Origin of the sequence: Amycolatopsis vancoresmycina (genome assembly GCF_000716785.1) — a bacterium.
Lineage (GTDB): Bacteria > Actinomycetota > Actinomycetes > Mycobacteriales > Pseudonocardiaceae > Amycolatopsis > Amycolatopsis vancoresmycina.
This window is the reverse complement of sequence record NZ_JNYY01000002.1, coordinates 277598-334453: the sequence shown is the minus strand read 5'-3', so window position 1 is coordinate 334453 and position 56856 is coordinate 277598. Positions and strand designations below refer to the sequence as shown.

Here is a 56856-nt window from a genome sequence, read left to right as displayed (position 1 = left end):
CGCGGTCGGCGACGAGGACGGCCCGGTGTCGGTGTCGCTCCCGGCGGTGCCCCGGCTCGGCGGGCTGTTCGCGCGGCTGCGGTCCGCGATGTTCCAGCCCGAGGCCGGCACGTGGTTCCAGGGCACGTTCACCCTCGACGCCGAATCGCAGTTCGACTTCGACTTCGACGCCGACCGCGAGCCGGACTGGCGGGTGCCGCCCAACGACGGCGGCCGCCCGTCGACCGCCGCGTACGAGCTGGAGCTGGCGAACTACCCGCGGACGTCGAAGCACGTGCCGGCGTGGCTGACCGCGAAGGCGGGGCTGCCGCTGGACGTCGTGTTCCGGCAGGCGCGGATCGCCGACTCGCACGCCGAGGGCGAGCGGCCGGTGGTCAACCGGCCGCCGGTGCCGCCGGACCAGGTCCGCGGCCTGCTCGACTACCTGTTCCGGGCGCCGGTGGCGCTGCACCGGCCGGCCCCGCTGCCGGACATCTTCGGCGGGCCGGGCGCGAAGCCGGACGTGCCGAACGCCTTCCACACCGACGGCACCTGGATCTGGCCCGCCGCCGTGCCGCACTACCTGCGCAAGTACGGGGTGCCGCCGGAGCCGGAGCTGGTCGAGCACATCCGCGCCGCCGGGTTCCGGCCGCCGTTCGTCGGCGAGCTCGTGCGGGCGTCGGCGGAGGCGGACGTTCTCGGCCAGCCGCGGCCGCCGCAGACGACCGCCGACCTGCCGGACGAGCGCGCGCTCACCCGGGTCGCCCGCGGCGAGCAGGTGCGGAACCTGCGTGGCGCGGAGACGCTGGAGCTGCTGCAGCAGCGGCTCGCCGAGCACGGCGTGCCCGCGGCGGCCTACCGGATCGGCGCGAACGAGGTGCCGGCCGAAGGCGTCTGGACGCTGCGCCGCGCCGAGAACGGCTGGGAGGTCTCCCGGCCGCCGTCGGACGAGCCGGTGGCGTTCGGCTCGCTCGGCGACGCGGCCCGGTTCCTCCTCGGCGTGCTGCTGATGCTGCCGCCGCGGCCGGCGGAGGAGTCCGACCAGCCCGCCGACTGGCCGATCCTGCCGATGCGCGGCGAACCGCCGTTGAACTTCTACCGCGGCAAGCGCCTGATCACCCTCGCCCCGGGCACCACGGTCGTCCGGTTCGGCAACGAGACCGGCAACCTGGTGCACGCCGACGGCTCGCGGTTCGTCGAGACGGCGCTGGCGTTCGAACGCGAACGCGAGAAGCGGCTTTACCGCGTCCAGCGCGCGGTCCGCGTGCTGACCGGCGTGACGGCGCCGTGGGGTGGCCTGCCGGGCGGCGCGGTCGCCTACCTGCTGCCGCGGCCGCTCGCCCAGCACCTCGAGACGGGCTCGCTCAGCAGGCAGTGATCAGGACGGCGGGTGACCACCAGTAGTCGGCGAGCGGGGTGACGTCGACCTCGGTGAAGCCCGCCGTCCGCAGCTGGTCCGCCCAGACCGCGGCCGGGTGCTCCCAGTTCGTCCGCTGCTGCCCGGAAACGATCCCGAGCAGCACGGGCAGCAGGAAGCCCTGCGCGACCATCGTGGCATCTTCGCCGTACTCGGCCACCCCGCGCTCGTAGCGCTCGACGAGCGACCGCAGGTGCTCCGGCGAGCCTTCCTCGTATTCGGGGACGTCGAACTCGGCGAGCACCAGCGTCCCGGTCCGCGGCTGCAGCGCCCGCAGCACCTCCGCGCGCTGCTCGGGCTCGATGGACTGCAGCGCGAAGGTCGACTGGACGAAGTCCCAGCCGAGGTCGTCACGGGCCAGGAAGTCCTGGGCGGTCGACTGCCAGCACTGCGCCGACGGCACCCGCTCGTGGACGCCGTCGAGCAGCGCGGCCGACGGCTCGACCAGGTCGATCCGCGGCGGGAGGTGCGACGCCTGCTCCAGCGCGGGCACCACGGCGAGGCCGTCACCGCAGCCGAGGTCGAGCAGCGACTCCGGCTTGCCGGCGTCGTACCGGGCGGCCAGCTCGGCGCTCAGCGCCCGGTACAGCTCGACGTTGCCGCCGCCGCGGATGAACGCCGTGAACGCGCTCGGCTGGTCGTACACCGGGGCCGAGCCGTCGCCGCCCAGGTAGGTCCGCAGTTCGTCGGCCAGGGTGGAGCCGGCGCGCCCGGCCTGTGCGGCGAGTTCGGCGGCTTGGCCGCGGTCACCGGAGCGGTAGGCGGCGAGAGCGTCGGCGAGCGGCTCGATCGAGGTCATGGTCAGGAGATATCAGAACGGGACCCACAACGTCACTCGCGTGCCGCCACCGGCGAGTCCCGACTCGACCAGCGACGTCCCGCCGACCTCGGCCAGCCGCGCGGTGATCGACTCGCTGATGCCGAACCCGGCGGGGTGGTCGGCCGCGCTGAAGCCGCTGCCGTGGTCGCGGGTGATCACCGCGATGCCGCCGTCACGCTCTTCGACGCGGACCACGACCCGGTCGGTGCCGGAGTGCTTCATGGTGTTCCGCATCGCCTCGCGGACGGCGTCGCGGATGGCGATCTGGCGGACCTCCGACAGCGTGTCGTCGTCCAGCTCGGCCACCACGAGCTGGGCGCGCAGGCCGTCGCGGGCCATCTCGGCGGCGAGCGCGGCGAGCTTCTCGCCCAGCGGCCGCGCGCCGGCCTCGGCCCGCTCGGACGCCGCCGACTCGATCGTGTGCCGGATCTCCATCGCCTGCGCCCGCGCCAGCCGCTGGATCTCCACCAGCCGTTCGGCCGGGTCGCCGGGGCCGGACAGCGCCATGGCCTCCAGCGTCTGCAGCACGGTGTCGTGCAGCCTCCGGTGCTGCTGGGCGCGTTCGGCGAGCCGTCCGTTGCGGGTGCCGTAGGCCAGCGCCAGTCGCGTGCCGAGGCCGGTCAGCACCAGCGCGGCGGTGGCGAGGAACAGCTCCGCGAGCAGGACGGAGTAGGTCGAGAACGCGGCGGGCACCTGGAACCGGCCGGTGTTCAGCCAGTTCGCCAGCATCCGCAGCGGGAAGCCGAGCAGCCCGAACACCACGCCGCTCGGCAGGCCCAGCGCGAGCGTCAGCAGCCCGGCCTCGCCGTAGAGGTGGACGCTGGTCACCGCCAGCGCGTCGGCGTACGCCGGCGTCGGCACGGTCAGCGCGATGATCAGCGGCGAAAGCACGGTGAAGGCCAGGTCGACGGCCAGCAGCTTCCCGGCGTCGCGGCCGCGGAACGGCGCCGAGCGGAACATCCAGCGCAGGCCGATGACGTTCAGCGCCACCGAGAGCAGCGTGAACACCCCGACCGGCAGCAACCCGGTGGCGCCGTGCTGGAGGACGTAGACGCCGAACTGGCCCGGCACCGCGAGCAGCCGGTAGGCCAGCGGGATGAGCACGACGTACCGAGTCGCGCGCAGCAGCAGGCTGTCGCGCTCGGTCGGGTCGATCGGGCCGGACATCCGCGAGATGCGCCGCAGCGCGTGCATCGGCGCCGGGTCGGCGATCTCGTCGGGCAGCTCACTCGTGGCGGTGGCGATCGCGGGGGCGCCGCGCCTCAGCAGCGCCACCAGGAAGCTGCCCCCGCCCGCCACGGCTCACGCGTCCCCGACGCCGTTTTCCGCGGCCCACTTCTTCAGCTCGGCGACCGCTTCGTCGTGCTCCAGGGGGCCGCGGTCCAGGCGCAGCTCCTTGAGGAACTTCCACGCCTTCCCGACGTCCGGCCCCGGCTTGAGGCCCAGCAGCTCCATGATCTGCTCGCCGTTGAGGTCCGGCCGCACGCGGTCGAGGTCCTCCTTGGCCTTCAGCGCGGCGATGCGGGCTTCGAGGTCGTCGTAGGTCGCCTGCAGCGCGGCCGCCTTCCGGCGGTTGCGGGTGGTGCAGTCGGCGCGGACCAGCTTGTGCAGCCGGGCCAGCAGCGGCCCGGCGTCGGTGACGTACCGGCGGACCGCCGAGTCCGTCCACTCGCCCTTGCCGTACCCGTGGAACCGCAGGTGGAGGAACACGAGCTGGGAGACGTCGTCGACGACCTCCTTCGAGAACTTCAGCGCCCGCAAACGTTTGCGGGCCATCCGGGCGCCGACCACCTCGTGGTGGTGGAAGCTCACGCCACCGCCCGGCTGGAACTCCCGCGTCGCCGGCTTGCCGACGTCGTGCAGCAGCGCCGCCAGCCGCAGGATCAGATCCGGCTCCGACGTCGGCTCGTGCGTCTTCTCCAGGTCGATCGCCTGGGCCAGCACGGTGAGGGAGTGCTGGTAGACGTCCTTGTGCTGGTGGTGCTCGTCGATCGCCAGCCGCATGCCGGGCACCTCGGGCAGCACCCGGTCGGCCAGCCCGGTCTCGACCAGCAGCTCCAGGCCCGGCCGCGGGTCGGCCGCCAGCAGCAGCTTCGACAGCTCGGCCTGCACCCGCTCGGCGGTGATCCGGTCGATCTCCTCGGCCATCGACGTCATCGCGTCGACCACCCGCGGCGCGGCGGTGAAGTCGAGCTGCGCGGCGAAGCGGGCGGCGCGCAGCATCCGCAGCGGGTCGTCGGCGAAGGACTCCTGCGGCGTCGCCGGGGTGTCCAGGACCCGCTCGCGCAGCGCCGTCAGCCCGTCGTGCGGGTCGATGAACGTCTTGGACGCCAGCTCGACGGCCATCGCGTTGACCGTGAAGTCGCGGCGCAGGAGGTCACCCTCGATGCTGTCGCCGAAGGTGACCTCGGGGTTGCGGCCGACCCGGTCGTAGCTGTCGGCGCGGAACGTCGTGATCTCGAGCTGCATGCCCTTCTTCGTCACGCCGACCGTGCCGAAGGCGATCCCGACGTCCCAGACCGCGTCGCCCCAGCCGCTGACGATCTTGAGCACCCGGTCCGGCCGGGCGTCGGTGGTGAAGTCGAGGTCGCCGGACTGGCGGCCGAGCAGCGCGTCGCGCACGCTGCCGCCCACGAGGTACAGGCGGTGCCCCGCCCTGGCGAACCGTTCCGCCAGTTCCTCCGCCAGTGGCGAGACCTCCATCAGCCCCACCACCTGCTCGTCGACCACGTCGTTCACGAAAATCCCACTACGTTCCAGGTGCGATAGCTGCAGGCACCGCCGGACACGGACACGGAGAGCCAGCCTACCGGGGCAACCGGTTGCTCTAGCATCGCAGCATGTCTGGATCAGCCGGCCGCCCCGGCGCCTCGAAGCCGCGGAGGCGGCGGAGGCGTCAACGCGGCAGGCGCCTGACCACGGTCGACGAGACGTCGGCCGGCGGCCTCGTGGTGGACGCGGAGCGCGAACAGGCGGTGCTGATCGGCCGGCTCGACCGGCACGGCAGACTGCTGTGGTCGCTGCCCAAGGGCCACATCGAGGACGGTGAGACGGTGGAACAGACAGCCGTGCGCGAGGTGAAGGAGGAAACCGGCATCTCCGCGCGCGTCCTGCGGCCACTGGGCACCATCGACTACTGGTTCGTCGCCGAGAAGCGGCGCATCCACAAGACCGTGCACCACTTCCTGCTCGAAGCCCTCGGCGGCGAGCTGTCCGACGAAGACGTCGAGGTCACCGAGGTGGCCTGGGTCCCGCTGGCCGAGCTGGAAGCCAAACTCGCCTACTCCGACGAGCGGAAGCTCGTCCGGAAGGCCAGTCAGATACTCACAGAACTTTTCGCGCGCCCGGACGTCCCAGGACGAGACGAGCACGCCCCTGAGGGAGCCCCCGAGTGAAGCGGTTCGCCGCAGCCTTCCTTTCCGTCCTCTTCCTGGCCGTCCCCGCCTTCGCCGGAGCCTCGGTGGCCCAGGCGGAGGAGGGTGCCCGGCTGCGCGTGGACCTGACCGAGCTGAGCCCGCGCGTCATCACGACGTCGACGACGACGCTGACCGTCACCGGCACGGTGACCAACACCGGCGACCGGAAGGTCACCCGGCCGCAGGTGCGGCTGCAGGTCGGCGACCGGGCGACGACCGAACGCGGCGTCGGCGACGTGCTGTCCGGCGCGGTCGTCAAGGACAGCCCGCTGACCGACTTCACCTCGGTCGCCGAGGCGCTGGAGCCGGGGCAGAGCGCTCCGCTGAACATCAGCGTGCCGCTGACCGGGACGCGGGCGGAGCGGCTCGGCCGTCCCGGCGTCTACCCGCTGCTGGTCAACGTCAACGGCACGCCGGAGTTCGGCGGCCCCGCCCGGCTGGGCGCGGTCAGCATGCTGCTGCCGGTGCTGTCCGGGCCGGGCAAGCAGACCACCGGCCGGTCCGGCGCGCCGAGCATGACCCTGCTCTGGCCGCTGACCGGCAACGTCCCGCACGTCTACGCGTCGCCGTACGGCAGCCAGCTGGTGCTGGCCGACGACCGGATGGCCGGCGAGATCAGCGGCGACGGACGGCTGAACGCGCTGGTCACCTCGGCCGCGTCGGCCGTGCGGAGCAACTCGGACCTGGCGAAGTCGATGTGCTTCGCGCTCGATCCGGACCTGCTCGCCACCGTCGACGCGATGAGCCGCGGCTACCTCGTCCACACGGAGTCGGGGAACGTCGACGGCAAGGGCGCCGACGCCGCGAAGGCGTGGCTGTCCGACGTCCGGTCGCTGGTCGGCAGCCGCTGCGTGGTGGCGCTGCCGTTCGCCGACGCCGACCTGGACGCGCTCACCCGCATCCACCCCGGCGACACGAGCCTGGTCACCCAGGCGGCCACCGGCGCGGCGACCATCCAGCAGCTGACCGGCGTCACCCCGCAGACCGGGGTGCTCTGGCCGGACGGCACGCCCAGCGCGTCGGTGCTCTCCGCGCTCAGTGACGCCGGCGTGCGAACCGTGCTCGCCGACGCGGGCAAGCTCGCCCCCGCCGCGGCCGGCGGCGGGGTCACCGTGCAGGGCAGCACGGTCCGCGTCCAGCCGACCGACTCGCTGGTCTCGGCCGCGCTGACCGGGGTCCCGGCCGTGCCGGACTCGGTCACCGTGCCGGCCACGACCGAGCGCGCGATCGCGAGCCAGAACGGGCTCGGCGCGCTCGCCTTCCGCGCCGGGCTGGGCCAGCCGGCCGGGCAGCAGCGGCCGAACCACCTGCTGGTCGCGCCGCCGCGGCGCTGGGACGCCCCGGCCGAGGAGTTCGCCGCGTACCTGCGGCAGGTCAGCGCCTTCCTGGACGCGGGTCTGGTCACCGCGACCGGGCTCCCGGCGCTCCTCGCCGACGAGCCGGCGGCCTCGGGCGTGGCCGGCGACAGCGGCCAGGACCCGGCGAGCGGCGTCGACCCGGGTGTCGTCTCGACGCTCTCGGCGCTCGACGTCCAGGCCACCGGGCTGGCGTCCGCGATGCAGGTCGACCCGACCAAACGGGTGAAACCGGACGACGTCGTCGAGCCGGTCCGGCTGGCCGAGCTGCGCGGCGCGTCCACGGCCTGGCGGGGGCTGCCCGTGGACGCGGCGACCACGAACGCCCAGGCCGAGCTCGCGGCGATCAGCGGCCGGGTGACGGTGTCGCAGCCGAAGCAGACCATCGCGCTGGCGTCCGGGAACTCGCCGCTGCCGGTGTACGTCAGCAACGACCTGCCGGTCGGCATCAACGCCCGGTTCACCCTGAACAACAACACCGGCCTGCGCCCGGAGGACGCCACGGACCGGTACTTCCCGGCCAGCGGCGGCAAGAACTACTTCCTGCCGGTGGAGGCGCTGCGGGCCGGCCGGTTCAGCGTCGATGTGTCGTTGAGCACGCCCACCGGTACCCCGCTCGGGTCATCCGCGCGGTTCGAGCTGACGTCCACCGAGTACGGCGCGATCACCATCATCGCGACCGTCGCCGCAGGTGTGGCGCTGCTTCTGCTCGCTTCGCGGCGCATCTACCGACGGGTCAAGGACGCCCGCGCGGGCCGCGACGTCGTGGACTGATCGCTCGGCCTTTGAGTGTTCCGGGCCGTTCCCGATTACCCTTGGTCCGCACGTGCGCGGCACCCGGCCGCGGCACCGGAGACGAGCACCGAGGATTGGGCACGCGTTGGAGAGAGAGCCGGGCTTACCACCCGAGCGTGCGGGTCGTCCTCGGCGCGAAGGCCCCCCGCCCCCGCAACGAGGGGACGGGCCCCCGCGCGCGTCGCAGCCGGTCCGCCGCCAGCCGCCGCAGCAGCCGCCACCGGCCCCGCCGGAGCGCGGCCGCCGCCAGCCGCCCCGCAACGGCCAGACCCGCCAGATGCCGTCGCCGGACGAGGCCCCGCCGCGCGACCAGCGGCCGCCCCGCGACGACGCCCCGCCCCGCCGCCCGGCCCGCGACGGCCAGCCACCCCGCGACGGCCAGCCACCCCGCGGCGATCGCCCGGCCCGCGACGACCGGCCACCGGTGGACGACCGGCCCGGCCGCGGCGAGCGTGCCCCCGGCGGACGGCCGGCCCGCGGCGACCGGCCGGCGCCGGACGACTTCCCCGCCCGCGACAACCGCGGTCCCCGGGGCGACCACCCCGGCCGCGACCCCCACGGCGAGCCGTCCCGCGACGACTGGCCGCGGGAGGACCGCCCCCCGTACGACGACCGCGCCCTCCGCGAGGACCGGCCGCCGCGCCGGGTCCCGCCGCCGCAGGGTCCGCCGCGGGGTGGCAAGCCGCCGCGCAACGCCGGCCCGGCGCCCACCCGGGTCCAGCCGGTGCCGCCCGGCGGCCCACCACCGGGACCGCCCCCGCACGGCGGGGCGCAGCCGGCCGTGCCGTCGCCGAACCAGCCGCTGAGCGGCGCCCAGCCGGTCATCGCGCCCGGCGGCCCACCGCCCAGCGGGGCGCAGCCCGCCGTGCCGCCGCCGAACATGCCGCTGAGCGGCGCCCAGCCGGTCGTGTCGCCCGGCAACGCGCAGCCGGGCGGCCCCCCGCCGCAAGGCGGCGCGCAGCCGGGCCCGGCCGGTCACCAGGGACGGCTCCCGCAGCCGGCTCCGCCCGCGACCCCGCCGCCCGGCAACCCGGCCCCCGGCACCCCGCCGCCGGGCACGCCGGTGCCGCCGCGCGGCCGCGGCTCCCGGCGTCCGGCGCCGGTGCGGCCGTGGCAGGAGGAAGCCACCCAGGTCCAGCGCCCGCCCGACCCGGAGGCGACGCGGTTCATCCCGCGCACCGCCGGCGTCCCGATGAACTCGCGCTGGCCGGTCGCCGACCCGGACGTCATGCGGCCGTACGACGCGCTGGCGACGCAGGTCATGCCGGCGCTCAAGGGGCCGCTGGTCAAGCCCCGGCCGGATGGCGAAGCGCCGGAGGCGCCGGCCAAGGCGCCGTCGCTGGCGAAGGCGTCCGGCCGGATGGCCATCGCGTCGCTGATCAGCCGGATCACCGGCTTCCTGTGGAAGCTGCTGCTGGTCGCCGCGATCGGCCAGGGCATCGCGAACGACTCGTTCAACGTCGCGAACACGATGCCGAACATCATCTTCGAGCTGCTGATGGGTGGCGTGCTCGCCAGCGTGGTGGTGCCGCTGCTGGTGCGCTCGCAGGACGACCCCGACGGCGGCACGGCCTACACGCAGCGGCTCATCACGGTGGCGTTCACGCTGCTGCTGGTCGGCACGGTGGTGGCGGTGATCGCCGCCCCGGCGTTCACGAGCCTGTACGTCGACTCGTCCGGCAAGGCGAGTCCCGCGCTGACCACGGCGTTCGCCTACCTGCTGCTGCCGGAGATCTTCTTCTACGGCGTGTTCGCGCTGCTCTCGGCGGTGCTCAACGCCAAGCAGATCTTCGGGCCGACGGCCTGGGCGCCGGTGATCAACAACCTGGTCGTCATCTTCACGATCCTGGTCGTCTGGATCATGCCGGGCGACATCGACACCGGGCACGTCTCCATCACCGACCCCAAGGTGCTGACGCTGGGCATCGGCGTCACCGGCGGCATCGTCGCCCAGGCGCTGCTCCTGGTCCCGCCGCTGCTGCGCTCCGGCTTCCGGTTCAAGTGGCGCTGGGGCATCGACAAGCAGATGAAGGAGTTCGGCGGCCTCGCGCTCTGGATCCTCGGCTACGTCGCCGTCAGCCAGGTCGGCTACACGATCAACACGCGCGTGCTGACCAGCGGTTCACCCGGCGGTGTGACGGCCTACAGCAACGCCTGGCTGCTCTTCCAGCTGCCGTACGGCGTCATCGGCGTCTCACTGCTGACGGCGATCATGCCGCGGATGAGCCGCGCGGCGGCCGACGGCGACCACAAGAAGCTGATCGGCGACCTGTCGTACGCGTCCCGGATCTCGACGGTGATGCTCGTCCCGATCTCCGCGGTGATGACCGTGGTCGGCGGCTCGATCGGCATCGCGCTGTTCACCTTCGGCAAGGGCACGGTGGACACCGCCGAGCGGCTCGGCGACGCGCTCGCCATCTCGGCGTTCGCGCTGCTGCCGTACGCGCTGGTGATGCTCCAGATGCGCGTGTTCTACGCGATGAAGGACGCGCGCACGCCGACGCTGATCATGATCGTGATGACGCTGGTCAAGGTGCCGCTGCTGTACCTGTGCCCGGTGCTGCTGTCGCCGGACAACGTCGTGCTCGGCGTGATGATGGTCAACGCGCTCACGTTCGTGGTCGGGGCGATCCTCGGCCAGGTTTGGCTCTGGGTGACCCTGGGCAACTTGCGCAGCAAGCGGGTGATCGGCGTGATCCTGTTCACGGTCGTCGCGAGTGCGCTAGGCGTCGGTGCCGCGTGGGTGGCGGGCCAGCTCGTGCCCGACGCGTTCGGCCCGAAACTGGGCGCCTGGGCGAAGCTGTTCCTGCAGAGCATCGTGGGCATCGTGGTCTCCTTCGGCGTGCTGATGGCGCTGAAGGTCGAGGAGCTGAGACCGGCCACTTCGAGGTTCACCCGGTTGATCAAGCGCGGGTAACGATTCCGGTACGGATGGCGACGACTCCCGCGTCGTATTCTGGGTACCCTCGACGACGGGGATCGAGCGGGAGCGAGTGAGGGTGGACACGAGGCGGAGCGAACAGGCGGGGGGTGCGAACCACGTGGGCAAGGCCCAGGTCGGATCGCTGGCCCCCGGGCGTGTGGTCGGCGACGGCCGCTACCGCCTCCTCGCGCAGTTCGGCGTGGACGAGCGGGGCGACGCGCACCTTTGGCGTGCGCGGGACGGGCAGCTGAAGCGGGACGTGGCGCTGACCCTGCTGGTCGGCGACCCGGCGGACCCGGAAGCCGCCCGGCTGGCCCGGCGGACGCTCGAGCGCGCGACCCACGCGTCGAAGTTCGGCCACGGCGGCGTCGCCCGCGTGCTGGACGTGCTCGCGCTCGGCAGCGGCGTCACGTCGAGCGAAGGGCTGCTCGGCGTCGTCGTCGCGGAGTGGACCAAGGGCAGCGACCTGGTCGACCTCGTCGCGCAGCGGCCGGTGGCGCCCGCCGCGGCCGCGCGGATGGTGCAGGCGCTCGCGGAAGCCGTCGAGCAGGCGCACCAGAACGGGCTCGTGCTCGGCCTCGACCACCCCCAGCGGCTGCGGCTGACGCCGAACGGCGCGCTCAAGCTCGCGTTCCCCGGCCCGCTGCCGGAGGCGACGCTGCGCGACGACGTCAAGGCGCTCGGCGCGGTCCTGTACCTGCTGCTGACCGGCCGCTGGGCGCTGCCCGGCGGCCCGCCCGCGATCCCGGCGGCGCCGATGACGCCGCAGGGCCGGATCGTCCCGCCGCGCCAGCTGGTGCCGACGGTCCCGGCCGACCTGTCGTCGCTGGCCGTCCGCACGATCGAGGACGGCGGCAACGGCGGCATCCGCACCAGCGCGGCCATCCTCCGCGTGCTCGACCAGGTAGCCGAGGCCGAGGAGCGCACCCAGCTGATCAAGGCCGTCGGCGGTGACCCGGCGGAGGCCGACGGCACGATCTGGACGACGAAGAAACCGGTCAAGGACGTCGCCCGGCGGCGCAAGCTCGCCCTCGGCGTCACCGTGCTGGTGGTCGCCACGGTCGTCATCCTCGCCTGGGGCGGCCTGATGCTGATCAACGTCTTCCAGGGCGATTCGAAGGCGAGCGGGCCGTCGATCAACGTCGCCGCCCCGCCGGCGTCGAGCCAGCCGGCCGCCGCGCCTCCCGCGTCGTCGTCCGCACCCGCGCCGCCGCCGGCCGCCCCGAAGGTGGGCGACCCGGTGAAGCCGAAGGCGGTGGCGGTCTACAACCCCGAGGGCAAGGGCGACAACCCCGGCCGCGCGAAGAACGTGATCGACGGCGACCCCGGCACGGTGTGGAAGACCGAGCAGTACAAGCAGCAGTTCCCCACCATCAAGCCGGGCGTCGGGCTGGTCGCCACCTTCCAGGACCCGATCAACCTCAGCCAGGTCAAGATCAGCGGCGGCACGGCCGGCACGAAGGTGGAGATCCGGTCGGCGACCGAGAAGGACCCCGACCTGGCCGACACGAAGGTGGTCGGCAACGGCGACCTCCAAGACGGCGACACGACGATCCAGCTGGCGCAGCCCACCCAGGGCGAGTACTTCATCGTCTGGATCACCCAGCTGGGCGGCGACGACGGCGCGCACCTGTCCCAGATCGGTGAGCTGAGCTTCCTGCCTGCGGGGTGACGCACCCGACAGGGTCAGTAGGCTCTGCCGGGTGACAGCTGCAGCTCCCACGGATGCGGATCTGATAGCGGCTCACGCCGCGGGGGACCCCCATGCGTTCAGCGAACTCGTCCAGCGACATCGCGACCGGATGTGGGCGGTCGCCCTGCGCACGGTCCGCGACCCGGAAGAGGCCGCCGACGCGTTGCAGGACGCGTTCATCTCGGCGTTCCGGGCCGCCGACAAGTTCCGGGCGGAGTCGCAGGTCACGACGTGGCTGCACCGGATCGTGGTGAACGCCTGCCTCGACCGGATCCGCCGCCGCCAGGCGCGCCCGACCGTGCCGCTGCCGGAGACCGGCTTCAACGAGCCGGCCACCCCGCGCGACTCGATGGCCGAGCGCGAAACGAGCCTGCTGGTGCGGGAGGCGCTCGACCAGCTGCCCGAAGAGCAGCGTGCCCCGATCGTGTTGGTGGACGTCGAGGGATACTCCGTGGCCGAGACGGCCAAGCTGCTCGGCATCGCCGAAGGCACCGTGAAGAGCCGGTGCGCGCGCGGCCGGGGGAAACTCGCGAAGGTTCTCGGGCACCTGCGGAACCCCGATGCGATTGCGAACGTCCCAACTCACGAAAGCAAACGGGCCGGGCGTCAGCCGGGTAGCGGGGAGGGACGATGACGGACGAAAGCCGGGGGATCGGGGGGACCGTCGGTCCGCCCTGGTCTGTCGACGTGCTCGCCGACCTCCACGCCGGTGTCCTGGACGACACGCGGGCGGCGGAGCTGTGGCCGTTGGTCAACGCCGATCCCGAAGCCCGGGCGATCCTCGACGCCCTCGACGCGACGCAGTCCGACCTGGCCTCGCTCGCCGACGCACCCGCCCCGCCGATGCCCGCGCAGTTCGCGGCCCGGCTGGACGCGGCGCTGGCCGCCGAAGCAGCGGCCCGCTTTCCCGAGCCGCGGCGGGCACCGGAGCAGGGGAACGCCCCGGTGGTGGACCTCGCGGCAGCACGGCGGCGCCGGAACAAGCGGCTCGGCTGGGCCGCCGGCGTCCTGACCGCGGCCGCGGCGGCGGTCGTCGCCGTAACCGTTGCCATCCCGAACACGTCGCAGCAGACCGGCACCCCGAACGTCGCCGCGCCGACCGGCCCCTCGGTGGGCAACGACGGCAGCGGCGCGCAGGCCCTGATCGGCAAGGCGGTCGGCGTCCGCGACTTCGGCCCGCTGCAGAACGAGGACCGGCTCGACGAGTGCATCGCGGCCGCCGGGCTGGACCCGAAGGTGCGCCCCGAGGGCATCCGCCCGGTGAACGTCGGCGGCAAGGCCGGCGTGATGATCATCCTGACCACCGGCAAGCTGGCCCAGTTCCGGCTGGTGGCCTTCGGCGCGGACTGCGGGCCGGGCAATCCGGCTGTGTTGTTCGACAAGGTCGTCGGGGAGAAGTAGCGGCTGTCACCCCTGGGAACATGGCCACCTACGATCGTGTTGAGCCTGGTACACGGGTCACTACGAGCGGAGGTCACGGGTGGCTGCCGAGGAAATCAGGAACCTGATCGTCGTCGGGTCGGGTCCTGCCGGATACACCGCTGCCGTTTACGCGGCGCGGGCCCAGCTTGAACCGCTGGTGTTCGAGGGCACGCAGTTCGGCGGCGCGCTGATGACGACGACCGAAGTCGAGAACTTCCCCGGGTTCCGCGACGGCATCATGGGTCCGGACCTGATGGAGGAGATGCGCAAGCAGGCCGAGCGCTTCGGCGCCGAGCTGCGCGCGGAAGACGTCGAGTCGCTGGAGCTGACCGGTGACGTCAAGTACGTCGTCGCGAACGGCAAGCGCTACGCCGCCCGCGCGGTCATCCTCGCCATGGGTGCCGCGGCGCGGTACCTGAACGTGCCGGGCGAGCAGGAGCTGCTCGGCCGCGGTGTCTCGGCCTGTGCGACCTGTGACGGCTTCTTCTTCCGCGACCACGACATCGTGGTCGCCGGCGGTGGCGACTCGGCGATGGAGGAGGCGACCTTCCTGACGAAGTTCGCGAAGTCCGTCACGATCGTCCACCGGCGCGACGAGTTCCGCGCGTCCCGGATCATGCTCGAGCGCGCCCGCGCGAACGAGAAGATCAAGTGGCAGCTGAACTCGCAGATCACCGGGGTGCTCGGCGACGGCAAGGTCGAGGGCCTGCAGCTGAAGGACACCAAGGACGGCTCGGAGTCGACGCTGGACGTGTCGGGCTTCTTCGTCGCGATCGGGCACGACCCCCGCAGCCAGCTGGTGAAGGGGCAGGTCGACCTGGACGAGGACGGCTACGTCGTCACGAAGGGCAAGACGTCCTTCACCAACCTCGACGGCGTCTTCGCGGCCGGCGACCTGGTGGACCGCACCTACCGGCAGGCGATCACCGCCGCCGGTTCCGGGTGCAGCGCGGCGATCGACGCGGAACGATGGCTCGCGGAGCACGGCGAGTCGGAGGCGCACGAGGCGGCCGAGCTCGTCGGCGGCGGCTACGGCGCGGGCACCAACTGACTTACGGCTTCCCAACCACCGTTTAAGGAGAAACCATGGCCAACACCGTCAAGGTGACCGACGCGACGTTCGTCGACGAGGTCCTGACCAGCGAGAAGCCGGTCCTCGTCGACTTCTGGGCCACCTGGTGCGGTCCGTGCAAGATGGTCGCCCCGGTGCTCGAGGAGATCGCCGCCGAGAACGGCGAGAAGCTGACCATCGCCAAGATCGACATCGACGAGAACCCGAACACGCCGCGTGACTACCAGGTGATGTCCATCCCGACGCTGATCCTGTTCCAGGGCGGCAAGCCGGTGAAGCAGATCGTGGGCGCGAAGCCGAAGGCCGCGCTGCTGTCGGATCTCGCCGACGTCCTCTGAATCGCACAAGCCCGGCGAACCCGGGGCCTGCGGGAATCTCTCCCGTGGCCCCGGGTTCGTCGCTGTTCGGGGGAATCCGACCGGTGTGGGTGAATCGTGCGTGATCGCCAGCACGACGGGTACTCCACTAACGGGTTCTTGACGCACCTACTGGGCCTGCGCTGTCACCCAGAGTTGGCAAGGCACAATAGAGGACCTGGGCCCGTCCCAGGAATGGTTTTCCCGAAGTCCTGCCACGCACCGAGCTCCCCATCGGTGCCTGAGGAAGAGCGAGGAGTGCATGCGGGTACTCCGCCGCGGTGACGCCGGTCCGGACGTCGCCGAGATCAGGTCCATCTTGGCCGGGATGGACCTGCTCCCGCCGGTCACCGGGACCGACGAGGAGTACGGCACGTTCGACGTCGCCGTCGAGCACGCCGTTCGTGCCTTCCAGCAGCGTCGTGGGCTGATGACCGACGGGATCGTGGGTCCGGCGACGTTCCAGGCGCTCAAGGGCGCCAGCTACCACCTGGGCAGCCGCCCGCTGTCGTACATGATCGCGTCCCCCGTCCACGGCGACGACGTCTTCACGCTGCAGGAGCGGCTCACCGAGCTCGGCTTCGACGCCGGCCGCCCCGACGGCTACTTCGGCCCGGCGACCGAGCGCGCGCTCAAGACGTTCCAGCGCGACATGCGCCTGACGCCGGACGGCATGTGCGGCCCGGCGACCATCCGCGAGCTGCACCGCCTGTCCTCGCCGCGCGCCCGCGGCGGCCGCCCGGTCTTCCTGCGCGAGCAGGAGCAGGTGCGCCAGGCCGGCCCGCGGCTGCGCGGCAAGCGCATCGTGATCGACCCCGGCCACGGCGGCGACGACCTCGGCGTGGTCGCCGGCGGGCTGCGCGAAGCCGACATCGCGTGGGACCTCGCGCGCCGCCTGGAGGGCCGGATGAAGGCCACCGGCATGGAGGCGCTGATCTCCCGCGGCCCGAACCACAGCCCCACGGAGCTGGAGCGCGCCCGGTTCGCGAACGACGCGGGCGCCGACCTGTTCCTGTCCCTGCACAGCGACGGCAACCGCTCGACGCGCGCCCAGGGCATCGCGAGTTTCCACTTCGGCACCGGCAACGGCACCACGTCCACCGTCGGCGAGCTGCTGGCCGGCTTCATCCAGCGCGAGGTCGCGGCCCGCACCGGCATGCTGGACTGCCGCACGCACTACAAGACGTGGGAGATCTTCACCCGCACCCGCTGCCCGGCGGTCCGTGTCGAGATCGGCTACCTGACGAACCCGGACGACGCCCGCAAGCTCGGCGACCCGGCGTTCCGCGACATCGTCGCGGAGGGCATCCTGATCGCCGTCAAGCGGCTGTACCTGCTCGGCGAGGGTGACCAGCCGACGGGCACGTTCACGTTCGCCGACGTCCTGGCGCACGAGCTCGCGAAGGCCGAATAGGGCCGACCACAACCCCTAGCGGCTCACCTTCACCTGCCCCACCACCCCTGGGGACGCCACGCGCGCGTCCCCAGGTTTCGGGGCAGTTCTCCACAGCTTGTCCACCGCTCCTAGCAGGGCTCTGTGGATAACTCGGCACTTCTTCCACAGCTGTGCACACACGCCCTCCAGGCGCGGTGAAGCCCAGGCGCAAACGTTTGCGGGCGGGGAATCAGGCGCGGCCGAGGCTCGGCTCGGCGGTCGTGATCGTCACCTGGCCGAGCAGCCGCTCCAGCGCCGCCTCGACGTCTTCCTTCCAGGTGATCGCCGACCGCAGCTCGAGGCGCAGGCGGGGCCACTTCTGGTGCGGGCGGACCGTCTTGAAGCCGACGCTCTGCAGGAACGCCGCCGGCAGCACGCAGCTGTGCCCGCCGTCGGGGTCGGCCTCGTCGGGGCGGGCGTCGCCGAACGCCTCGATCGCGCGGACCCCGCGTTTCGTCAGGTCCTTGGCCACCGCCTGGACCAGCATCCGGCCGAGCCCGCCGCCGCGGAACTCGGGGAGGACCTGGAACGACGTCAGCAGGACCGCGTCCGCGCTCGGCGGGGACGTCGGGAAGGCCAGCGCGCGCGGGACCGCGTTCGGCGGGGCGTACAGCACGAACCCGACCGGCAGCGTGTCGCTGTAGACGATGCGGCCGCAGGACCCCCACTCGAGCAGCACGCTCGACACCCAGGCTTCCTTTTCGACCTCGGTCGCGCCGAACTCCTCGGCCTGGTGCTTCAGGTGCGGGGCCAGCTCCCAGTACACGCACCGGCGGCAGCTCTTCGGCAGGTGCTCCAGGTTGTCCAGTGTGACGCCCACGACGCGACGCGACACCCGCGACCTCCCTGACCTGCGCTCCCGACCGGCCGCCCGCTCGTCAAGCCGCGCGAAAGCCACGGCACGAACACGGGAGCCATGGTCGAGGATAGGCCGATGTGACAAGCACCGGAAGGCCAGGGGGTCCTGATGGGTGCCCGGTTACACTCGATGGGATCTACCAGCTCCCGCGGGAGTGACCGTGTCCGCCTAGCCCCGGGTGAACGTCGATGACCGAGAACCGCCCCAGCCAGCGTCCCAGCGGCCGCCAGAACCTCGACCCGCACCTCGAGCGGTACGCCGCCCGCACCGCGGGCATGACCGCCTCCGAGATCCGGGCGCTGTTCGCGGTGGCCAGCCGGCCCGAGGTGGTTTCGCTGGCCGGCGGCATGCCGAACCTGGCGGCCCTGCCGCTCGACACGCTGTCGGCGCAGGTGGCGGAGATCATCGCCGAAGACGGCCTGGTGGCGCTGCAGTACGGCTCCGCGCACGGCGTCCCGGTGCTGCGCGAGCAGATCTGCGAAATCATGGCCCTGGAGGGCATCAAGGCGCACCCGGACGACGTCGTGGTGACCGTCGGCTCCCAGATGGGCCTGGACATGGTCACGCGGCTGTTCTGCGACCCGGGTGACGTCGTCATCGCCGAAGGCCCTTCGTACGTCGGCGCGCTGGGGTCGTTCGCCGCGTACCAGGCGCAGGTCGTGCACGTGGCGATGGACGACCAGGGCCTGGTGCCGTCGCTGCTCCGGGAAGCACTCGATCAGGCGAAGAAGGCCGGGCGGCGGGTCAAGTTCCTCTACACGATCCCGAACTTCCACAACCCCGCCGGCGTCACGCTGGCCGTCGAGCGCCGCGCGGAGATCCTGGAGATCTGCCGCGAGCACGGCGTCCTGGTCGTCGAAGACAACCCGTACGGGTTGCTCGGCTTCGACGGTCAGACGTACCCGGCACTGCGCTCGACCGACCCCGACAACGTCGTGTACCTCGGGTCGTTCTCCAAGACGTTCGCCTCCGGCCTGCGCGTCGGCTGGGTGCTCGCGCCGCACGCCGTGCGCGAGAAGCTCGTGCTGGCCGCGGAGTCGGCGACGCTGTGCCCGCCGACGTTCAACCAGATGATCGTGTCGCGCTACCTGGCCACCCACGACTGGAAGGGCCAGATCAAGAAGTTCCGCGAGAACTACCGCGAACGGCGTGACGCGATCCTGTCCGCGCTCGACCAGTACCTGCCCCCCGGCTGCTCGTGGACGAAGCCGGACGGCGGCTTCTACGTCTGGGTGACGGTGCCGGAAGGCGTCGACACGAAGGCGATGCTGCCGCGCGCGGTGACCGCGCGGGTGGCGTACGCGTCCGGCACCGGCTTCTACGCCGACGGGTTCGGCAGCCGCCAGATGCGGCTGTCCTACTGCTACCCGACGCCGGAGCGGATCCGCGAGGGCGTGCGGCGGCTGGCCGCCGTGCTGGAGTCCGAAATGGACCTCGCGCGCACCTTCGGTAGCGTGACCTCGCGCCAGATCCAGGGGCCGCAGAACCCGTCCCCGGACACGGTCTGAATCTTCTTAAGGAGTTCCCACGGTGGTCGACCGTACCGTTGCCGTGCTCGCCGGCGGTCTCTCGCACGAGCGCGACGTCTCCCTCAGGTCCGGGCGGCGACTGTCCGCGGCGCTGAAGTCCGAGGGCTTCGGCATCGAGGAATGGGACACCGACGCGGGCCTGCTGGAGCGCCTGCGCACCCAGCGCCCGGACGCGGTGGTCGTCGCGCTGCACGGCGGCGAGGGGGAGAACGGCTCGGTGCAGACGGTGCTGGAGATGCTGGGCGTGCCGTTCGTCGGCACCGGCTCCCAGGGCTGCCGCCGCGCGTGGGACAAGCCCACCGCGAAGGCCCTGCTGCAGAACGCCGGCTTCGCGACGCCGGGCTGGGTTGTGCTGCCGCACAGCACGTTCCGCGAGCTCGGCGCCCAGGCGGTGCTCGACGCGATGGTGGAGCGGCTCGGCCTGCCGCTGATCCTCAAGCCGGACCAGGGCGGCTCGGCGCTCGGCACGCAGGTGGTCCGCGAAGCGGCGGAACTGCCGGCCGCGATGGTCGGCTGCTTCGCCTACGGGGACACGGTGCTCGCGGAGCGGTTCGTGGACGGCGTCGAAGTGGCCGTGACGGTCGTCGAGGGCGAGGACGGTCCCGAGGCGCTGCCGGCGGTCGAGATCGTCCCGGAGAGCGGCGTGTACGACTACACGGCCCGCTACACGGCCGGCCTGACCGACTTCTTCACCCCGGCCCGGCTCGACGACGCCGCGGCCAAGGCGGTGGCCGAGCTGGCCGTCGCCGCCCACCGCGTGCTCGGGCTGCGGGACATCTCCCGCACCGACGCGGTCGTCACGCCGGACGGCACGGTCCACTTCCTCGAAGTGAACCCGTCACCGGGTCTCACCGAGACGTCGACGGTGCCGATGGCGATCGAAGCTGCGGGCAAGTCGCTCGGCGCGGTCTTCGGCGAACTCATCGGGCGCGCGATCTCCCGCTGACGCTCACCCACGCGAAAGGCCGCCTCGGAACCTCCGTGGCGGCCTTTTTCGTGTGATCACTCCTTGTGCTTGCCACTGCTCCAAGGAGCAATCATCACCGTGACGAAACGCCCCAGGGTGATCCCTAGTCGGTTTTCGGCGTCTGATTCGTCCCGTTCGCATCGATGATCGCGACGATCCGCTCGAGGTCGTCGACCGACCCGAATTCGAGCGTGATCCGGCCCTTCCGGCGGCCGAGGTCGACCTTCACGCGCGTGTCGAACCGGTCCGAGAGCCGGTTCGCGAGCTCTTGCAACCCGGGTGCCTGGATCGGCTTGCGCGGCGCGGGCTTCGGCTTGGCCGGCTTCTCGCTCTTCTTGAGCGTGACGGCTTCCTCGGTCGCCCGGACCGACATGCCCTCCGCGATGATGCGGGCGGCGAGCTCTTCCTGGCTGTCGGCGTCCTCCAGCGACAGCAGCGCGCGGGCGTGGCCGGCGGACAGGACGCCCGCGGCCACCCGGCGCTGCACCGGCAGGGGGAGCTTGAGGAGCCGGATCGTGTTGGTGATGACCGGCCGGCTGCGGCCGATCCGGCTCGCCAGCTCCTCGTGGGTGACCGCGAACTCGTCGAGCAGCTGCTGGTACGCCGCCGCCTCTTCGAGCGGGTTCAGCTGGACGCGGTGGATGTTCTCCAGGAGCGCGTCGCGCAGCATCGACTCGTCGGCGGTCTGCCGGACGATCGCCGGGATCGCGTCCAGGTCCGCCTGCTGCGACGCACGTAGCCGCCGCTCGCCCATGACGAGCTCGTACTCGTCGTTCCCGAGTTCGCGGACGACGATGGGCTGCATGAGCCCGAACTCGCGGATCGAGTGCTCGAGTTCGGCGAGCGCGTCTTCGTCGAAGACCTGACGCGGCTGCTTCGGGTTCGGCTTGATCGAGCTGACCGGGATCTCGCGGTAGACCGCGCCGGCGACCTCGCCGCTGACCTCCGGGCGCTGGCCGGCCGCGCCGTTCGCCGCGAACCAGCCCTTCTCTTCGGCCGTTTTCTTGTCCGTCGCCGCGTCGCTGGGCGCGGGCAGGGGACCGCCGCCGGTGGGTCCGGTCGGGATCAGGGCGGCGAGGCCGCGCCCCAGCCCTCCTCGACGCTCGGTCATGTCGAACTACCCTTCTCCATCTGTGCGCCGCGCTCGGCGATCTCCTTGGCCGCGTCGACGTAGCTCATCGCCCCGCGCGAGCCGGGGTCGTAGGCGAGCACGGTCTGGCCGTACCCGGGTGCCTCGGACACCTTCACGCTGCGGGGGATGACCGTCTTGAGGACGGTGTCGCCGAAGTGGTTGCGCACCTCGTTCGTCACCTGGTCGGCCAGCTTGGTCCGGCCGTCGTACATGGTGAGGAGGATCGTCGAGACGCGGAGTTCGCGGTTGAGGTGCTGCTGCACGAGCTCGATGTTGCTCAGCAGCTGCCCCAGACCTTCGAGCGCGTAGTACTCGCACTGGATCGGGATCAGCACCTCCTGCGCGGCGACCATCGCGTTGACCGTCAGCAGGCCGAGCGACGGCGGGCAGTCGATGAGGACGTAGTCGACGCCGATCTGGTCGAGGATCTCCGAGGAGATGGCCTCCTTGAGCCGGGACTCGCGGGACGACATCGAGACGAGCTCGATCTCGGCGCCGGCGAGGTCGATCGTCGCGGGGACGCAGAAGAGGTTGGGGGACTGCTCGGTCGGCTGGGCCGCCTCGGCGAGCGTCACCTCGCCGATGAGCACCTCGTAGATGGAGGGCGTCCCGGACCGGTGGTCGACGTCGAGCGCGGTGCTCGCGTTGCCCTGCGGGTCGAGGTCGACGACGAGCGTCTTGAGCCCGTGGAGCGCGAGTGCGGCGGCGAGGTTGACCGTGCTGGTCGTCTTCCCGACACCGCCCTTCTGGTTGGCGACGGTCAGCACGCGACGGCGGCCGGGGCGGGGGAGCATCCCCTCTTCCGGGTGCAGCAGACGCGCGGCGCGGGCGGCTTCTTCGGCGATCGGCGTCCAGCCCACGTCGTGGCTGGTCTCCGTGGAGTCGGACGGCGGGGGATTCACCGGTCTCGACACCTCCTCCATCTAGACGTCTGGTCGATGGTCGAGTCGCGTCGTTTCACGTGGAACATCGCGACCCGTTAACGCTTCCTGCTCCGCGCCTTCGGCTTCGTCGCCGACGGCAGGCGTCGGATCTTCACAACCGTGCTGGGGACCTCTAGTACGGCGGCACCGCACTCGACGATCAGCGGGTCGGCCCCGCCGACCTTCTGGATGGCGGCACCGTCCCGCTCGATCTCCTCCGCCGCGCTGGCGCCCTTGAGGGCGACCAGGAAGCCATCGGGACGAACGAGCGGTAGGCACCAGTCCGCGAGCTTGGCGAGCGGGGCGACCGCGCGAGCGGTGACGATGTCGGCGCCACCGAGCTGCTCACGCACAGGCCGCTCCTCCGCGCGTCCACGGACGATGGTGATCGGGAGTTCCAGCTTCTCCGCCACCTCGGCCAGCCAGTCCACCCGGCGGGCCATCGGTTCGAGCAAGACGATATCGAGGTCCGGTCGCGCGATCGCCAGCGGTACACCCGGAAGCCCCGCACCCGACCCGACGTCGACCACGCGGGCACCCTCGGGCATCTGCTCGCCGATCACCGCCGAGTTGAGCACGTGCCGTTCCCACAGTCGCTCGACTTCCCGCGGACCGATCAGCCCCCGCTCGACGCCGTGACGCTCCAGGAGTTCGACGTACCCGGCGGCCTGGTCGACGTGCTCGCCGAACACTCGCTCCGCCGCCTGCTCCAAGCTCACTCCGTCTACTCCTCGTCCGCCGGTTTCACGTGAAACCGCGCTCGTTCGATTGTCCCCGATGAGCCGGAGAAGACGAGCCGACAGTCCGAAGATGTGGACAACTCCACTCACCCGGCGGCGCTTGTGGACCGTTCCACGTGAAACATCACGCGTGTAATTCGTTCGGCCGCGGCTTTGCGTTGCCCAACCGGATGCCGCTGAAGCCGAGGGTGCTCCTCGACGCCGAGTCGACGAACGCCCACAGGTTGCGCGTCAGCCGCAGCTCGATCCCCGCCGCCTCGTGGTGCGCGAGCAGATCGCCGACCGGCTCCGGCGGTCCGAGGGGCACCACCGGAACGACCGCCACCATCGCGTGCCGGTGCGGGCCGAACGGCTCGAAGTCCGACGCCGCGAACCGGTACGCGTACAACCGGACCGACTGCACCGCCGGGAGCCAGCCGTACTCGATCGCGTGGACGCGGTCGGCGCCGAGCCACGCGCGGTCCGCCTCCGTTGTCGACGGCCGCACCCACGCCATCGCGCGCGGGCACTGGCGGGGAAACCAGTAGTCCGGCGCACGGGCCGCGTCGACCGCCCAGACGTAGGCCTCCGGCTGCCGCGCCGTCGCCGCCACGTGCGGCTCGAAGCGGGTGATCGTCGGGTCCTCGGAGAAGTGGACGACCTCACCGGCTGCCGGGCGCATGCACACAAGAAAGCGGCCCCACCTGACCGAGTCAAGTGGGGCCGCTCTGCGCGTGAAGCTCAGGACTCCGGGAAGATCACCACACGGCGCTTCGGGTCCTCGCCCTCGCTCTCGCTCGTGACGCCCGAGACCGTCGCCACCGCGTCGTGGACCACCTTGCGCTCGAACGGGCTCATCGGCTGCAGCCGCACCCGCTCGCCGCTCTTGAGGACCGACTCCGCCGTCGAGCGGCCGAGCTCCTTCAGCTCCTCGCGGCGGTCCGCGCGCCAGCCCGCGATGTCCAGCATCAGGCGGCTGCGGGAGCCCGTCTCCTGCTGGACCGCCAGGCGGGTCAGCTCCTGCAGCGCCTCGAGCACGGTGCCGCGCGGGCCGACGAGCTTCTCGAGGTCCTCGCCGCCGTCGATGCTGACGATCGCGCGGCCGGCTTCCACGTCCAGGTCGATGTCACCGTCGTAGTCGAGCAGGTCCAGCAGGCGCTCGAGGTAGTCGCCGGCGATGTCGCCCTCCTGAACGAGGATGTCGTCACCGCCCGCCTTCTCCTCGCCCGCTGCGTCCGCGGACGCGGCCGGCTCCGGGGTCACGTCGTCCTTATCGGCGTCGATCGTGTCGATCGTCTCCGACATCATTCGTCTCCTCTCCGAACCGGTCGCGCCTCAGCGGCGCTTCCGGCCCGACTTCCTGGTCGAGTCTTTGAGAAGGCCCGGCACGCCCGTGCCGTTGTCCTTCGAGGCGGTCTGGCCGTTCGTGTCGGCCGGGGTCGGGTCGCCGTCCGCGGACGCCGCGGCCGTGGCGCCGGAGGCGGCCGGAGTGGTGGTCTGCGCGAAGCCGTGGGCCGAGCCCGCCTTCGTGACCTTCTTCTGCGCGCCGCCCTGGGCGGGCTGGTTCTTCTTCTGCTGGACCGGCTTCTGACCGACCTTCGGCGCGGTCGGCTTCTGCCCCGGCTTCGGGCCGAGCGACGCGCGCTTCTCCGCGGCCTCCGCCTTGCGGGCCGCCTCTTCCTTGTCGATCTTCGTGTAGACGAGCCGCTGCTGCATCAGGGTCCAGCCGTTGTTCGCCAGCCAGTAGAAGAGGAGGCCGAGCGGGAACAGCGCACCGAAGACGAGCACACCGAGCGGGAAGATGTACATCGTCAGCTTGTTCATGATCGCGGTTTGCGGGGTGGCCGACGCGGCGTTCTGCCGGGCCACCGAGTGCCGCGCGGTGAGGTGCGTGGCGATCGACGCGACGATCATCAGGGGCAGCGCCACCGGGAGCACGCTCCAGTGGAAGCCGACGTTCGTGGCTCCGCCGCTGACGACGCCGACACCGTTGTAGACGGCCTCACCGAGGTTGACGCCGAACAGCTTCGCGCTGACGTACGAGTGGACGTCGTGCTGGTTGAAGAAGTAGTTCTCGGTCTTGTCGCCGCCACCGGGCGGCGGCATCGTGAACGCGCGGAGGACGTGGTTCAGGCCGATGAACACCGGGATCTGGAGCAGCATCGGCAGGCAGCTGCCGAGCGGGTTGACGCCGTGCTCGCGCTGGAGCTTCTGCATCTCCGCGGCTTGGCGCTGCCGGTCGTTCGCGTACTTCTTCTGGATCTTCTTCATCTCCGGCGCGAAGTCCTGCATCTTCTTCATCGACCGGACCTGGTTCACGAACGGCTTGAACATGATGCCGCGGACGGTGAACGTCAGGAAGATGATGCCGAGGATCCAGGAGACCGCTGTCGCTTCCCCGAAGACGAACCCGAAGACCTTGTGCCAACACCAGAGGATGAAGGACACGGGGTAGTAGATGAAATCGAGCACTGCTGCTACTCCTCGATCGGTGTTTCAGGTCGTCGGTGGCGCCACGAGAACGTCTCGGGCACGGGGTCGCGGCCCGGTGGCGTCCAGGGGCCGCAGCGCAGCAGCCGGCGCAGCGCGAGGTAGGAGCCGCGCCCGGCACCGTGCCGGGTGAGGGCTTCGACTGCGTACGCGCTGCAGCTCGGGTAGAACCGGCAAGCCGGCGGGAGGAAGGGCGAGATCGCCTTGCGGTAGAGCTTGATGGGGAGCAGCAGGACCCAGGCGACCGGGCCGGGCCGCGGGGGCTCGGTCTCGTGGTCGTGGTCGTGCGCTGAGTCGTGCTCGGGGGTGGCTCGCATGCCGGTCACACCGCTGATCCGTGGTCGGGGGCCGCGTCCGCGGGACGCGTCGGGCGGGGGACATCCCCGGCCGGACGGCGCGACGACAGAAGCCCCAGCCGACGCAACGCGGCGTCGAGATCGGACCCGAGCTCGGCGCTGGACGCGGTCGACGACGGCGGCAATGCCCGTACGACCAACGAAGTGCCGGCGGGCAGTGTTCCGAGCCGGGCCGAAACGAGGTGCCGCAGCCGGCGGCTGACGCGGTGGCGGACCACCGAATTGCCGACGGCCTTGCTCACCACAAAACCCGCCCTGGCCGCCGACGGCACAGCGTCGGCGGCCGCGGACGGGTCCGTGGTCAGCGCGTGGACGACGAGGCGGCGCCTGCCTGCCCGGGACCCGCGACGGAGAACCACGCGGAAATCCTCACTCCGCCGCAGACGTGCGGCAGCCGGCAGCACGGCGCGCCCCGACGTGCCGGATCAGGCGGACAGCGCGGCGCGGCCCTTGCGACGACGGCCAGCCAGGATGGCCCGGCCGGCACGCGTCCGCATGCGCAGGCGGAAGCCGTGCGTCTTCGCGCGGCGGCGGTTGTTCGGCTGGAAGGTGCGCTTACCCTTGCTCACTGCTTCTCCTGTGTGTCGCGTCGGGCGGAAGAATCTCTTCCCCCACCTGGCGTGTCGTGCGGGCGCACGGCAGTCTCTGGTGTCTCCTACCAACGTGTGGCCTCGTCACGACGAGCGACGACAACGTGGGCACGCGAAACGCACCCGTCGCATACGGGAGACCTTACGAGGGTACGCACCCCCGTCGGGCGGCCGGTAAGCACCCCCTCGGCCACGGTACGCGACCGGCTCGCGCGGCCGCGGTGCTCGACGCCGGAACACCGAATGGCCACGCTCCGTGCCCCGTGAAATGCTGGCCGCCGAGGATGCCTTGTGGCAGCGGGCGGGGCTTGTTAGCGTGCCTCTTCCGGGTCACCGGTCGCGGCCCACAGTTCTCCGGGTGGTGGAGTGCCCGCCGGCGTACGACGAGCCCGCAGGTGACGGCGCCGCGGGTCGCCGTACATTAGTGCACAGCTGTGGACAACTATGTGGATATCCGCTGTGCCGACATGCACGCAGGTCGCCGGGTTTTCGGCCGTCCACGCCGACGAGGGGAGGGGAGCCAGACAGGTGTCGGAACACCAGCACAATCTGGGTGTCATCTGGGAACAGGTGGTACGCGAACTGTCCGACGGGACCCTTTCCCCCCAGCAGCGCGCCTGGATGCGCGTGACCCGGCCCATCGGCCTGCTCGACGGCACGGCGCTCCTGGCGGCGCCCAGCGACTTCGCGAAGGAAGCCATCGAACGCGGCCTGCGCGGCGCGATCACCGACGCGCTCTCCCGGCGGCTCGGCCGGGCCATCTCGCTCGCCGTGAAGGTCGACACCGCCGAGGCGGTCGTCCCGTCTCCCGTGCCCCGCTACGCGCCGTCACCCGGCCGGGTGGAAAACGGCGCGAGCCACGACGCCGCCCCGCCGCTGCCGGGCAACGGCACGCCGATGCTGCCGCCCCCGCGGCCCGAACCGGCGCAGCCGATGCCTCCGCTGCCGTCGCACCAGGCCGCCGCGCCGAAGCCGGACGACGACGGCGACACCGACGAGGAAGTCGACGAAGAGGGCGAGGCGCTCGCCGCGGTGCACGAGATCTGGCCGACGTTCTCCGGCCAGCCGATCGCCGGCCAGCCGTACACCGCGCCGGCGCAGCCGCAGACGTCGAAGACGAAGCTGAACGAGAAGTACACCTTCGACACGTTCGTCATCGGCGCGTCCAACCGCTTCGCGCACGCGGCCGCGGTCGCCGTCGCCGAGGCGCCGGCCCGCGCGTACAACCCGCTCTTCATCTGGGGTGAGTCCGGGCTCGGCAAGACACACTTGCTGCACGCGGTCGGCCACTACGCGCAACGGCTGTTCCCGGGCATGCGCGTCCGGTACGTCTCGACCGAAGAGTTCACGAACGACTTCATCAACTCGCTGCGCGACGACCGCAAGGTCGCCTTCCAGCGGCGCTACCGCGACATCGACATCCTGCTCGTCGACGACATCCAGTTCCTGGAGGGCAAGGAAGGGACGCAGGAAGAGTTCTTCCACACCTTCAACACCCTCCACAACGCGAACAAGCAGATCGTCGTCAGCTCCGACCGCCCGCCGAAGCGCCTCGAAACGCTGGAGGACCGGCTGCGGACGCGGTTCGAGTGGGGCCTGATCACCGACATCCAGCCGCCCGAGCTCGAGACGCGCATCGCGATCCTCCGGAAGAAGGCGGCGCAGGACAGGCTGGCGGTGCCGGGCGAGGTACTCGAGTTCATCGCCTCGCGCGTCGAGGCGAACATCCGGGAGCTCGAAGGCGCGCTCATCCGCGTCACCGCGTTCGCGTCGCTGAACCAGCAGCCGGTCGACGTCGGCCTCGCCGAGATCGTGCTGCGGGACCTCATCCCGGATTCGCACGCGCCGGAAATCACCGCGCCGACCATCATGGGCGTCACGGCGGAGTTCTTCGACGTCACGCTCGACGACCTGTGCGGCCCGGGCAAGACGAAGGCGCTCGCCACGGCCCGCCAGATCGCGATGTACCTCTGCCGCGAGCTGACCGACATGTCGCTGCCGAAGATCGGGCAGACGTTCGGCGGCCGCGACCACACGACCGTCATGCACGCGGACAAGAAGATCCGCAAGGAGATGGCCGAGCGCCGGCGCATCTACGACCAGGTGCAGGAGCTGACGTCGCGCATCAAGCAGCGCGCCCGCCAGTAGCACATCCCTTACCTCCCAACGACTTCGGGGCGTCCGCGCAATGTGGACGCCCCTTCGTCGTCTTTGGACACCCTGAAGCACGCGTACGCCCGCGAAGCAGCGAAGGCGCGAAGGCGCGTACGCGTGCTTCGCCAAACTCGTGAAAATTGTTTGTACACAAGGAAGTTTCCCCATGGTGTGGGCGGATTGCCCACAGTGCCAACGGATCTCTCACCAGCGACGACGCCGGAACCGTCCACATCGCGCCCACAGGCGATCCACAGCGCATCCACACCCTTGTCCACGCTGATTCCACAGGTTGCCCACATGCTGTGCACAGGAGGAGCCGATCACTCGGAAGAGGGGTTCGGACCCCGTCCGGCACCCCCAGAGCCTGGGTACAAATCACCCCACACCTGGGGACAACCGTGGGGACAACTGGGCCCGGCTGTGGACGAATCGGGGGTGGCCCGAAACCATCCACGGGCCGCCCGATCTACCCACAGGTCCGCCACCACGGTTACCCACACGCCCGCGAGCCGTCCGACCTGCGCGAACGAGCTCGATCCACACAATCCACACCGCCTATTACTGCTACTGCCCTTAGATCTTTTGAAAGAGAGAACAAAACAAAAACAGGCGGCGGACGAAGTTGGGGACAGACGCGAGATCGTGTCGGCATGTCGACAAACTCAAGGGGAGGCCGAGGTGACGGCAGCCCCCGCGACGGCCTAACGTGGACGCCTGCACCTGGTCCGCGCTCCGGCCGCTCACGCGGAGGGCGGACCCGGCCGGAGGGGGCCGCCGGTCCCCGTCTGCGAGAACGAGGCCTGGCCCGAGCCCGCGGTGGGCTCGACCGTCGAAAGGATGCGCGCATGAAGATCCGCGTCGAGCGTGACGGGCTCGCCGACGCCGTCGCGTGGGTGGCCAGAAGCCTCCCCTCCCGGCCGCCCGTGCCGGTGCTGGGCGGTGTCCTCCTCGACGCCGGCTCGGACGGCGACACCGACGCGCTGACGGTCTCCGGCTTCGACTACGAGGTATCCGCCACGGTGGGGGTCCCGGCGACGATCGCCGACGGCGGCCGCCTGCTCGTCTCCGGGCGCCTCCTCGCCGACATCACCAAGGCGCTGCCCGCGCAGCCGGTCGAGATCTCCGTCGACGGCTCCCGCGCCACCATCACGTGCGGCAGCGCGCGCTTCTCCCTGCCGACCATGCCGGTCGAGGACTACCCGCAGCTGCCGTCCCAGCCCGCTTTCGCGGGCGAGCTCGCCGGCGACGCGTTCGGCCAGGCCGTCACCCAGGTCGTCGTCGCCGCGGGCAAGGACGACACGCTGCCCATGCTCACCGGCATGCGGCTCGAAATCTCCGGCAGCTCGCTGACCCTGGTCGCGACCGACCGGTTCCGGCTCGCCATGCGCGAGTTCACCTGGCAGCCGGCCGAGGGCCTGGCCGACGCCGCGGTGCTCGTCCCGGCGCGCACCCTCGCCGAAGCCGCCAAGACGCTCGGCGCGTCCGGTGCCACGATCCGCCTCGCGCTCGCCAGCGGCGAGGGGTTGCTCGGCCTGTCCGGTTCCGGGCGCTACACGACGACCCGCCTGCTCGACGCGGAGTTCCCGCCGTACCGCCAGCTGCTGCCGGCGTCGCATACCTCGCGCGCGGTGATCGAAGTCTCCGCGCTCACCGAGTCCATCAAGCGCGTTTCGCTGGTGGCCGAGCGGGGGACTCAGGTACGACTGGAGTTCGGGGACAACACACTGCGGTTGTCCGCGGGCGGCGACGACGAAGGCAGCGCCGAAGAGGAGCTGCAGGTCGAGTACGAAGGTGAGCCGGTGACCATCGCGTTCAACCCGGGTTACCTCGTCGACGGCCTGGGCGCCCTGCACAGCGACCGGGCGGAGCTCACGTTCACCACGCCGAACCGGCCGGCGCTGATCAAGCCCGCCGACCCCGAGGGCAACGTCGTCCCCGGCTACCTCTACCTCCTGATGCCGGTCCGCCTGCCGGGCTGACCCGCACATTCCTGAGCACGTAAGGGGATCTCGATGGTTCAGCTCGGTCTGATCGGCCTGGGCAAGATGGGCTTCAACATGCGTGAGCGGCTGCGCGCGGCCGGTCACGAGGTGGTCGGCTACGACCGCAACCCGGACGTCAGCGACACGACGTCGCTCGAGGACCTGGTGTCCAAACTGGACGGCCCGCGGATCGTTTGGATCATGGTGCCGGCCGGCGAGCCGACCCGGCAGACCGTGACCGAGCTGAGCAACCTGCTCTCCGCCGGCGACATGGTGATCGACGGCGGCAACTCGAAGTACACCGACGACAAGCTGAACGCCGACCTGCTGGCGGCGAAGCAGATCGGCTACGTCGACTGCGGTGTGTCCGGCGGCGTGTGGGGCAAGGACAACGGCTACGGCCTGATGGTCGGCGGCGCGGCCGCCGACGTCGAGAAGGCGATGCCGATCTTCGACGCGCTGCGTCCGGAAGGCCCGCGCGAGGAAGGCTTCTCGCACGCGGGCGACGTCGGCGCCGGGCACTACGCGAAGATGATTCACAACGGCATCGAGTACGGCATGATGCAGGCCTTCGCCGAAGGTTTCGAACTGCTCGAGGCCGCGAAGGTCGTCAAGGACGTGCCCGCGGTGATCAAGGGCTGGCAGCGCGGCACGGTCGTCCGGTCCTGGCTGCTCGACCTGCTCGTGCGCGCGCTCGACGAGGACCCGGAGCTCGACGACCTCGAGGGGTACGTCGAGGATTCGGGCGAAGGCCGCTGGACGCTGGAAGAAGCGATCAACAACGCGGTGCCGGCGCCGGTCATCTCGGCCGCGCTGTTCGCGCGGTTCGCGTCGCGGCAGGAGCACTCGGCCGCGATGCGCGCGGTCGCCGCGCTGCGCAACCAGTTCGGCGGGCACGCGGTGAAGAAGGTCGGCGGGTAAGGAGCTCCTGGTGTATCTGCGACACCTGCAGGTCACCGACTTCCGCTCCTGGCCGCAGGCCGATCTCGCCCTCGAACCGGGGCCGGCCGTGCTGGTCGGCCAGAACGGCCGCGGCAAGACCAACCTGCTGGAGGCGATCGGGTACGTCGCGACGCTGGGCTCGCACCGCGTCGCGACGGACGCGCCGCTGATCCGGCACGGCTGCGAGCGTGCGCTGGTGCGCGTCGCGGTGGTCAACGACGACCGCGAGCTGACGGTCGAGCTGGAGATCACCGCGGGCCGGGCGAACCGCGCCCGGGTCAACCGCGGTGCGGTCGGCCGGCCGCGTGACGTGCTCGGCATCCTGCGCACGGTGCTGTTCTCCCCGGAGGACCTGGCGCTCGTGCGGGGCGACCCGAGCGAGCGAAGACGGTTCCTCGACGAGCTCCTCGTGCTGCGCGCGCCGCGGTACGCCGGGGTCCGGGCGGACTACGAGAAGGTGCTGAAGCAGCGGAACGCCCTGCTCAAGACGGCCGGGAAACGACGTACGGGTCGCGAAGACCCGTACGCGCTGTCGACGCTCGAGGTCTGGGACGACCACCTGTCGGTCGCGGGCGCGGAGCTGCTGGCCGCGCGCCTGAACCTCGTCGCTGACCTGGCGCCGCACGCGGCTTCGGCGTACATGGGCGTCGCCCCCGACTCGCGGCCGGCCAAGATCGCCTACCGGTCGTCGCTGGGCGCGGCCCTGCCGGAGACGTACGGCGTACCGGATGGCGAACGGGCGCAACCGGCGGTGCTCAAGGACGTCTTACTCAAGGCGCTCGGCGAGGCCAGGAAGGCCGAACTCGAGCGCGGGATCAGCCTGGTCGGCCCGCACCGGGACGAGCTGGAGCTGATCCTGGGCGAAGCGCCGGCCAAGGGCTACGCGAGCCACGGCGAGTCGTGGTCGTTCGCGCTGGCCCTGCGGCTCGGCAGCTACGAGCTGCTGCGCGCGGAGGCGGGCGAGCCGGTGCTGCTGCTCGACGACGTGTTCGCCGAGCTGGACCGCAAGCGCCGGGCCCGGCTGGCCGAGGTGGCCGCGAGCGCCGAACAGGTGCTGGTGACCGCCGCGGTCGACGAAGACGTGCCCGGCGAGCTGTCCGGGCACCGGTTCGTGGTGGCGGATGGTGAGATCACGCGTGGCTGAGCAAGGCGACCGGGCACCCCGTGTGACGGGTGGCACAAACCGCACCCGATCTGGGGACAAACCTGTGGACAGTGTGGATAACACGGTGAATGAGTTATCGCTGCCCGTGACCCCGCGGCCAGATGGGTGGCACAAAACGCCCAAAACCGACCCTAAACCTCCAGTTGGTACCGAGCGTGAAGACAGCGCTGCTCCGAACGAGGCGCCCATGACGGGCCGCGATCTCGCGCACGCGGCGCTCGAAGCCGCGAAGGCGAAGGCCAAGGAGCGGGGCACCTCACCCGGCCGCCGCCGCCCCGCGACCGGCGGCGGACAGCACCCCCGGCGTCGCCGCTGGTCCGGACCGGGCGCCGACGCGCGCGACCCGCAGCCGCTCGGCCGCCTGGTGTCCCGGCTGGTCAGCGACCGCGGCTGGAACGAGAGCGTCACGAGTGCCCGCGTCTTCGCGCAGTGGGCGCGGCTGGTCGGCGAAGACGTCGCCGAACACGCGCAGCCGGTCGCGCTGAAGGACGGCGAACTCACCGTCCGCGCCAGCTCGACGGCGTGGGCCACCCAGCTCCGGTTGCTGCAGGGGAAGCTGCTGCACAAGATCGCGGCGGGCGTCGGCAACGGCGTCGTCAAGCGGATGCGGATCCAGGGCCCGACCGCCCCGAGCTGGCGGAAAGGGCCCCGGCACGTGCCGGGCCGCGGCCCTCGTGACACGTACGGCTGACCCGGGTTGCGCGATGCTCCGTTGAGTGGGCCGAGAACGCATCCAGACCTCCCGAGATACGTCAAGACTCGGCTCGAACCGATTTCGTCCGTCTGTGACGCGTTCAGGGGTGTCCTTGCCGCATGTCAGCGGACGCGGCCAAGTACACTGGAGGAGAGCGAGCGTCCGCTCGGGCGAGACGAGGAGAAACAACGCCGGTGACCGAGAACAAGAGCGAGTACAACGCGTCGTCGATCACGGTGCTCGAAGGCCTCGAAGCGGTCCGCAAGCGCCCCGGCATGTACATCGGTTCCACCGGTGAGCGCGGCCTGCACCACCTCGTCCAGGAGGTCGTCGACAACTCCGTCGACGAGGCGATGGCCGGGTACGCCACCAAGGTCGAGGTTACCCTCCTCGCCGACGGCGGGGTGCGCGTCGTCGACGACGGCCGCGGCATCCCGGTCGACATGCACCCCAAGGAGCAGAAGCCGACCCTCGAGGTCGTCCTCACCGTGCTGCACGCGGGCGGCAAGTTCGACAGCGACTCCTACGCGGTGTCCGGCGGCCTGCACGGCGTCGGCGTCTCCGTGGTGAACGCGCTGTCGAAGAAGCTCCTCGCCGAGGTCAAGTACGGCGGCCGCAGCTGGCGCCAGGAGTACACCGACCAGATCCCGGGCCCGCTCGAGGACCTCGGCCCGGCGGCCGAGACCGGCACCACGATCACCTTCTGGGCCGACGGCGACATCTTCGAGACCACGACGTACAACTTCGAGACCATCTCGCGCCGGCTCCAGGAGATGGCGTTCCTCAACAAGGGGCTGACGCTGTCCCTGCGCGACGAGCGCGTCGCCGACGAGGAGGCCGAAGAGGACGCCGAGGGCAAGGTCGCGCGGGTCAAGGAGAAGACCTACTGCTACCCGGGCGGGCTCGAGGACTTCGTCAAGCACATCAACGGCAGCAAGGACCCGATCCACCCCAGCGTGATCTCCTTCGACGCCAAGGGCACCGGCCTCGAGGTCGAGGTCGCGATGCAGTGGAACACCGGCTTCACGCCGTCGGTGTACACGTTCGCCAACACGATCAACACCCACGAGGGCGGCACCCACGAAGAGGGCTTCCGCGCCGCGCTGACCCGCGTCGTCAACTCCTACGCGCGCGACAAGAAGCTGCTCAAGGAGAAGGACGCCAACCTGACCGGCGACGACGTGCGCGAGGGCCTCGCCGCGATCGTCTCGATCAAGCTGGCCGAGCCGCAGTTCGAGGGCCAGACCAAGACCAAGCTGGGCAACAGCGAGGCCAAGACGTTCGTGCAGCAGACGTCGAACGAGTGGCTGGCCGACTGGTTCGAGCGCAACCCGACCGAGGCGAAGACGATCATCAACAAGTCGATCTCCTCGGCCCAGGCCCGGATGGCCGCGCGCAAGGCGCGTGACCTGGTCCGCCGCAAGGGCGCGCTGGAGATCGGCGGCTTGCCCGGCAAGCTCAAGGACTGCCGGTCGACCAACCCGGAGGAGTGCGAGCTCTACATCGTCGAGGGTGACTCGGCCGGCGGCTCGGCCAAGGAGGGCCGGGACTCGATGTACCAGGCGATCCTGCCGATCCGCGGCAAGATCATCAACGTCGAGAAGGCCCGCATCGACCGCGTCCTCAAGAACACCGAGGTCCAGTCGCTGATCACCGCGCTGGGCACCGGCATCCACGACGAGTTCGACATCGCGAAGCTGCGCTACCACAAGATCGTGCTGATGGCCGACGCCGACGTCGACGGCCAGCACATCACCACGCTGCTGCTCACCCTGCTGTTCCGGTTCATGACCCCGCTGATCGAGCACGGCCACGTCTTCCTGTCGCGGCCGCCGCTGTACAAGATCAAGTGGCCCCGGATGGAGCCGGAGTACGCCTACTCCGACCGCGAGCGCGACGCCGTCATCCAGGCGGGCGTCGAGGCAGGCAAGAAGCTGCCGAAGGACGACGCGATCCAGCGCTACAAGGGTCTCGGCGAGATGAACGCCGAGGAGCTGTGGGAGACCACGATGGACCCGGCCAACCGGCTGCTGGGCCAGGTCACCCTCGACGACGCCGCCCAGGCCGACGAGCTGTTCTCGGTCCTGATGGGCGAGGACGTCGAGGCCCGCCGCTCGTTCATCACGCGCAACGCCAAGGACGTGCGCTTCCTGGACGTGTAGGCGTCCCCCGTTCCTCGCCCCGCTAGGCATCCGCACCCGAGAAGGACCTCATGACGGAAACTCTGCCGCCGGCTCCGGACCACGACCGGATCGAACCGGTCGACATCCAGCAGGAGATGCAGCGCTCCTACATCGACTACGCGATGAGCGTCATCGTGTCGCGCGCGCTGCCGGACGTCCGTGACGGGCTCAAGCCGGTGCACCGGCGGGTCCTGTACTCGATGTTCGACTCCGGCTTCCGGCCGGACCGCGGGTACAACAAGTGCTCGCGCGTCGTCGGCGACGTCATGGGCAACTACCACCCGCACGGCGACTCGGCGATCTACGACGCACTGGTGCGGCTCGCCCAGCCGTGGTCGATGCGGTACCCGCTGATCGACGGCCAGGGCAACTTCGGCTCGCCGGGCAACGACCCCGCGGCCGCCATGCGGTACACCGAGTCCCGGCTCGCGCCGCTGGCCATGCAGATGCTGGCCGACATCGAAGAAGACACCGTCGACTTCTCGGACAACTACGACGGCCGGACGCAGGAGCCCGACGTCCTGCCGTCGCGGTTCCCGAACCTGCTGGTCAACGGCGGTTCCGGGATCGCGGTCGGGATGGCGACGAACATCCCGCCGCACAACCTGCGCGAGGTGTCCGAAGGCGTCGTCTGGGCGCTGGAGAACCCCGAGGCGACCGACGACGAGCTGCTCGCCGCGCTGCTGGTCCGGATCAAGGGCCCGGACTTCCCGACCAAGGCGATGATCCTCGGCACGTCCGGCATCGAGGACGCCTACCGCACCGGCCGCGGCTCGGTCCGGATGCGCGCGGTCGTCGAGGTCGAGGAGGACGCGAAGGGCCGCACGATCCTGGTCGTGTCCGAGCTGCCGTACCAGGTCAACCCGGACAACCTGGTCGAGAACATCGCGAACCTGGTCCGCGACGGCAAGCTCACCGGCATCGCCGACATCGCGGACGAGTCCAACAGCCGTTCCGGCATGCGGATCGTCGTCACGATCAAGCGGGACGCGGTCGCGAAGGTCGTGCTGAACAACCTGTTCAAGCACACCCAGCTGCAGCAGAACTTCGGCGTCAACATGCTGGCGCTGGTCGACGGCGTGCCGCGCACGCTGCGGCTCGACCAGATCATCCGGCACTACGTGAAGCACCAGGTCGAGGTCATCGTCCGGCGGACCAAGTTCCGCCTGAAGAAGGCCGAAGAGCGGGCCCACATCCTGCGTGGGTACGTCAAGGCGCTGGACATGCTCGACGAGGTCATCGCGCTGATCCGGCGGTCGCCCTCGGCGGACGAGGCCCGGCCGGCCCTGATGGAGCTGCTGGACGTCGACGAGATCCAGGCGACCGCGATCCTCGACATGCAGCTGCGCCGCCTGGCCGCCCTGGAGCGCCAGCGGATCATCGACCAGCTGGCCGAGATCGAGCTCGAGATCGCCGACCTGAAGGACATCCTCGAGAAGCCGGAGCGGCAGCGCGCGCTGATCCGCGACGAGCTGATGGCGATCGTCGACAAGTACGGCGACGACCGGCGCACGAAGATCATCGGCTTCAGCGGCGACGTGACCGACGAGGAACTGATCGCGGTCGAGGACGTCGTCGTCACGATCACCCGCACGGGTTACGCCAAGCGGACGAAAACGGATCTGTACCGGTCCCAGAAGCGCGGCGGCAAGGGCGTGCAGGGCGCGACGCTGAAGCAGGACGACATCGTCCAGCACTTCTTCGTCTGCTCGACCCACGACTGGATCCTGTTCTTCACGAACAAGGGCCGCGTGTACCGGACGAAGGCGTACGAGCTGCCCGAGGCCAACCGCAACGCGCGCGGCCAGCACGTGGCGAACCTGATGGCGTTCCAGCCGGACGAGCAGATCGCCCAGGTCATCGAGATCAAGAACTACGAGGTCGCGCCGTACCTGGTGCTCGCGACCAAGCGCGGCCTGGTGAAGAAGACCAAGCTCACGGACTTCGACTCCAACCGCTCCGGCGGCCTGATCGCGATCAACCTGCGCGAAGGCGACGAGCTGGTCGGCGCGGTGCTGGCGGCGGCCGAGGACGACCTGCTGCTGGTGTCGGCGGAGGGCCAGTCGATCCGCTTCCACGCGACGGACGAGGCGCTGCGCCCGATGGGCCGCCCGACGTCCGGCGTGATGGGCATGCGCTTCAACGACGGCGACGAGCTGCTGGGCATCAGCGTGGTCAAGGAGGGCAAGTTCCTGCTGGTCGCGACCGACGGCGGCTACGCCAAGCGCACGGCGATCGAGGACTACCCGGTCCAGGGCCGCGGCGGCAAGGGCGTGCTCACCATTCAGCACGACCGCAAACGTGGCAGGCTGGTGGGTGCACTCATCGTCGACGCCGAGGACGAGCTGTACGCAATCACCTCGAGTGGCGGCGTGATCCGCACACCGGCGGGCGACGTCCGCAAAGCGGGACGGCAGACGAAGGGGGTCCGGCTGATGAATCTCGGCGAAGGAACCACTCTTCTCGCGGTCGCACGCAACGCGGACGAGCCCTCGGACGTCGCCAATGGTGAAGCGCCCGAGGACGCTCCGGCTCCGGAAGCACCTGAGACGGGTGAAGGAACAACGGCGCAGTAGCGCCCCACGGCACGGGTAAGGACTGACTCTTCGTGACACCATCCGAGAATCCCGAGGCAGCGGGTTCGAACGGAACGCCGGCGAGCCCGCCCTGGCAGCGGGTAGACAAGGAAGGCGACGCCGAAGCGACGGTCAAGCTGGCCACGGAGGAGGCCGCACCGCCGGCCCCCGCCGTGGTGACGGGCAGCGCGGCCCCCCGCCTGTTCGGAGCCTCGGACACCCCACCCCCAGCCGGCTCCGGCGAGGTCCCCCCGGCATCAACGCAGCGAGCCCGCCCGAGCGCACTGCGCCGCCCAGGCCGCGGCCCGCGCCGCGCGTCACTGCAGGTGAAGCGGTTCGACCCGTGGTCGGTCCTGAAGCTGTCGCTGGTACTGGGCGTGGCGATGTTCTTCGTCTGGCTGGTGGCGGTCGGGGTCCTGTACACGGTCCTCGACGGAATGGGCGTGTGGGACAAGCTGAACGGAACGTACTCATCCCTGGTGGGCGGCGAGGGCGCGAACGCGTCGTCGGAGCCCCTGATCAGCGCAGGCCGAGTGTTCGGCATCGCGGCGATCCTGGGAGCGATCAACATCGTGTTGGTGTCAGCGCTGGCGACGGTGAGCGCGTTCATCTACAACGTGTCAGCGGACCTCGCGGGAGGCTTGGAGGTCACCCTGTCGGAACGAGAGTGACCCGGTTGCAGGGCTCCTTCGGGGGTCCTGTAAGGTTCTCCTCGTTCAAGGGCCTATAGCTCAGGCGGTTAGAGCGCTTCGCTGATAACGAAGAGGTCCCAGGTTCAAGTCCTGGTAGGCCCACGCAGGTCAAAGCCCGGTTCGCGTCTCGCGGACCGGGCTTTTGCGTGACCTGAGTGACATGCGGGGTGCTCGTCAGTCCGGTGCCCCAGAACCCGTTTGCCGCGGACCTCATCGACGCCTGGACGACACGCCGGCTGGTGGCCGTCCTGCAGCTCTGCGTGGAGAAGGGCGTCGACCTGCTCTTCTGCTGACGGCCGGTCGTTGGCTCCTCTGGGGTTGAAAGGTCATGGGGCTATTCGCGATTTGTTGGAAGACGAGGGGCCCGGATACAGGTCAGCCCTGCCGGGAAGAGAAAGACCGGCAGGGCTGAGCAGTCACGGTCGGCGCGCCGCACGGTCGCCTCTCGGCGAGTGGCTCATCGCGGCTCCAGCCTGACGGAACTCCGCGAAGGCGATGGTGTGAGGCCCGGGGGACACGGTGGGCACACCGACCACTTCGTGCAACGAGACCACCCGGTGCGGTATTTCCCCTCCCGTGTGACGTGCGTTACCAGTGGTTCCACGTGGAACCACGTGCCACCCGCTCCGGCCCCGTGCAGTAACATCGCGGGGTAAGGGAAGCAAGCTGAGAAGGGGGCTTCGGTGAAGAAGCTGCTGGCACTCGCGGTCATCGCGGGCGGCGTCCTGTTCGTCGTCAAGCGCAACAAGGCCGCCAAGGCCGAGGCCGACCTCTGGCGCGAGGCGACCGCTCCGGTGCCCTCCACCAACGGCACCACCCCGGCCAAGCCGGCGGGCGCTTCCCACAACTGATCTCCGCGCGGGCGGCGAAGCCGCTCGCGTCCGGGGCTGTAGCTCAATTGGTAGAGCACCGCCTTTGCAAGGCGGGGGTCAGGGGTTCGATTCCCCTCAGCTCCACACCCCGAACGGCCCGCACCAGCGTGCGGGCCGTTCGCGTACCCGGGTCAGACTCGTGTCAGGTCGGTGTCAGGCCGTCCCCCGAGAGTCCTTCTCATGACAGACCTGGCGATCACGGCCTCCGGACTGCGGAAGGCCTACCAAGACAAAACCGTCCTCGACGGCGTGGACCTCGAGGTCCGCGCGGGCAGCATCTTCGCCCTGCTCGGCCCGAACGGCGCCGGCAAGACCACCACCGTTAACGTCCTCACCACCCTCGTGAAGCCCGACGCCGGCCAGGTTCGGGTGGCCGGGCACGATCTCGGCACCGAGGCCAAGGCCGTGCGGGCCGCCATCGGGGTCACCGGGCAGTTCGCCGCCGTTGACGAGTTGCTCACCGGGCAGGAAAACCTGCAGCTCATGGTCGATCTCAGCAGGAAAGCCACCCACCGGTCCGTTGGCGACCTGCTGGAGCGCTTCGAACTCACCGAGGCCGCCAAGAAGCCCGCCTCGACCTACTCCGGCGGGATGCGCCGGAAGCTCGACCTCGCCATGACTCTCGTCGGGAACCCGCGGATCATCTTCCTCGACGAGCCGACCACCGGCCTCGACCCGCGCAGCCGGCGGACCATGTGGACGATCATCCGTGACCTCGTCGCCGACGGTGTCACCATCTTCCTCACCACCCAGTACCTCGAGGAAGCCGACCAGCTCGCCGACCGCATCGCCGTGCTCGACCAGGGGCGGCTGGTCGCCGAGGGCACCGCCGACGAGCTCAAGCGGCGGATCCCCGGGACCCACGTCCGGCTCCGGTTCGCCACCGACGATGCACTCGACGCCGCCGCGCGGGTCTTGGCCGGGTCCACAAAGGACGACGATGTGCTGCGGGTTCCCAGCGATGGTGGCACGAAATCGCTTCGGTCCCTTTTGGACCGGCTGGACGAGTACGCGCTCAGCGCCGACGAGTTCTCCGTGCACACCCCCGATCTCGACGACGTCTTCCTCGCCCTGACGGGCCACGCCACGGAGGTTTCCGCAAAATGAACTCGATCGTCATGCTTCGCCGCAACTTCAAGCACATCGCCCGGAATCCGGTCTCCGTCTTCAACGCGGTCCTGATGCCGATCGTGATCATGCTGATGTTCGTCTACATGTTCGGTGACGCCTTCAGCGTCGGCGTGGACTACGTCGACTACGCCACGCCCGGGCTGATGCTGCTGGCCGTCTGCTACGGGCTCGGCGCCACCGCGACCGCCGTCAACTCCGACATGACCAAGGGCATCATCAACCGCTTCAAGGTCATGGACGTCTCCCGCGGCGCGGTGCTGACCGGGCATGTCGTCGCCAGCGTGCTGACGAACCTGGTCGCCATCGCGGCCCTGCTCGGCGTGGCCTTCCTGCTGGGCTTCAGCCCTGCGGCGGGCTTCCTCGACTGGCTCGGCGCGGTCGGTGTCGTCGTCCTCCTCGGGTTCGCGACCGGCTGGCTCACGATCGCGCTGGGCCTGGCCGCGAAGACCCCGGAAACCGCGGGGCTGGCGTCGGTGCCGCTGGTCATGCTGCCGTTCTTCAGCAGCGCGATCGTGCCCGCCGACAAGATGGGCCCCGGCCTCAAGCAGTTCGCGGAGTACCAGCCGTTCACGCCGATCATCGAGACGCTGCGCGGGCTGCTCAACGGGACGCCGGCCACCGGCACCCTGCTCGCCGCGCTCGGTTGGTGCGCCGGGATCGCCGTTGTCGGCTACCTGTGGGCTTCGGCCACCTTCAAGAAGCGAGCGTGACGCCGGCCAGCTCGCGCCAGCTCGCCGCCGCCCCCTCCCGCGTCGCCTCGGTGAACCCTTCGTCGCCGAGGCGACGCCGGGTGCTTTCCTCGATCCGGGCGACGTCCGGGTGCGACCGGTCCGGCAGGCCACGGACACCCGTGCTCGCCCCGAGCAGCCGGGCGGCTTGCTCGTCCTGCCCGGCGCGCACGGCGAAGTCCGCGAGTCCGACGAGCACATGCGCGATCGTGAGCGGGTGCCCCGACTCCGAAGCGGCGTCGAACGCTGCCGCGCGGTGCTTCCGGGCTTCCCCGAGGTCCTCGGCGAGGTAGCCGAGCAGGTCCTGGGCCAGCGCCTGGACGCTCGGGTGCTGGGCGTCGTCGCCCATCATCGTCGTCGCGACGTCGAGCTGGCGGCGGGCTTCGGTGGCGTCGCCGCGCCAGCGGGCGAGTTCCGCCTTGGTCAGCGCCAGCTCGGCCAGTGCGTTCGGCCAGGCCACGCGCTCGGCGGTCCGCTGGGCGTCGGCCATCGCCGCCGCGCCGGCTTTCTCGTCGCCCAGCAGCCAGTACAGCTGCGCCTGCCGGGACCGCATCCGGACGACGTCCTCGATGGCGCCGACCTCGGTCACCACCTCGATCGCCTGCTCGTAGTACTCGCACGCGCCGTCGAACTCGCCGCGCGCGGCGATGCGGTCGGCCAGTTCGGTCAGCGCGAACGACGTGCCCCACCGCTCGCCGAGCGCGCGGAACTCGGCGACCGCCGTCTCGAGGAGCGCGTCCGCGGCCCGGTCACCGTGGCCGAACTGGATGCGCATCTTCCCCAGCTGCAGCCGGGCCACCGCGCGGACCCACGGGTCCTCGTCGGCGAGCAGCGGTTCGAACGCCGTCAGGGCCGCCTCCGGTCCGTGCAGCAGGCGTTCCAGCGAGCCGGCGAACCGCAACGCCAGCCGCGGATTGGCCACCCGCAGGCTGATTTCGTGCGCCCGGCGGATCCAGTCCTCGGCCCGGTACTCGTCGCTCTGCTGCCCGGACGTCACGAACTGGACGACGAACGTGTAGACCACGCCGCGGATTTCGTCCGGGACCTCGCCGGGCAGTGCGGTGGCCGCCATGACCAGCTCGTTGCCCTCCGCGCGGTGCCCCGCGAGCCACCAGAACCAGCCGGCGGTCGCCGCGAGCCGCATGGCTTCGGCCGCTTCGCCGGCTGCGAGTGCTCCTCGCATCGCCGCGGCGATGTTGTCGTGCTCCGCCTCCAGCGTGGCGAGCCAGCTCAGCTGCGCCGCACGGCGCAGGTGCGGCTCCGCTGTTTCGGCGAGCTCGGTGAAGTACGCGAGGTGCGCGCGGCGGGCGACGTCGGTCTCGCCCGCTTCCGCGAGCCGTTGTCCGGCGTACTCCTTGATCGTGCCGAGCATCCGGTAGCGCTCGCCGACGACGACCACCAGCGACTTCTCGGTCAGCGAGGTCAGCAGGTCGAGCACGTCGCCGCCACCGCAGACCCGCTCGGCCGCTTCCAGGCTCGCGCCGCCGGCGAACACCGAAAGCCGGCGCAGCACCACGCGTTCGGCGTCGGAGAGCAGCTCCCAGCTCCAGTCGATCACCGCGCGCAGCGTCCGGTGCCGGGGGAGCGCGGTGCGGCTGCCGCCGGTGAGCAGGCGGAACCGGTCGTCGAGCCGGTGCGCGAGCTGGTCGAGCGACATCGTGCGCAGGCGGGCCGCGGCGAGCTCGATGGCCAGCGGCATCCCGTCCAGCGCGCGGCAGACGCGGGCCAGGGTGCGGGCGTCCGCCGTCAGGTCCTTGCGCACCGCGCTCGCCCGGTCCCGCAGCAGCCGGACGGCGGGCGCGGCCTCGATTTCGGCGTCGTCGGCGTCTTCGGCGGGCAGGACCAGCGGCGCGACCTGCCACAACGCCTCCCCGGTGATGCCGAGCGGTTCGCGGCTCGTCGCGAGGATCCGCAGCCGCGGGCACTCCCCGAGCACCCGGTGCGCGAACTCCGCCGCGGCCTCGATGACGTGCTCGCAGTTGTCCAGTACCAGCAGCATCGAACGCTCGCGCAGGGCGGCGACGACCCGGTCCGTCGGCTCGGCGTCCGGTGCCTCGCCGACGAGCGAGTCGCGCAGCTTGAGCGCGCCGAGCGTCGCCTGGGCGACGTCACCGTCGGCGCCGATCGCCGCCAGCTCGACCAGCCACGCGCCGTCCGGGAACTCGCCGAGCAGCGTGCGCGCGGTTTCCGTGGCCTGCCGGGTCTTCCCCGAGCCGCCCGGCCCGATCAGGGTGGTGAGCCGGTGGCCGGCGACGAGCTCGCGGACCGCGGCGAGGTCGGCGTCCTTGCCGACGAAGCTGGTGAGCTCCTCCCGCAGGTTGGTCTTCCGGGTCTCCTCGCGGCGGCCGAGCTCGCCGCGCAGCAGCGCGACGTGCACCTCGGCCAGCTCCGGGGACGGGTCGACGCCCAGGGTGTCGGCCAGCGTTTCCCGCGTGCGCTCGTACACGAGCAGCGCGTCGGTGTCCCGGCCGTTCGCGACGAGCGCGCGCATCAGGGCGGCGACGAGCCGTTCCCGCATCGGGTTCGCGGCCACCAGGTCGGTCAGCTCGGTGACGAGCTCCGCCCCGACCTCGCCGTCGAACCGGTCTTCCAGTGCGGCGAGACGCAGCCCTTCGAGCCGGGTGACGGCGGCGCCGAAGGCCGCGCTTTCCGGCAGGTCGACGTCCTGCACGGCCGGACCGCGCCAGAGGGCGAGTGCCTCGCGCAGCCGCCGCGGATCGCCGTCCGTGCGGGCCTGGCCGACGAGCCGTTCGAACCGCACGGCGTCGACGTCGTCCGGAGCCACCACCAGCCGGTAGCCGGTCGGCCGGCTGTCGACCGCCCCCTCCGGCAGCGCCTTCCGCAGCCGGGAAACCAGGCGCTGCAATGCGTTCGGCGCTTCGGCGGGCGGGTGCTCGCCCCAGATCCAGTCGACGAGCGTCCCCTTCGGGACCACCTGGCCCGGTTCTAGCGCGAGGGCGACCAGCAGCCCCCGCAGGCGGGCGCCCGGGATCTCGGCGAGCGCGCCGTCGTCCGTGCGCACTTCGAAGGGCCCCAGAATCCCGATCTGCACCCGGCCGATCTTGCCACGGACGGTGGTGTCCGACGCGTGTCAGGCCCGTGTCAGCCCGCCCGGCGATCGTCATCGGCACACCAACGGAAGGACAGCCGATGAGCCAGCACGGACTCCCCATGGACCGCGACGCGGGCCCCTTCGACCCGCCGAGCGCGATCACCCGGCTGCGCGGGACCCGCCCGGTCAGCCCGCTGGTGTTCCCCGACGGGCACGAGGGCTGGCTCGTCACCGGCTACGACGAGGTCCGGCAGATGATGGCCGACACGCGGTTCAGCTCGCGGCTGGACCTCGACGTCATCCACGTGCCGTACGAGACGGGCATGCCGGCCGCGACCGAGCCGTCGCCGCAGCTGCCGGGCATGTTCATCGCGATGGACCCGCCGGACCACAGCCGGCTGCGCCGAAAGCTCACCGGCGCCTTCACGGTCAAGCGGATGAAGCAGCTGGAGGAGCACATCGCCGACGTCGTCGAGCGGCAGCTGGACCACCTGGCGCGGCTGGCCCCGCCGGTCGACCTGGTCAAGGAGTTCGCGCTCCCGGTGCCGTCGCTGGTGATCTGCGAACTGCTCGGCGTGCCCTACGCGGATCGGGAGACCTTCCAGGCCAACTCGGCGCAGTTCATGGTCCGGGAGCAGACGCTCGAGGAGAAGATGGGGGCGTACATCGCGCTGAACACCTACCTGACCGAGCTCGTCACGAACAAGCGCGCCGAGCCGGCCGAGGACATCCTTTCCGACCTGGCCCGCCACGACGACCTGACGATCGAGGAGCTGACCGGGGCCGCGTTCCTGATGCTGCTCGCGGGCCACGAAACGACGGCGAACATGCTGTCACTGGGCACGTTCGCGCTGCTGGAGCACCCGGAGCAGGCCGCCGAGCTGCGCGCCGACGCGGAACTGCTGCCCGGCGCGGTGGAGGAGCTGCTGCGCTACCTGTCGGTGGCCGACATCTTCTTCCGCTACGCGACCGAGGACCTCGAACTCGGTGGCGAAACGATCACCAAGGGCTCGACGGTCGTCGTGTCGCTGCTGGCCGCCAACCACGACCCGCGGCGCTTCGAGAACCCGGACACGCTGGACATCCGCCGCAACGCCCGCGGCCTGCTCTCGTTCGGCCACGGCGTCCACCAGTGCCTCGGCCAGCAGCTGGCCCGCATCGAAATGCGCGCCGGCTTCGGCGGGCTGCTGAAGCGGTTCCCGGACCTGGCCCTCGCGGTGCCGGCCGGGGCGGTGAAGCTGCGGACGGACATGAACATCTACGGCGTGCACGAACTGCCGGTCACGTGGACGCCAGGAAGCTGAGCACCGCGTCCCGGCCCGCGTGGCCGCGTTCCCGGTTCTGGATCGAGTGCGACTCGCCGGGCACGATCACCAACGACCCGTGCGGTGCCTGGGCCGCCTCCTCCCGCGCCCACTCCATCGGCGTCGACAGGTCCCGATCACCGTTGAGCAGCAGCACCGGGACGTCCGGGAGCGGACCGGCGGGGTTCGAGCCGGGGCGTTCCGCCGGCCACGGCAGGCAGCTCTGGACGAGCCCCTGCTGCGTCGCCACCCCGGTCGTGTACGGCCAGGTCGCCGACGCCGGCAGGGTGTGCGCGGCCAGCGACAGCAACGGCTGCCGGAGCGGGAGCGGGGTGGCCGCCGAGCCCCACGGGAAGCGCTGGTCCGCGCACAGCGTCGCCGCGTGGAGGCCGGCGCTGAACGAGGCCGGGTCGTCGCCGCCGGACTTGAACGCCGCCAGCAGGGCGTCCAGGCGGGCCGGGGCGCCGCCGCGGGCTTCGTGGAGGGCGCCGATGACGTCGCCCGCCTCCGGGTTGCGGTACGTCGGGTCGAGGAATTCGTACGACACCACCGTGTCGAAGATCCGGACGCCGTCCGCCGTGCCGCGGTGGCGGACCACCCACGCCAGGTCGTCGGCCGGGTCGTAGCCGCAGGCCGGGGCCACCGCGCAGGCCGCGCGCAGGACACGGGCCTCCGCCGTCAGGCCCGTCAGGTACAGCGAAGCCGACGCCGTCGCGTGGTGGGGCAGCACCGAATCGAGGATCACCTTGCTGACGCGGTCCGGGTGCGCGACCGCGTACCGCGCCGCCGTGAACGAGCCGTACGAGACGCCGTCGACCACCAGCTTCGGCACGCCCAGTGCCTGTCGCAGCCGGTCGAAGTCGGCGACGGTCTGGTCGGTCGAATACAGCGGTGCCGTCCGGCCGAGGATGGCCGCGCACTCCCGCACCGCGTCGGCTGACGGCGTCGCGATGTCCGAACTACCCATCTGCGCCTGCAGGCCCGGGCACTGCAGCGCCCCCGACGGTCCGGTGCCGCGCTGGTCGAGCATGACGATCCGGTAGTCCTTCGCGACCTCGGGCAGCCGCTGCTTCGCGATGCGCGTGATCGTGCCGACGCCGCCCTGGCCGGGGCCACCGGTGAGGAACAGCAGCACGCCCTTGGGCGCGGTCACGTTGTCCGCCGTCGCCACCGGGAGGTCGATCGTGCCCGGTACGCGGCCGGTGTGGTCGAGCGGGACGGTCAGGGTCGAGCACGTGAAGCCCGGCTGGCCGGCGCACGGGTGCGGATTCGCCAGCTCCGGTCCTGCGGGACGCGCGTCGGCCACGCCCCCGATGGCGGCGGTCGTCGCCAGGACCAGCCCGGCGGTCAGGATCTTCGAGCGCATACCTGCATCATGCGCACACGCTCGCCGAGCCCGCATACCCCCGAAAGGCTCGTCACGGCCAGAGGCGCTCGCGGACCCAGCCGTCGCTCGTCTTCCGGTACCGCAGGCGGACGTGCCTGCGGTCGTGGCTGGCCTGCCAGAACTCGACGTCGTCCGGGTCGACGAGGTACCGCGTCCAGGTTTCCGGCGCCACGTCCGGGTTCTCCTCGACCCAGCGTTCCGCCTCCGCGGCCGCCGCGTCGAGGTCCGCCGGGTCGTGCAGGACCTGGGACTGGTGCCCGATGTACGCCTCGACGCGGGACGCCGGCGGCCGGGCGAGGAAGTCCGCCGCGGAGACCTCGGGTGCGGCGGGGGAGACCGGGCCGCGCAGCCGGATCTGCCGGCCGCGGCCGGGCCAGAAGAACGTCAACGCGGCACGCGGGTCCTTCCGCAGCTGCAGCCCCTTCGGGCTTTCCGAGCTGGTCGCGACCGCCCACCCAGCGGGCCCGACGTCCTTGAGGATCACCACGCGCGCGTCGGGCGCCCCGTCGGCGTCCACTGTGGACAGTGTGACGGCGTGCGGGGCCAGCACGTGCTCACCCGCTTCGGTCAGCCACTCGACGAACAGCGCCTGCGGGTCCGGCGGCGCCGTTTCCGGCGTGAACACGGGAAGTTCTTCGGGGAACGACGGCCAGCCGCGCAACTGCACCATGTCAGTAACCGTACGGGCCCTGCTGGGGCTGGTGCCCCGGCGGTGGCGGGCCGACGACCGGCGGCGGCGGCACCTGCGGCGCCGGCGCGGGCATCGGCTGCTGCGGCTGCTGTTGCGCCTGCTGCCACTGCACCTGCGCGTAGACCTCGGCGGGCTGCGGGAAGCAGTACGTCAACTTGGCGTTGACCGAGCCCTGCATCGCCGCGCCCCAGAGCTTGCCGCCGACGAACGCGTACAGCTGCCCGGCCGTGAGGTCGACCGCGACCATCCGCGTCTCGCCGCCGAACTGGTTGCCCGACTTCGCCGACGCGGCCTGCGCGGCGTCGGGGTACACCCGCTGGCCGACGAGCCCGGCGATGACCACCGAAGCCGCGGTCCAGCCCACGGTGCCGACCAGGTTCGCGCGGGCGTGCTGCGTGGCGCGGCCGGTGAAGTCGTACAGCGCCGCGGCGGTGACCTCGGGACAGGCGGCCGCGATGACGCAGTAGTTCATGGTCGTCAGCAGCACCGACTCGGTGAACAGCCCGACGACGGCCGTGGTGGGCCCCATCGGCACGGTGTGCAGCCGGCCGCCGGCCCGCTGGATGCGCTCGGCCGTCGCGCCGAGGTACTGCTCGGGGGTGAGCACGCGGCCATCGTCTCACGCCGACGTCAGCCAGCGGTTTCCACACATGCTTCGTGGTTGACTGTCCGCGCTATGCGACGACTCGTACTTCTCGCGCCCGCCGTGGCCCTGCTGGCCGCCTGCAGCCCCTCCGTCGTGACCGGCACCGCGACGCCCAGCCCGCCGTCCGCGTCCACCGCGGCGGGCGTCGGCGGCCTGCCGCCGGACCCCGAGCCGGGTGCGACCGAGGACTGCCCGTACCTCGGGAGCGAGTTCGTGGCCGAGTCGAACGGCCAGCACGTGTCGAAGGTGCGCGTGTCCGCCGACCAGCCGCACCCGGCGTGCTTCTTCTATCGCCCGGACGGGAAGGTCCAGCTCACCGTCCGTGTGTACGTCGGGGACGCCAAAACGGCGACGGCACTGGTCAACAAGGCGGCGCCGGTCGACTCGTCCAACCCGGCGAGCGACCCTTCCGGCTGGAAGGGGGGCTATTTGTCGACCGACGACGGGGCCGTCTACGCGGTCGCGAAGGGGTCGGCGGCGGTCATCGCGACCACGAACCAGAAGCAGAGCGTGAAGGCACGCACAGTGGTCAAGAAGACTATCTCCGCCCTGAAGCTCTAGGTAGCGACCTCCACACGGGTGAGTGATGTTGATCTTGTATTACCCTGTGCGTCACGCGCAGGCTTCGTGGACTCGCGCACCGCAGCCACCGGGGACCCCCACCCCGGGGCGGGGCACCAACTCTGCAAGGACAAAGGACAAGATTCGTGGCTGACACCCTCAAGGAAATCCTGCTCGACTCCAGCCGTCGCCCGGCTGTCGTTTCCGACTTCGAGACCCTCGTGGACGCCGAGGTCTCGGACAAGGGCGGCGTTTCGGGTGCCGTCGTCAAGACCGGCTTCGCCGCGGTCAAGAAGATCAAGCCGGGCATCATCCCCTCGGCCGTCGACACGCTGCTGCCGGACTTCGCGTCCGCGCTCGAGCCGTTCTACGGCGACTACCGCGCCAAGGGCGGCAACGACTTCGGCGCCTACCTGACCAGCCGCTCGGACGAGGCTTCCGACGCGCTGCTGAGCGTCACCGACACGCGCGCGGAGAAGAGCAGCCGCGACAGCATCAAGAAGGTCTACTCGAAGCTGCGCCCGAACGGCAAGAAGAACGTCGAAGAGGCGCTGCCGCGTCTCGGCCAGCTGATCGACAAGCACGCCGCTGCCGTCTGATCGGTTTCCAGGCACGACTGAAGAGGCCCCCGGCTGCACCCCCGGGGGCCTCTTCGCGTCGTCTTCAGTTCTTCTTCTCGGCGGGCGCCGGTGACGGAGCCTTGCCGTTCGCCTGCGGGGTCGGCTTCGCCGCTTCGGCGGGCTTCGGCGCGGGCGGGGTGGCCTTCGGCGGCGCGGGCGCGACCGGCGGCTCCTGCTTCGAGCGGAGGGCGTAGGCGGCGCCGGCGCCGACCACGACCAGGCCGAGCAGCCACGGCCACTTGCGACGGCTGCGGGTGCCCTTCGCGGCCGACTTGGCCTCGGACACGGCCGCGTAGAAGTCCTTCTTCGCCGCCTTGAAGTCCTTCTTGCCGCGGCGCTTCGAGTCGCCGGCCGCCTTCGCGGCCTTGATGGCGGCCTTCTTCGCCTTGCGACCCGGCTTGCGCAGCTCGGACAGGCGCGCGAGCGCCTCCTGGCGAGCGGCCTTCGAGCTCTTCTTGAGCTCCTTGCGGGTCAGTTCCGTCTTCTTCGCGAGCTTCTTCTGCGCGCGCCGCCCCTGCTTGACACCCTCGGTGACGAGTTTGTCGGCGGTCTCGACGGCCTGGGCTGTCGCCCGGGACATGGGCTTCACCTCATCATCATTCGTTTTGACACTGCTCTGTTACCCGTAACCTATCGTGCCCCTTTTCCCGGCGGCGCGCCGCAGATGGCACGATGGCGTCCGTGAAAGCTACGCTGCACACCAACCAGGGTGACATCCACCTGAACCTGTTCCCGGACCACGCGCCGAAGACGGTCGCGAACTTCGTCGGGCTCGCGGAGGGCACCAAGGAGTACACCCAGCCGAACGCGGCGGGCACGGACTCCGGCCCGTTCTACGACGGCTCGATCTTCCACCGGGTCATCGACGGCTTCATGCTGCAGGGCGGCGACCCGACCGGCACCGGCCGCGGCGGCCCGGGCTACAAGTTCGGCGACGAGTTCCACCCGGAGCTGCAGTTCAGCAAGCCGTACCTGCTGGCCATGGCGAACGCCGGGCCCGGCACGAACGGCTCGCAGTTCTTCATCACCGTCGCGCCGACGACCCACCTGAACTTCCGGCACACGATCTTCGGCGAGGTGGCCGACCAGGAGTCGCGCACCGTCGTCGACACGATCGCGCGCACCTCGACCGGCCCGGCGGACCGCCCGCTGACCGACATCGTGATCGAGAAGGTCACGGTCGAGCACTGAGGCTTATTCTGGTTAGGCCGCCACGCCCCGCGCGCGAACCGCAGGTCAGAGCGAAGTCGTGTGGCGGCCGACGGCTGAATAAGCCTCACTGACAGCTGCTTCGCAGGGGTTTCGGTAGGTTGGTGTCATCGTGAACCAACCGCCGAACCCCGCCGCCGAGCAAGCCGCGCTGCCCGGGTGCTGGTGGCACCCGAACCGCCCGACCGGGTTGAGCTGTTCCCGGTGCGGGCGTCCGGCGTGCCCGGATTGTCTCCGCGAAGCCCCCGTCGGCTTCCAGTGCACCGACTGCGTCCACGCAGGCGGCCAGGAGCAGCGCCGTCAGCACCGCGGCTACCAGGAAGCCGGCCTCGGCCAGCGGACGGTCTTCGGCGCGCGGCTCTCGCAGTCGGTGCTCGTCACCCAGGTCATCCTCGCGGTGAACGTCCTGGTCTACCTCTTCACGGTCTTCCAGGCGCAGAGCCTCAACGACAACGACGCCTCGAACGCCTTCCAGCGCGGCAGCCTGTACGTCACCGCGACCCTGGGCCACGGCGAGTGGTGGCGGATCGTGACCAGCGGCTTCCTGCACTACGGGCCGATCCACATCGCGGTCAACATGTTCTCGCTGTGGATGATGGGCCGGGCGCTGGAGCAGGTCTGCGGCCGCGGCCGCTACCTCGCGCTCTACTTCATCTCGATGCTCGGCGCGTCCGCCGCCGTCCTGCTCTTCGACCAGTCGGGGCCGCCGACGGTCGGGGCGTCCGGGGCGCTGTTCGGCCTGATGGGCGCGTACGCCGTGCTCGTGCTGAAGCTGCGGCTGAACCCGACCGGGCTGATCATCACCCTCGCGCTGAACGCGTTCATCACCTTCGGCATCTCGGGCATCTCGATCTGGGCGCACGTCGGCGGCCTGGTAACCGGCGCCCTGGTCACGGTCGCGCTGCTCTACGCCCCGCAGGTCAACCAGGCCCGGTGGCAGGCCATCGGCCTCACGATCATCGCGCTCGCGATCGTCGGCCTGGTGGCGTACGCGGCGAGCCAGTTCGGCACGGCGAGCTGCGGGTTCGTCCCGTACCGGGGCGTCCCGACGTACTTCTGCGCCTAGGCTCGCAGCGTGCTGAGGACGTCCAGGACGTCCCGCGGGTCCTCGCCGAGGTCCAGCCACCCGAAGACGTACAGCTCGTCCTCGTGCTCGATTTCGAGCGTGACGCCGTCGCGGCCCAGCCGGCGGGTGGTGCGCAGCCGGGTGCGGGTCTGCGCCCAGGAGAGCCGGTGCGTGCCGCCCAGCGTCCGGGCGACCAGGCCGTCGGGGCCCGCCGCCAGCCGCGGCCGGACGACGGTGGCGTGCACGGCGAACGCGCCGACGGCCACCGCGGCGAGGGCGAACAGCACCAGCCCGCCGCGGTCGCCGGTCAGCGCGTCGGCCACGACACCGGCCAGCAGCAACGCCGTGACCGCCCACGCCGATACCACAACCGCCTGGCGAGGCGCCCACGAGGTGGGGTAGTTATCCACAGGGGTTATCCACACTGGGGATGAGTCACACTGCTGTAATTCGGCGTCAAGCGGCCGTTCGGAGTAATTGTCAACGCCAGCGCATGGTCATCAGCAGACCCGCGATCATCAGCGCGAACCCGCCGGCGAAGTTCCAGTTGCCCAGGTCGGCCATCCAGGAGATCTTGTCCCCGGCGATGTAGTTGACCAGCAGCCACACCAGTCCCACGAGCATCAGCCCGAACATGGGGATCTTCCAGGCGAGGCCGGTGGGGCCGGCGGCCCGCACCTTCACCGGCGTGCGCCGGTCGGCGGGCGGGGTGTACGCCGTCTTCTTGCGGACCTTGGACTTGGGCATCGTGTGTTCCTCGCGGTGCTCTTCGGGCTCGTCTGGTGGCGATGTCCCGCTGAGGGTGCGCAACCAGCGCCACGTGCACACGTTAACGTAAACGACCGCAGGAAAGCAGCGGCCAGGAGTGGTCGGATTTCCCGGACCGTGACAACGGCGTCACCCAGGTGAACCTTATTCAGCCGTCGGCCGGCGCGAGGGTCACCACAGGTGGCAACGTGCGGTCCGTGGCGCCGTCCTAACCAGAATAAGGTTCAGGCTTCGACGCGGCTTGAGAGGAGCTTGCGTGGCTACGCGCGAAGGACCGGATGACGACCGGCGCAGATACCCCGGTCAGCCCATGCCGCCGCGTCGTCCCGGCCCGGCGCCCCGCGGCCAGCAGCCGCCCCCGCGCGGCCCCCAGGGCCAGCCGCCCCGGCGTCCGCAGGGTCCGCCGCCCCGCCGCTACGCCAGCCCGCCTCCGCCGCCGGGAGCGAACGAAGAGACCGTCATCTTCGCCCCGGTCGGCAAGGGCGGCACGGCGACCAAGGAGAAGCCCGGCCCCGCCCCGCTGGGCAAGGGCGGCGTCGCGATCCGGACCGCCGGCGAAATCCTCATCACGCTCGGCCTGGTCGTGCTGCTGTTCATGGTCTACGAGCTCTACGTGACCGACCTGTTCTCGGCGGGCAAGCAGTCCGAGGCGAGCGACCAGCTCGACGGCGAGTGGGCGCACGACCGCACGCTGCACCCCGAGCTGGTCGACGGCAAGGCGTTCGCCCGCATCCACATCCCCAGCTTCGGCGTCGACTACAACTTCACGATCCAGGAGGGCACCGACGACGCCGCCCTCGAGGTCGGCCCCGGCCACTACAAGGGCACGTCGCTGCCCGGCGAGCCCGGCAACTTCGCCGTGGCCGGCCACCGCGTCGGCAAGGGTGCCCCGTTCAACGACCTGGACAACCTCTCCTCTTGTGACCAGATCGTGATCGAAACCTCCACCGACTTCTACATCTACAAGGTCCTGCCCTACGACGACGAGGTGAAGGACTGGGCCGGGGCCAAGGGCGCCGACCCCAAGTGCAAGGGCGTCTCGACCCTGCGCGACCCGAACGCCGAGGACGGCGGCCCGTACAGCGAGACGGTCGGCCGCAAGGTCGTGCTGCCCAGCAACGGCGCCGCGGTGAACCCGGTCCCGTACAAGGGCGCGGACGTGCTGCCGAAGGCCCAGCAGGCGGCCCTGCTCACGCTCACCACCTGCCACCCCCAGTTCTCCGCCCGCGAGCGGCTCATCATCACGTCGGTGCTGACCCAGCAGGTGCCGAAGAACCAGGTCAAGGACTACGGCGACCTGCTGTCGAAGATCGGGGAAGCCTGATGTACGCCTGGATCTGGCGGAAGCTGCCGGGCCCGTTCGCGGCGAAGCTGACGATCGCGGTCGTGCTGGCGCTCGGCGTGGTGGCGCTGCTGATGTTCGTGGTGTTCCCGTGGCTGGAGCCGCGGCTGTGGTTCAACGAGGTCGCGGTCAACTGACGCGGAACCGCCCGGGGCCGCGGTCCGTTCCCCCTCCAGGGAGAGGGGGGACCGGAGTGAAGACACGTCAGAAGGATCGCCACAACCCGCCGCCGGAAGACCCGTGGAACGAGATCCGGCCGGGTCTCTGGATGGGTGGCCACGTCCGGGCCGGTGAGATCCCGGTCGTGGTCGGGCGCGAGTTCGACCTCGTGCTGAGCCTGTACCAGCGTGCCGGCCACGGCCCGGCACCCGGCGTCGAGCACCACTTCGCCGAGATGCCGGACGGGCCGCTGACCGAGGCGCAGATCGGCGAGGTCGAACGCTTCGCCGGGCTGGCGGCCGAGGCGGTCCGCGCGGGCCGGGCGACCCTGGTCCGCTGCCACGCCGGGCAGAACCGATCCGGTCTGGTCGTCGCCCAGGCGCTGGTCGAACTGGGGATGGACCTGACGGTGGCGATCGCCCTGATCCGGCAGCGGCGCGGACCGGGGGCGCTGAGCAACCAGCTGTTCGTGCAGTACCTGGAAAGCGGCCTGCCGATCGCCCGGCTGCTCAGCGACCTCGGTTCCTGAGCGCTAGCAGTCCCGCAGTTCCGGGCTCTGGTTGAGCAGCTGGCCCCGCGGAGAGACGAACGCCCGGTACCGCTCACCGTCCACTTCGGACTGGCGGAACACCGCCACCCGGTGGCAGTTCTGGAACGCCAGCTTGACGCCGAAGTGCCGTTCGAGGCCGCCGCGGATCGCGTCCGAGGCCAGGGCCCGCAGCAGCTGGCCGCGGGCCGCCTCGCTCGGGGGTGGCGTCTCGTTGTCGGCGAAGCCGGTGCCCTCGGCGTCGGCGATGACGCCGGTGATGACTTCCCAGGCGTAGGGCAGGGATTCCTTGACGCACGCGACGAACTCGGCGTCGGTGACCTCGCCGCGCTCGGCCTTCTCCAGCAGCGCGGGTGACACGTCCAGGGACATCGAACCTCCAGTTTGAGCAGGGCCACCCTCCTGGCTACCGGCCGGGTGGCCCCTTCACAAGAGAAAACGATGATCATCACCACTTTGGCGGAAGGGCTCACTCCCAGCGGAACAACCGGGCCGCCAACGCCGTGCCGAGCACCGCGAACGCGGCGAGCGCGGCCAGCTGCAGCGGCTGCACGCCGGTGCCGACCCAGGTGTCCTGCAGCGGCTGCGGACCCGGCGGGACGTAGTCGCCGATCCGCTGCAGCACGGACGGCAGCAGCGGCCGCGGGAGGTAGACGCCGCCGAAGAACATGATCGGGACGAACGTGACCATCGCCAGGCCGTTCGCGCTCTTGGCCGTGCCCGCGACCGACGCCGTGATCAGGCCGAGCGCGAACGTCGAGACCACGCCGAGCAGCAGCGTCACCACGAACATCAGCGGGTGCTTCGGCAGCGGGACGTCGTAGACGGCGTTGGCCAGGCCGAGCACCAGCGCGATGCCCGCCAGCGCCACCACCACGTGGATCACCAGCTGGGCCACCAGCAGGTTGGCCGGGTGCACCGGGGTCGTGGCGAGCCGGCGCAGCACGCCCTGCTCGCGGTAGGCCGCGACGGCGGCCGGGATCGACTGCAGGGCCAGCATCGCCAGGCTGATGACCACCAGCGACGGCACCCACGCATCGATGAACCGGTAGCCGCCCGCCGCGTCGCTCGGCTTGGTCATGCCCGGGATCGCGCCGACCGCGAGCAGCAGGATCGACGGCAGCAGGACGCCGGCGATCGCCATGAACGGCGACCGGAGGAAGATCTTCGCCTCGGTCGCGGTGATCTTGGTGAAGGTGCTCATCGGGCGCTCCTGGTCAGCGAGACGAATGCATCGTCCAAAGTGGAGGCTCCGGCGGCGGCGCGGAGCTCGGTCGGGGTGCCGGTGGCGACCACGCGGCCGGCGTCGAAGATCGCGACGCGGTCGCACAGGCGCTCGGCCTCGTCCATGAAGTGGGTGACCAGCAGGACCGTCACGCCGGTGGCGCGGACGCCTTCGACGAGCTGCCACGTTTCGCGGCGGGCGTGCGGGTCGAGCCCGGTGGTCAGCTCGTCGAGGATCGCCAGCTCGGGCCGGCCCACCAGCGCCAGCGCGATCGAAACGCGCTGCTTCTGGCCGCCGGACAGCTTCCCGAAGTAGCTGCGGGCGTGGTCGCGCAGGTCCAGCTGGTCGAGCAGGACGTCGATGTCGGCGGGCTGCGGGTAGAAGGACGCGAACAGCTCCAGCGCCTCGCGCACCCGCAGCTTGGCCGGCAGCTGGCTCTCCTGCAGCTGGACGCCGACGCGGCGGGTCAGCTCGGGGTGGTCGGCCGCCGGGTCGAGGCCGAGCACGGAGATCGTGCCGCCGTCGGCGCGGCGCAGGCCCTGGAGGCATTCGACGGTGGTCGTCTTCCCGGCGCCGTTCGTGCCGAGGATGCCGAAGATTTCGCCGCGCTCGACGGTGAACGAAACGCCGTCGACCGCGACCCGGTTGCCGTACTGCTTGCGGAGGTCGGTGACTTCGATGAGTGGCATGGCAATCAAGCTACGAACCGGCGGCCGCGGCCGTAATGACGCTGAAACCCCAGCTCAGGTAGCGTTTTGCTGAAGCCGGGGTGGGGCTGGGCCCACCCCGTTCGTGGGGCTTCGGGCAGTGCGCTCGCGCAGGCGGTTCGGCGAAGATCCCGGGGGAAGGAGGTGCCGGATGACGTACCTGCGTGCGCTTTGCCGAGCGCTGGCGCTGGCCGCGTTCTCG

At 71.0% G+C, this 56856-nt stretch carries 55 protein-coding genes and 2 tRNA genes (2 of these 57 only partly in view); 34 read left to right on the top strand and 23 right to left on the bottom strand.

Going from position 1 to position 56856, the window contains the following annotated elements; translation table 11 throughout:
* Positions 1 to 1357, top strand: the 3' portion of a protein-coding gene (locus OO60_RS07150) for a TNT domain-containing protein (protein ID WP_081655872.1). 551 nt of this gene lie to the left of the window's left edge; the window shows 1357 of its 1908 coding nt (coding positions 552-1908); its start codon lies off the left edge, out of view; it ends in the stop codon at positions 1355 to 1357.
* Here the strand turns inward: OO60_RS07150 and OO60_RS07145 are convergent.
* From OO60_RS07145 to OO60_RS07135, 3 genes are read right to left on the bottom strand one after another with little or no spacing between them, the layout of a single operon-like run.
* A complete protein-coding gene (locus OO60_RS07145; RefSeq protein ID WP_003087426.1) occupies positions 1344 to 2195 on the bottom strand; it encodes a class I SAM-dependent methyltransferase in 852 nt (283 codons plus the stop codon). The genes OO60_RS07150 and OO60_RS07145 overlap by 14 nt on opposite strands.
* A 12-nt stretch (positions 2196 to 2207) precedes the next feature.
* A complete protein-coding gene (locus tag OO60_RS07140; RefSeq protein ID WP_003087436.1) occupies positions 2208 to 3515 on the bottom strand; it encodes a sensor histidine kinase in 1308 nt (435 codons plus the stop codon).
* A 3-nt stretch (positions 3516 to 3518) separates the two neighbouring features.
* Complete coding sequence (locus OO60_RS07135) at positions 3519 to 4955, bottom strand: CCA tRNA nucleotidyltransferase (RefSeq protein WP_003087439.1); 1437 nt, start codon at positions 4953 to 4955, stop codon at positions 3519 to 3521.
* A 101-nt stretch (positions 4956 to 5056) separates the two neighbouring features.
* On the opposite strand from OO60_RS07135, the gene OO60_RS07130 reads away from it, so the two are divergent.
* The 9 genes from OO60_RS07130 (at position 5057) to OO60_RS07085 (ending at position 16662) form a co-directional block, all read left to right on the top strand.
* The gene (locus OO60_RS07130) at positions 5057 to 5611 is read left to right on the top strand and encodes an NUDIX hydrolase (RefSeq protein WP_033261042.1); all 555 of its coding nucleotides are present in this window, start codon (positions 5057 to 5059) and stop codon (positions 5609 to 5611) included.
* The gene (locus tag OO60_RS07125) at positions 5608 to 7761 is read left to right on the top strand and encodes a DUF6049 family protein (RefSeq protein ID WP_003087445.1); all 2154 of its coding nucleotides are present in this window, start codon (positions 5608 to 5610) and stop codon (positions 7759 to 7761) included. Before OO60_RS07130 ends, OO60_RS07125 begins: the two co-directional genes overlap by 4 nt.
* Positions 7762 to 8884: 1123 nt before the next feature.
* A complete protein-coding gene (gene murJ, locus OO60_RS07115; protein ID WP_425304643.1) occupies positions 8885 to 10699 on the top strand; it encodes a murein biosynthesis integral membrane protein MurJ in 1815 nt (604 codons plus the stop codon).
* Between the two features lie 82 nt (positions 10700 to 10781).
* Complete coding sequence (locus OO60_RS07110; RefSeq protein WP_033261040.1) at positions 10782 to 12377, top strand: protein kinase family protein; 1596 nt, start codon at positions 10782 to 10784, stop codon at positions 12375 to 12377.
* A gap of 31 nt (positions 12378 to 12408) precedes the next feature.
* Positions 12409 to 13032, top strand: a complete 624-nt coding sequence (gene sigM / locus OO60_RS07105; protein ID WP_033261039.1) for an RNA polymerase sigma factor SigM — start codon at positions 12409 to 12411, stop codon at positions 13030 to 13032.
* On the top strand, positions 13029 to 13799 hold the full coding sequence (locus OO60_RS07100; protein WP_003082895.1) for a hypothetical protein: 771 nt from the start codon (positions 13029 to 13031) through the stop codon (positions 13797 to 13799). The genes sigM and OO60_RS07100 overlap by 4 nt, the downstream gene beginning before the upstream one ends.
* Before the next feature lie 79 nt (positions 13800 to 13878).
* Positions 13879 to 14871, top strand: a complete 993-nt coding sequence (trxB, locus tag OO60_RS07095) for a thioredoxin-disulfide reductase (protein WP_003082896.1) — start codon at positions 13879 to 13881, stop codon at positions 14869 to 14871.
* Between the two features lie 35 nt (positions 14872 to 14906).
* The gene (gene trxA, locus OO60_RS07090; protein ID WP_003082899.1) at positions 14907 to 15230 is read left to right on the top strand and encodes a thioredoxin; all 324 of its coding nucleotides are present in this window, start codon (positions 14907 to 14909) and stop codon (positions 15228 to 15230) included.
* Between the two features lie 280 nt (positions 15231 to 15510).
* Positions 15511 to 16662: an N-acetylmuramoyl-L-alanine amidase gene (locus OO60_RS07085; RefSeq protein ID WP_003082900.1), complete on the top strand. Its 1152-nt coding sequence runs from the start codon at positions 15511 to 15513 to the stop codon at positions 16660 to 16662.
* Positions 16663 to 16873: 211 nt separating this feature from the next.
* On the opposite strand, the gene OO60_RS07080 is transcribed toward OO60_RS07085, so the two are convergent.
* On the bottom strand, positions 16874 to 17518 hold the full coding sequence (locus OO60_RS07080; RefSeq protein WP_081655853.1) for a GNAT family N-acetyltransferase: 645 nt from the start codon (positions 17516 to 17518) through the stop codon (positions 16874 to 16876).
* Between the two features lie 212 nt (positions 17519 to 17730).
* Between OO60_RS07080 and OO60_RS07075 the strand changes: the two genes are divergently transcribed.
* Both OO60_RS07075 and OO60_RS07070 read left to right on the top strand, forming a co-directional pair.
* Positions 17731 to 19050: an aminotransferase-like domain-containing protein gene (locus tag OO60_RS07075; protein ID WP_003082905.1), complete on the top strand. Its 1320-nt coding sequence runs from the start codon at positions 17731 to 17733 to the stop codon at positions 19048 to 19050.
* Positions 19051 to 19072: 22 nt separating this feature from the next.
* Positions 19073 to 20017: a D-alanine--D-alanine ligase family protein gene (locus OO60_RS07070; RefSeq protein WP_003082910.1), complete on the top strand. Its 945-nt coding sequence runs from the start codon at positions 19073 to 19075 to the stop codon at positions 20015 to 20017.
* Positions 20018 to 20141: 124 nt separating this feature from the next.
* On the opposite strand, the gene OO60_RS07065 is transcribed toward OO60_RS07070, so the two are convergent.
* From OO60_RS07065 to rpmH, 9 genes are all read right to left on the bottom strand, one after another.
* On the bottom strand, positions 20142 to 21149 hold the full coding sequence (locus OO60_RS07065) for a ParB/RepB/Spo0J family partition protein (RefSeq protein WP_003082912.1): 1008 nt from the start codon (positions 21147 to 21149) through the stop codon (positions 20142 to 20144).
* Complete coding sequence (locus OO60_RS07060; protein WP_033261038.1) at positions 21146 to 22072, bottom strand: ParA family protein; 927 nt, start codon at positions 22070 to 22072, stop codon at positions 21146 to 21148. Before OO60_RS07060 ends, OO60_RS07065 begins: the two co-directional genes overlap by 4 nt.
* A gap of 77 nt (positions 22073 to 22149) precedes the next feature.
* The gene (rsmG, locus tag OO60_RS07055; RefSeq protein ID WP_003082916.1) at positions 22150 to 22812 is read right to left on the bottom strand and encodes a 16S rRNA (guanine(527)-N(7))-methyltransferase RsmG; all 663 of its coding nucleotides are present in this window, start codon (positions 22810 to 22812) and stop codon (positions 22150 to 22152) included.
* 145 nt (positions 22813 to 22957) lie between these two features.
* Entirely contained in the window at positions 22958 to 23494 is a 537-nt protein-coding gene (locus OO60_RS07050) for a DUF6886 family protein (RefSeq protein ID WP_003082918.1), read from the bottom strand.
* A gap of 59 nt (positions 23495 to 23553) precedes the next feature.
* Positions 23554 to 24120 (bottom strand): Jag family protein, encoded by a 567-nt coding sequence (locus OO60_RS07045; protein WP_003082921.1) that lies wholly within the window; start codon positions 24118 to 24120, stop codon positions 23554 to 23556.
* Between the two features lie 27 nt (positions 24121 to 24147).
* Positions 24148 to 25284, bottom strand: coding sequence for a membrane protein insertase YidC (yidC, locus tag OO60_RS07040; RefSeq protein ID WP_003082924.1), 1137 nt, complete (start codon positions 25282 to 25284; stop codon positions 24148 to 24150).
* Between the two features lie 5 nt (positions 25285 to 25289).
* Positions 25290 to 25619: a membrane protein insertion efficiency factor YidD gene (gene yidD, locus OO60_RS07035; RefSeq protein ID WP_033261100.1), complete on the bottom strand. Its 330-nt coding sequence runs from the start codon at positions 25617 to 25619 to the stop codon at positions 25290 to 25292.
* 5 nt (positions 25620 to 25624) lie between these two features.
* The gene (gene rnpA, locus OO60_RS07030) at positions 25625 to 26062 is read right to left on the bottom strand and encodes a ribonuclease P protein component (RefSeq protein ID WP_033261037.1); all 438 of its coding nucleotides are present in this window, start codon (positions 26060 to 26062) and stop codon (positions 25625 to 25627) included.
* A 21-nt stretch (positions 26063 to 26083) separates the two neighbouring features.
* Positions 26084 to 26227: a 50S ribosomal protein L34 gene (gene rpmH, locus OO60_RS07025; protein WP_003082934.1), complete on the bottom strand. Its 144-nt coding sequence runs from the start codon at positions 26225 to 26227 to the stop codon at positions 26084 to 26086.
* A gap of 549 nt (positions 26228 to 26776) precedes the next feature.
* On the opposite strand from rpmH, the gene dnaA reads away from it, so the two are divergent.
* The 13 genes from dnaA to OO60_RS06965 all read left to right on the top strand — a co-directional run bounded on the left by dnaA (position 26777) and on the right by OO60_RS06965 (position 41352).
* On the top strand, positions 26777 to 28396 hold the full coding sequence (dnaA, locus tag OO60_RS07020; protein ID WP_033261036.1) for a chromosomal replication initiator protein DnaA: 1620 nt from the start codon (positions 26777 to 26779) through the stop codon (positions 28394 to 28396).
* 854 nt (positions 28397 to 29250) lie between these two features.
* Positions 29251 to 30384, top strand: coding sequence for a DNA polymerase III subunit beta (gene dnaN, locus OO60_RS07015; protein ID WP_004561174.1), 1134 nt, complete (start codon positions 29251 to 29253; stop codon positions 30382 to 30384).
* Between the two features lie 33 nt (positions 30385 to 30417).
* Positions 30418 to 31308, top strand: coding sequence for a phosphogluconate dehydrogenase (NAD(+)-dependent, decarboxylating) (gene gnd / locus OO60_RS07010; protein ID WP_004561177.1), 891 nt, complete (start codon positions 30418 to 30420; stop codon positions 31306 to 31308).
* Positions 31309 to 31318: 10 nt separating this feature from the next.
* On the top strand, positions 31319 to 32473 hold the full coding sequence (gene recF, locus OO60_RS07005) for a DNA replication/repair protein RecF (RefSeq protein ID WP_004561179.1): 1155 nt from the start codon (positions 31319 to 31321) through the stop codon (positions 32471 to 32473).
* 208 nt (positions 32474 to 32681) lie between these two features.
* Positions 32682 to 33185 (top strand): DciA family protein, encoded by a 504-nt coding sequence (locus OO60_RS07000; RefSeq protein ID WP_033261035.1) that lies wholly within the window; start codon positions 32682 to 32684, stop codon positions 33183 to 33185.
* A gap of 197 nt (positions 33186 to 33382) precedes the next feature.
* On the top strand, positions 33383 to 35350 hold the full coding sequence (gene gyrB / locus OO60_RS06995; RefSeq protein WP_003100596.1) for a DNA topoisomerase (ATP-hydrolyzing) subunit B: 1968 nt from the start codon (positions 33383 to 33385) through the stop codon (positions 35348 to 35350).
* A 50-nt stretch (positions 35351 to 35400) separates the two neighbouring features.
* Positions 35401 to 37947, top strand: coding sequence for a DNA gyrase subunit A (gene gyrA / locus OO60_RS06990; RefSeq protein WP_003100599.1), 2547 nt, complete (start codon positions 35401 to 35403; stop codon positions 37945 to 37947).
* 32 nt (positions 37948 to 37979) lie between these two features.
* A complete protein-coding gene (locus OO60_RS06985) occupies positions 37980 to 38618 on the top strand; it encodes a DUF3566 domain-containing protein (RefSeq protein WP_033261034.1) in 639 nt (212 codons plus the stop codon).
* A gap of 49 nt (positions 38619 to 38667) precedes the next feature.
* Positions 38668 to 38741, top strand: a tRNA-Ile gene (locus tag OO60_RS06980).
* Positions 38742 to 39322: 581 nt separating this feature from the next.
* A complete protein-coding gene (locus tag OO60_RS47080; protein WP_003100602.1) occupies positions 39323 to 39490 on the top strand; it encodes a DLW-39 family protein in 168 nt (55 codons plus the stop codon).
* A 32-nt stretch (positions 39491 to 39522) separates the two neighbouring features.
* Positions 39523 to 39595 (top strand) — tRNA-Ala (locus OO60_RS06975).
* A gap of 96 nt (positions 39596 to 39691) precedes the next feature.
* Complete coding sequence (locus tag OO60_RS06970; RefSeq protein ID WP_033261033.1) at positions 39692 to 40618, top strand: daunorubicin resistance protein DrrA family ABC transporter ATP-binding protein; 927 nt, start codon at positions 39692 to 39694, stop codon at positions 40616 to 40618.
* Positions 40615 to 41352: an ABC transporter permease gene (locus OO60_RS06965; protein WP_003100610.1), complete on the top strand. Its 738-nt coding sequence runs from the start codon at positions 40615 to 40617 to the stop codon at positions 41350 to 41352. Before OO60_RS06970 ends, OO60_RS06965 begins: the two co-directional genes overlap by 4 nt.
* On the opposite strand, the gene OO60_RS06960 is transcribed toward OO60_RS06965, so the two are convergent.
* On the bottom strand, positions 41336 to 44422 hold the full coding sequence (locus tag OO60_RS06960; protein WP_003100611.1) for an ATP-binding protein: 3087 nt from the start codon (positions 44420 to 44422) through the stop codon (positions 41336 to 41338). The two genes, OO60_RS06965 and OO60_RS06960, sit on opposite strands and share 17 nt — an antisense overlap.
* A gap of 98 nt (positions 44423 to 44520) precedes the next feature.
* Between OO60_RS06960 and OO60_RS06955 the strand changes: the two genes are divergently transcribed.
* Complete coding sequence (locus OO60_RS06955; protein WP_033261032.1) at positions 44521 to 45726, top strand: cytochrome P450; 1206 nt, start codon at positions 44521 to 44523, stop codon at positions 45724 to 45726.
* On the opposite strand, the gene OO60_RS06950 is transcribed toward OO60_RS06955, so the two are convergent.
* The 3 genes from OO60_RS06950 to OO60_RS06940 are packed head-to-tail and all read right to left on the bottom strand — an operon-like array spanning position 45704 to position 48411.
* Positions 45704 to 47092, bottom strand: coding sequence for an alpha/beta fold hydrolase (locus tag OO60_RS06950; protein WP_003100614.1), 1389 nt, complete (start codon positions 47090 to 47092; stop codon positions 45704 to 45706). The genes OO60_RS06955 and OO60_RS06950 overlap by 23 nt on opposite strands.
* 52 nt (positions 47093 to 47144) lie before the next feature.
* Entirely contained in the window at positions 47145 to 47783 is a 639-nt protein-coding gene (locus OO60_RS06945) for a pyridoxine/pyridoxamine 5'-phosphate oxidase (protein ID WP_003100616.1), read from the bottom strand.
* Between the two features lies 1 nt (position 47784).
* On the bottom strand, positions 47785 to 48411 hold the full coding sequence (locus OO60_RS06940) for a hypothetical protein (RefSeq protein WP_003100620.1): 627 nt from the start codon (positions 48409 to 48411) through the stop codon (positions 47785 to 47787).
* 69 nt (positions 48412 to 48480) lie between these two features.
* Between OO60_RS06940 and OO60_RS06935 the strand changes: the two genes are divergently transcribed.
* Complete coding sequence (locus OO60_RS06935) at positions 48481 to 49011, top strand: DUF2020 domain-containing protein (RefSeq protein WP_205624228.1); 531 nt, start codon at positions 48481 to 48483, stop codon at positions 49009 to 49011.
* Between the two features lie 146 nt (positions 49012 to 49157).
* The gene (locus tag OO60_RS06930; protein WP_003100626.1) at positions 49158 to 49610 is read left to right on the top strand and encodes a DUF6918 family protein; all 453 of its coding nucleotides are present in this window, start codon (positions 49158 to 49160) and stop codon (positions 49608 to 49610) included.
* Positions 49611 to 49674: 64 nt separating this feature from the next.
* On the opposite strand, the gene OO60_RS06925 is transcribed toward OO60_RS06930, so the two are convergent.
* Entirely contained in the window at positions 49675 to 50211 is a 537-nt protein-coding gene (locus tag OO60_RS06925) for a hypothetical protein (RefSeq protein ID WP_003100628.1), read from the bottom strand.
* Positions 50212 to 50303: 92 nt separating this feature from the next.
* Between OO60_RS06925 and OO60_RS06920 the strand changes: the two genes are divergently transcribed.
* Both OO60_RS06920 and OO60_RS06915 read left to right on the top strand, forming a co-directional pair.
* Complete coding sequence (locus tag OO60_RS06920; protein WP_003100629.1) at positions 50304 to 50822, top strand: peptidylprolyl isomerase; 519 nt, start codon at positions 50304 to 50306, stop codon at positions 50820 to 50822.
* A 130-nt stretch (positions 50823 to 50952) separates the two neighbouring features.
* Complete coding sequence (locus OO60_RS06915) at positions 50953 to 51906, top strand: rhomboid family intramembrane serine protease (RefSeq protein WP_003100633.1); 954 nt, start codon at positions 50953 to 50955, stop codon at positions 51904 to 51906.
* Here the strand turns inward: OO60_RS06915 and OO60_RS06910 are convergent.
* A complete protein-coding gene (locus tag OO60_RS06910) occupies positions 51903 to 52316 on the bottom strand; it encodes a PH domain-containing protein (RefSeq protein ID WP_033261031.1) in 414 nt (137 codons plus the stop codon). The genes OO60_RS06915 and OO60_RS06910 overlap by 4 nt on opposite strands.
* A 70-nt stretch (positions 52317 to 52386) precedes the next feature.
* On the bottom strand, positions 52387 to 52653 hold the full coding sequence (gene crgA, locus OO60_RS06905; protein ID WP_033261030.1) for a cell division protein CrgA: 267 nt from the start codon (positions 52651 to 52653) through the stop codon (positions 52387 to 52389).
* A 331-nt stretch (positions 52654 to 52984) separates the two neighbouring features.
* On the opposite strand from crgA, the gene OO60_RS06900 reads away from it, so the two are divergent.
* From OO60_RS06900 to OO60_RS06895, 3 genes are read left to right on the top strand one after another with little or no spacing between them, the layout of a single operon-like run.
* A complete protein-coding gene (locus OO60_RS06900; RefSeq protein ID WP_033261029.1) occupies positions 52985 to 53998 on the top strand; it encodes a class E sortase in 1014 nt (337 codons plus the stop codon).
* Positions 53998 to 54153 carry a hypothetical protein gene (locus OO60_RS47075; protein WP_003079060.1) on the top strand — a complete coding sequence of 52 codons (156 nt, stop codon included), beginning with the start codon at positions 53998 to 54000 and terminating at the stop codon, positions 54151 to 54153. Before OO60_RS06900 ends, OO60_RS47075 begins: the two co-directional genes overlap by 1 nt.
* A 56-nt stretch (positions 54154 to 54209) precedes the next feature.
* The gene (locus OO60_RS06895; RefSeq protein ID WP_003079057.1) at positions 54210 to 54704 is read left to right on the top strand and encodes a protein-tyrosine phosphatase family protein; all 495 of its coding nucleotides are present in this window, start codon (positions 54210 to 54212) and stop codon (positions 54702 to 54704) included.
* Positions 54705 to 54707: 3 nt separating this feature from the next.
* Here OO60_RS06895 and OO60_RS06890 read toward each other — a convergent pair whose 3' ends face one another.
* The 3 genes from OO60_RS06890 to OO60_RS06880 form a co-directional block, all read right to left on the bottom strand.
* A complete protein-coding gene (locus OO60_RS06890; protein ID WP_003079055.1) occupies positions 54708 to 55094 on the bottom strand; it encodes an SCO5389 family protein in 387 nt (128 codons plus the stop codon).
* 97 nt (positions 55095 to 55191) lie between these two features.
* Positions 55192 to 55926 (bottom strand): ABC transporter permease, encoded by a 735-nt coding sequence (locus OO60_RS06885; RefSeq protein ID WP_003079054.1) that lies wholly within the window; start codon positions 55924 to 55926, stop codon positions 55192 to 55194.
* Complete coding sequence (locus tag OO60_RS06880) at positions 55923 to 56636, bottom strand: ABC transporter ATP-binding protein (protein WP_003079051.1); 714 nt, start codon at positions 56634 to 56636, stop codon at positions 55923 to 55925. The genes OO60_RS06885 and OO60_RS06880 overlap by 4 nt, the downstream gene beginning before the upstream one ends.
* A 169-nt stretch (positions 56637 to 56805) precedes the next feature.
* Here OO60_RS06880 and OO60_RS06875 point away from each other — a divergent pair, with 169 nt between their 5' ends.
* Positions 56806 to 56856, top strand: the start of a protein-coding gene (locus tag OO60_RS06875) for a sensor histidine kinase (protein ID WP_003079048.1). The gene runs 1770 nt beyond the window's last position; the window shows 51 of its 1821 coding nt (coding positions 1-51); it begins with the start codon at positions 56806 to 56808; the stop codon falls past the right edge of the window.

Coding starts and splice junctions, on each gene's coding strand:
- OO60_RS07145 (WP_003087426.1), bottom strand. CDS start 2,195: ATGACCTCGATCGAGCCGCTCGCCGACGCTCTCGCCGCCTACCGCTCC.
- OO60_RS07130 (WP_033261042.1), top strand. CDS start 5,057: ATGTCTGGATCAGCCGGCCGCCCCGGCGCCTCGAAGCCGCGGAGGCGG.
- OO60_RS07100 (WP_003082895.1), top strand. CDS start 13,029: ATGACGGACGAAAGCCGGGGGATCGGGGGGACCGTCGGTCCGCCCTGG.
- trxA (WP_003082899.1), top strand. CDS start 14,907: ATGGCCAACACCGTCAAGGTGACCGACGCGACGTTCGTCGACGAGGTC.
- OO60_RS07085 (WP_003082900.1), top strand. CDS start 15,511: ATGCGGGTACTCCGCCGCGGTGACGCCGGTCCGGACGTCGCCGAGATC.
- OO60_RS07075 (WP_003082905.1), top strand. CDS start 17,731: ATGACCGAGAACCGCCCCAGCCAGCGTCCCAGCGGCCGCCAGAACCTC.
- OO60_RS07065 (WP_003082912.1), bottom strand. CDS start 21,149: ATGACCGAGCGTCGAGGAGGGCTGGGGCGCGGCCTCGCCGCCCTGATC.
- OO60_RS07050 (WP_003082918.1), bottom strand. CDS start 23,494: ATGCGCCCGGCAGCCGGTGAGGTCGTCCACTTCTCCGAGGACCCGACG.
- OO60_RS07045 (WP_003082921.1), bottom strand. CDS start 24,120: ATGATGTCGGAGACGATCGACACGATCGACGCCGATAAGGACGACGTG.
- yidD (WP_033261100.1), bottom strand. CDS start 25,619: ATGCGAGCCACCCCCGAGCACGACTCAGCGCACGACCACGACCACGAG.
- dnaN (WP_004561174.1), top strand. CDS start 29,251: ATGAAGATCCGCGTCGAGCGTGACGGGCTCGCCGACGCCGTCGCGTGG.
- gnd (WP_004561177.1), top strand. CDS start 30,418: ATGGTTCAGCTCGGTCTGATCGGCCTGGGCAAGATGGGCTTCAACATG.
- OO60_RS07000 (WP_033261035.1), top strand. CDS start 32,682: ATGACGGGCCGCGATCTCGCGCACGCGGCGCTCGAAGCCGCGAAGGCG.
- gyrA (WP_003100599.1), top strand. CDS start 35,401: ATGACGGAAACTCTGCCGCCGGCTCCGGACCACGACCGGATCGAACCG.
- OO60_RS06970 (WP_033261033.1), top strand. CDS start 39,692: ATGACAGACCTGGCGATCACGGCCTCCGGACTGCGGAAGGCCTACCAA.
- OO60_RS06965 (WP_003100610.1), top strand. CDS start 40,615: ATGAACTCGATCGTCATGCTTCGCCGCAACTTCAAGCACATCGCCCGG.
- OO60_RS06955 (WP_033261032.1), top strand. CDS start 44,521: ATGAGCCAGCACGGACTCCCCATGGACCGCGACGCGGGCCCCTTCGAC.
- OO60_RS06950 (WP_003100614.1), bottom strand. CDS start 47,092: ATGCGCTCGAAGATCCTGACCGCCGGGCTGGTCCTGGCGACGACCGCC.
- OO60_RS06945 (WP_003100616.1), bottom strand. CDS start 47,783: ATGGTGCAGTTGCGCGGCTGGCCGTCGTTCCCCGAAGAACTTCCCGTG.
- OO60_RS06935 (WP_205624228.1), top strand. CDS start 48,481: ATGCGACGACTCGTACTTCTCGCGCCCGCCGTGGCCCTGCTGGCCGCC.
- OO60_RS06925 (WP_003100628.1), bottom strand. CDS start 50,211: ATGTCCCGGGCGACAGCCCAGGCCGTCGAGACCGCCGACAAACTCGTC.
- OO60_RS06920 (WP_003100629.1), top strand. CDS start 50,304: ATGGCGTCCGTGAAAGCTACGCTGCACACCAACCAGGGTGACATCCAC.
- crgA (WP_033261030.1), bottom strand. CDS start 52,653: ATGCCCAAGTCCAAGGTCCGCAAGAAGACGGCGTACACCCCGCCCGCC.
- OO60_RS06900 (WP_033261029.1), top strand. CDS start 52,985: ATGCCGCCGCGTCGTCCCGGCCCGGCGCCCCGCGGCCAGCAGCCGCCC.
- OO60_RS47075 (WP_003079060.1), top strand. CDS start 53,998: ATGTACGCCTGGATCTGGCGGAAGCTGCCGGGCCCGTTCGCGGCGAAG.
- OO60_RS06890 (WP_003079055.1), bottom strand. CDS start 55,094: ATGTCCCTGGACGTGTCACCCGCGCTGCTGGAGAAGGCCGAGCGCGGC.
- OO60_RS06885 (WP_003079054.1), bottom strand. CDS start 55,926: ATGAGCACCTTCACCAAGATCACCGCGACCGAGGCGAAGATCTTCCTC.
- OO60_RS06880 (WP_003079051.1), bottom strand. CDS start 56,636: ATGCCACTCATCGAAGTCACCGACCTCCGCAAGCAGTACGGCAACCGG.